This is a genomic window from Methylobacterium pseudosasicola, assembly GCF_900114535.1.
Lineage (GTDB): Bacteria > Pseudomonadota > Alphaproteobacteria > Rhizobiales > Beijerinckiaceae > Methylobacterium > Methylobacterium pseudosasicola.
In genome coordinates this window covers 1-54,689 of record NZ_FOTK01000029.1, presented here as the reverse complement: position 1 = coordinate 54,689, position 54,689 = coordinate 1, and the positions used below count along the sequence as shown (strand labels likewise).

At 69.0% G+C, this 54,689-nt stretch carries 58 protein-coding genes and 1 tRNA gene (1 of these 59 running past the window's edge); 37 read left to right on the top strand and 22 right to left on the bottom strand.

Annotated elements, in window-relative coordinates; genetic code table 11:
• The 5 genes in view from BM228_RS23430 to BM228_RS23410 are tightly spaced (at most 46 nt apart) and all read right to left on the bottom strand, a layout consistent with a single transcriptional unit that may run on beyond the window.
• Positions 1-916 carry the 5' portion of an SfnB family sulfur acquisition oxidoreductase gene (locus BM228_RS23430; protein ID WP_092044383.1) on the bottom strand. Its footprint begins 308 nt before the window's first position, so 916 of the gene's 1,224 nt are visible here — the first part of the coding sequence; it begins with the start codon at positions 914-916; the stop codon falls past the left edge of the window.
• Between the two features lie 46 nt (positions 917-962).
• Entirely contained in the window at positions 963-1,616 is a 654-nt protein-coding gene (locus BM228_RS23425) for a methionine ABC transporter permease (RefSeq protein WP_092044431.1), read from the bottom strand.
• Positions 1,597-2,739, bottom strand: coding sequence for a methionine ABC transporter ATP-binding protein (locus BM228_RS23420; RefSeq protein WP_092044381.1), 1,143 nt, complete (start codon positions 2,737-2,739; stop codon positions 1,597-1,599). Before BM228_RS23420 ends, BM228_RS23425 begins: the two co-directional genes overlap by 20 nt.
• On the bottom strand, positions 2,739-3,539 hold the full coding sequence (locus BM228_RS23415; RefSeq protein ID WP_092044379.1) for a MetQ/NlpA family ABC transporter substrate-binding protein: 801 nt from the start codon (positions 3,537-3,539) through the stop codon (positions 2,739-2,741). Before BM228_RS23415 ends, BM228_RS23420 begins: the two co-directional genes overlap by 1 nt.
• The gene (locus BM228_RS23410) at positions 3,536-4,429 is read right to left on the bottom strand and encodes a MetQ/NlpA family ABC transporter substrate-binding protein (protein WP_092044378.1); all 894 of its coding nucleotides are present in this window, start codon (positions 4,427-4,429) and stop codon (positions 3,536-3,538) included. Before BM228_RS23410 ends, BM228_RS23415 begins: the two co-directional genes overlap by 4 nt.
• A gap of 719 nt (positions 4,430-5,148) precedes the next feature.
• Between BM228_RS23410 and BM228_RS23405 the strand changes: the two genes are divergently transcribed.
• The 8 genes from BM228_RS23405 (at position 5,149) to BM228_RS23370 (ending at position 13,680) form a co-directional block, all read left to right on the top strand.
• Positions 5,149-6,171, top strand: coding sequence for an ABC transporter substrate-binding protein (locus BM228_RS23405; RefSeq protein WP_092044376.1), 1,023 nt, complete (start codon positions 5,149-5,151; stop codon positions 6,169-6,171).
• 4 nt (positions 6,172-6,175) lie between these two features.
• On the top strand, positions 6,176-7,060 hold the full coding sequence (locus tag BM228_RS23400; RefSeq protein ID WP_092044375.1) for an ABC transporter ATP-binding protein: 885 nt from the start codon (positions 6,176-6,178) through the stop codon (positions 7,058-7,060).
• Positions 7,057-7,929, top strand: a complete 873-nt coding sequence (locus BM228_RS23395) for an ABC transporter permease (protein WP_092044373.1) — start codon at positions 7,057-7,059, stop codon at positions 7,927-7,929. The genes BM228_RS23400 and BM228_RS23395 overlap by 4 nt, the downstream gene beginning before the upstream one ends.
• A 61-nt stretch (positions 7,930-7,990) precedes the next feature.
• Positions 7,991-9,340: an LLM class flavin-dependent oxidoreductase gene (locus BM228_RS23390; protein ID WP_092044372.1), complete on the top strand. Its 1,350-nt coding sequence runs from the start codon at positions 7,991-7,993 to the stop codon at positions 9,338-9,340.
• A 460-nt stretch (positions 9,341-9,800) separates the two neighbouring features.
• A complete protein-coding gene (locus BM228_RS23385) occupies positions 9,801-11,207 on the top strand; it encodes a YeiH family protein (protein ID WP_092044429.1) in 1,407 nt (468 codons plus the stop codon).
• Positions 11,208-11,602: 395 nt separating this feature from the next.
• The gene (locus BM228_RS34800) at positions 11,603-11,743 is read left to right on the top strand and encodes a hypothetical protein (protein WP_167367799.1); all 141 of its coding nucleotides are present in this window, start codon (positions 11,603-11,605) and stop codon (positions 11,741-11,743) included.
• A 142-nt stretch (positions 11,744-11,885) separates the two neighbouring features.
• Positions 11,886-13,151: a sulfite dehydrogenase gene (gene soxC / locus BM228_RS23375; RefSeq protein ID WP_092044369.1), complete on the top strand. Its 1,266-nt coding sequence runs from the start codon at positions 11,886-11,888 to the stop codon at positions 13,149-13,151.
• Entirely contained in the window at positions 13,138-13,680 is a 543-nt protein-coding gene (locus tag BM228_RS23370; RefSeq protein ID WP_092044367.1) for a c-type cytochrome, read from the top strand. The genes soxC and BM228_RS23370 overlap by 14 nt, the downstream gene beginning before the upstream one ends.
• A gap of 49 nt (positions 13,681-13,729) precedes the next feature.
• On the opposite strand, the gene BM228_RS23365 is transcribed toward BM228_RS23370, so the two are convergent.
• Both BM228_RS23365 and BM228_RS23360 read right to left on the bottom strand, forming a co-directional pair.
• Entirely contained in the window at positions 13,730-14,692 is a 963-nt protein-coding gene (locus BM228_RS23365; protein WP_092044366.1) for a sulfonate ABC transporter substrate-binding protein, read from the bottom strand.
• A complete protein-coding gene (locus tag BM228_RS23360; protein WP_092044364.1) occupies positions 14,689-15,234 on the bottom strand; it encodes an OsmC family protein in 546 nt (181 codons plus the stop codon). The genes BM228_RS23365 and BM228_RS23360 overlap by 4 nt, the downstream gene beginning before the upstream one ends.
• A 478-nt stretch (positions 15,235-15,712) precedes the next feature.
• Here BM228_RS23360 and BM228_RS23355 point away from each other — a divergent pair, with 478 nt between their 5' ends.
• From BM228_RS23355 to BM228_RS23350, 3 genes are read left to right on the top strand one after another with little or no spacing between them, the layout of a single operon-like run.
• Positions 15,713-17,035 (top strand): O-acetylhomoserine aminocarboxypropyltransferase/cysteine synthase family protein, encoded by a 1,323-nt coding sequence (locus tag BM228_RS23355; protein ID WP_092044363.1) that lies wholly within the window; start codon positions 15,713-15,715, stop codon positions 17,033-17,035.
• A 2-nt stretch (positions 17,036-17,037) separates the two neighbouring features.
• The gene (locus BM228_RS33980) at positions 17,038-17,229 is read left to right on the top strand and encodes a hypothetical protein (RefSeq protein ID WP_139234171.1); all 192 of its coding nucleotides are present in this window, start codon (positions 17,038-17,040) and stop codon (positions 17,227-17,229) included.
• Positions 17,222-17,836 carry a beta-class carbonic anhydrase gene (locus BM228_RS23350; RefSeq protein WP_092044361.1) on the top strand — a complete coding sequence of 205 codons (615 nt, stop codon included), beginning with the start codon at positions 17,222-17,224 and terminating at the stop codon, positions 17,834-17,836. Before BM228_RS33980 ends, BM228_RS23350 begins: the two co-directional genes overlap by 8 nt.
• Before the next feature lie 299 nt (positions 17,837-18,135).
• On the opposite strand, the gene BM228_RS23345 is transcribed toward BM228_RS23350, so the two are convergent.
• The gene (locus tag BM228_RS23345) at positions 18,136-18,408 is read right to left on the bottom strand and encodes a hypothetical protein (RefSeq protein ID WP_092044360.1); all 273 of its coding nucleotides are present in this window, start codon (positions 18,406-18,408) and stop codon (positions 18,136-18,138) included.
• Between the two features lie 100 nt (positions 18,409-18,508).
• Entirely contained in the window at positions 18,509-18,796 is a 288-nt protein-coding gene (locus tag BM228_RS23340; protein ID WP_092044358.1) for a hypothetical protein, read from the bottom strand.
• Positions 18,797-18,943: 147 nt separating this feature from the next.
• On the opposite strand from BM228_RS23340, the gene BM228_RS23335 reads away from it, so the two are divergent.
• The 4 genes from BM228_RS23335 to BM228_RS23320 all read left to right on the top strand — a co-directional run bounded on the left by BM228_RS23335 (position 18,944) and on the right by BM228_RS23320 (position 21,453).
• A complete protein-coding gene (locus BM228_RS23335) occupies positions 18,944-19,165 on the top strand; it encodes a hypothetical protein (protein ID WP_092044428.1) in 222 nt (73 codons plus the stop codon).
• 27 nt (positions 19,166-19,192) lie between these two features.
• Positions 19,193-19,681, top strand: a complete 489-nt coding sequence (locus tag BM228_RS23330) for a CinA family protein (protein WP_092044357.1) — start codon at positions 19,193-19,195, stop codon at positions 19,679-19,681.
• 85 nt (positions 19,682-19,766) lie between these two features.
• The gene (locus tag BM228_RS23325; RefSeq protein ID WP_092044355.1) at positions 19,767-20,531 is read left to right on the top strand and encodes a histidine phosphatase family protein; all 765 of its coding nucleotides are present in this window, start codon (positions 19,767-19,769) and stop codon (positions 20,529-20,531) included.
• A gap of 37 nt (positions 20,532-20,568) precedes the next feature.
• Positions 20,569-21,453, top strand: a complete 885-nt coding sequence (locus BM228_RS23320) for an NAD(P)H-hydrate dehydratase (protein ID WP_092044354.1) — start codon at positions 20,569-20,571, stop codon at positions 21,451-21,453.
• 134 nt (positions 21,454-21,587) lie between these two features.
• Here BM228_RS23320 and BM228_RS23315 read toward each other — a convergent pair whose 3' ends face one another.
• The 4 genes from BM228_RS23315 to BM228_RS23300 all read right to left on the bottom strand — a co-directional run bounded on the left by BM228_RS23315 (position 21,588) and on the right by BM228_RS23300 (position 26,466).
• Positions 21,588-23,339 (bottom strand): ABC transporter ATP-binding protein, encoded by a 1,752-nt coding sequence (locus BM228_RS23315; protein WP_092044352.1) that lies wholly within the window; start codon positions 23,337-23,339, stop codon positions 21,588-21,590.
• Between the two features lie 9 nt (positions 23,340-23,348).
• Complete coding sequence (fhuF, locus tag BM228_RS23310) at positions 23,349-24,053, bottom strand: siderophore-iron reductase FhuF (RefSeq protein ID WP_092044351.1); 705 nt, start codon at positions 24,051-24,053, stop codon at positions 23,349-23,351.
• A complete protein-coding gene (locus BM228_RS23305) occupies positions 24,050-25,309 on the bottom strand; it encodes an MFS transporter (RefSeq protein WP_092044426.1) in 1,260 nt (419 codons plus the stop codon). Before BM228_RS23305 ends, fhuF begins: the two co-directional genes overlap by 4 nt.
• Before the next feature lie 404 nt (positions 25,310-25,713).
• A complete protein-coding gene (locus BM228_RS23300; protein ID WP_208612083.1) occupies positions 25,714-26,466 on the bottom strand; it encodes a L,D-transpeptidase in 753 nt (250 codons plus the stop codon).
• A 287-nt stretch (positions 26,467-26,753) separates the two neighbouring features.
• On the opposite strand from BM228_RS23300, the gene BM228_RS23295 reads away from it, so the two are divergent.
• The 6 genes from BM228_RS23295 to BM228_RS23270 all read left to right on the top strand — a co-directional run bounded on the left by BM228_RS23295 (position 26,754) and on the right by BM228_RS23270 (position 31,915).
• On the top strand, positions 26,754-27,470 hold the full coding sequence (locus BM228_RS23295; protein WP_092044349.1) for a protein phosphatase CheZ: 717 nt from the start codon (positions 26,754-26,756) through the stop codon (positions 27,468-27,470).
• A gap of 80 nt (positions 27,471-27,550) precedes the next feature.
• A complete protein-coding gene (gene uvrC / locus BM228_RS23290) occupies positions 27,551-29,617 on the top strand; it encodes an excinuclease ABC subunit UvrC (RefSeq protein WP_092044347.1) in 2,067 nt (688 codons plus the stop codon).
• A gap of 73 nt (positions 29,618-29,690) precedes the next feature.
• Entirely contained in the window at positions 29,691-30,290 is a 600-nt protein-coding gene (gene pgsA / locus BM228_RS23285; RefSeq protein WP_167367801.1) for a CDP-diacylglycerol--glycerol-3-phosphate 3-phosphatidyltransferase, read from the top strand.
• A gap of 38 nt (positions 30,291-30,328) precedes the next feature.
• Entirely contained in the window at positions 30,329-30,580 is a 252-nt protein-coding gene (gene moaD / locus BM228_RS23280) for a molybdopterin converting factor subunit 1 (RefSeq protein WP_092044344.1), read from the top strand.
• Positions 30,581-30,809: 229 nt separating this feature from the next.
• Positions 30,810-31,040, top strand: coding sequence for a hypothetical protein (locus BM228_RS23275; protein ID WP_092044343.1), 231 nt, complete (start codon positions 30,810-30,812; stop codon positions 31,038-31,040).
• A gap of 176 nt (positions 31,041-31,216) precedes the next feature.
• Complete coding sequence (locus BM228_RS23270; RefSeq protein ID WP_092044341.1) at positions 31,217-31,915, top strand: ribonuclease activity regulator RraA; 699 nt, start codon at positions 31,217-31,219, stop codon at positions 31,913-31,915.
• A gap of 28 nt (positions 31,916-31,943) precedes the next feature.
• Here the strand turns inward: BM228_RS23270 and BM228_RS23265 are convergent, their stop codons facing one another.
• Positions 31,944-32,966, bottom strand: a complete 1,023-nt coding sequence (locus BM228_RS23265; RefSeq protein WP_092044340.1) for an MDR family NADP-dependent oxidoreductase — start codon at positions 32,964-32,966, stop codon at positions 31,944-31,946.
• 212 nt (positions 32,967-33,178) lie between these two features.
• Between BM228_RS23265 and BM228_RS23260 the strand changes: the two genes are divergently transcribed.
• Positions 33,179-33,787, top strand: coding sequence for a TetR/AcrR family transcriptional regulator (locus tag BM228_RS23260; RefSeq protein WP_244537284.1), 609 nt, complete (start codon positions 33,179-33,181; stop codon positions 33,785-33,787).
• A 334-nt stretch (positions 33,788-34,121) separates the two neighbouring features.
• Entirely contained in the window at positions 34,122-35,087 is a 966-nt protein-coding gene (locus BM228_RS23255) for a DMT family transporter (protein ID WP_092044338.1), read from the top strand.
• A 22-nt stretch (positions 35,088-35,109) separates the two neighbouring features.
• Here the strand turns inward: BM228_RS23255 and xylB are convergent, their stop codons facing one another.
• Positions 35,110-35,883, bottom strand: coding sequence for a D-xylose 1-dehydrogenase (gene xylB, locus BM228_RS23250; RefSeq protein ID WP_092044337.1), 774 nt, complete (start codon positions 35,881-35,883; stop codon positions 35,110-35,112).
• Between the two features lie 190 nt (positions 35,884-36,073).
• Here xylB and BM228_RS23245 point away from each other — a divergent pair, with 190 nt between their 5' ends.
• Positions 36,074-36,487, top strand: coding sequence for a flagellar biosynthesis repressor FlbT (locus BM228_RS23245; RefSeq protein ID WP_092044335.1), 414 nt, complete (start codon positions 36,074-36,076; stop codon positions 36,485-36,487).
• An 18-nt stretch (positions 36,488-36,505) separates the two neighbouring features.
• Here BM228_RS23245 and flaF read toward each other — a convergent pair whose 3' ends face one another.
• A complete protein-coding gene (flaF, locus tag BM228_RS23240) occupies positions 36,506-36,880 on the bottom strand; it encodes a flagellar biosynthesis regulator FlaF (protein WP_092044334.1) in 375 nt (124 codons plus the stop codon).
• A gap of 168 nt (positions 36,881-37,048) precedes the next feature.
• Here flaF and BM228_RS23235 point away from each other — a divergent pair, with 168 nt between their 5' ends.
• Complete coding sequence (locus tag BM228_RS23235) at positions 37,049-37,291, top strand: hypothetical protein (protein WP_092044332.1); 243 nt, start codon at positions 37,049-37,051, stop codon at positions 37,289-37,291.
• 523 nt (positions 37,292-37,814) lie between these two features.
• On the opposite strand, the gene mgtE is transcribed toward BM228_RS23235, so the two are convergent.
• Positions 37,815-39,185 carry a magnesium transporter gene (gene mgtE, locus BM228_RS23230; RefSeq protein ID WP_092044331.1) on the bottom strand — a complete coding sequence of 457 codons (1,371 nt, stop codon included), beginning with the start codon at positions 39,183-39,185 and terminating at the stop codon, positions 37,815-37,817.
• 434 nt (positions 39,186-39,619) lie between these two features.
• On the opposite strand from mgtE, the gene pqqA (BM228_RS23225) reads away from it, so the two are divergent.
• The 3 genes from pqqA (BM228_RS23225) (at position 39,620) to BM228_RS23215 (ending at position 41,065) form a co-directional block, all read left to right on the top strand.
• Entirely contained in the window at positions 39,620-39,709 is a 90-nt protein-coding gene (pqqA, locus tag BM228_RS23225) for a pyrroloquinoline quinone precursor peptide PqqA (RefSeq protein WP_007559223.1), read from the top strand.
• A 77-nt stretch (positions 39,710-39,786) separates the two neighbouring features.
• The gene (gene pqqA, locus BM228_RS23220) at positions 39,787-39,876 is read left to right on the top strand and encodes a pyrroloquinoline quinone precursor peptide PqqA (RefSeq protein WP_007559225.1); all 90 of its coding nucleotides are present in this window, start codon (positions 39,787-39,789) and stop codon (positions 39,874-39,876) included.
• Positions 39,877-40,090: 214 nt separating this feature from the next.
• Entirely contained in the window at positions 40,091-41,065 is a 975-nt protein-coding gene (locus BM228_RS23215; RefSeq protein ID WP_092044329.1) for an NAD-dependent epimerase/dehydratase family protein, read from the top strand.
• Between the two features lie 225 nt (positions 41,066-41,290).
• Here BM228_RS23215 and BM228_RS23210 read toward each other — a convergent pair whose 3' ends face one another.
• On the bottom strand, positions 41,291-42,538 hold the full coding sequence (locus BM228_RS23210; protein ID WP_092044422.1) for a NupC/NupG family nucleoside CNT transporter: 1,248 nt from the start codon (positions 42,536-42,538) through the stop codon (positions 41,291-41,293).
• 56 nt (positions 42,539-42,594) lie between these two features.
• Entirely contained in the window at positions 42,595-43,239 is a 645-nt protein-coding gene (locus tag BM228_RS23205; RefSeq protein WP_244537283.1) for a TetR/AcrR family transcriptional regulator, read from the bottom strand.
• A gap of 99 nt (positions 43,240-43,338) precedes the next feature.
• On the opposite strand from BM228_RS23205, the gene BM228_RS23200 reads away from it, so the two are divergent.
• From BM228_RS23200 to BM228_RS23190, 3 genes are read left to right on the top strand one after another with little or no spacing between them, the layout of a single operon-like run.
• On the top strand, positions 43,339-44,190 hold the full coding sequence (locus BM228_RS23200) for an SDR family NAD(P)-dependent oxidoreductase (RefSeq protein ID WP_092044328.1): 852 nt from the start codon (positions 43,339-43,341) through the stop codon (positions 44,188-44,190).
• 1 nt (position 44,191) lies between these two features.
• Positions 44,192-45,100 (top strand): alpha/beta hydrolase, encoded by a 909-nt coding sequence (locus BM228_RS23195; protein ID WP_092044326.1) that lies wholly within the window; start codon positions 44,192-44,194, stop codon positions 45,098-45,100.
• Positions 45,097-46,572, top strand: a complete 1,476-nt coding sequence (locus BM228_RS23190; protein ID WP_092044325.1) for a flavin-containing monooxygenase — start codon at positions 45,097-45,099, stop codon at positions 46,570-46,572. Before BM228_RS23195 ends, BM228_RS23190 begins: the two co-directional genes overlap by 4 nt.
• An 18-nt stretch (positions 46,573-46,590) precedes the next feature.
• Here BM228_RS23190 and BM228_RS23185 read toward each other — a convergent pair whose 3' ends face one another.
• Entirely contained in the window at positions 46,591-48,618 is a 2,028-nt protein-coding gene (locus BM228_RS23185; RefSeq protein WP_092044323.1) for a putative bifunctional diguanylate cyclase/phosphodiesterase, read from the bottom strand.
• 181 nt (positions 48,619-48,799) lie between these two features.
• On the opposite strand from BM228_RS23185, the gene BM228_RS23180 reads away from it, so the two are divergent.
• Both BM228_RS23180 and BM228_RS23175 read left to right on the top strand, forming a co-directional pair.
• Positions 48,800-49,867 (top strand): spore photoproduct lyase family protein, encoded by a 1,068-nt coding sequence (locus BM228_RS23180; RefSeq protein WP_092044322.1) that lies wholly within the window; start codon positions 48,800-48,802, stop codon positions 49,865-49,867.
• Positions 49,868-49,917: 50 nt separating this feature from the next.
• Complete coding sequence (locus BM228_RS23175; protein ID WP_092044320.1) at positions 49,918-50,376, top strand: nucleoside deaminase; 459 nt, start codon at positions 49,918-49,920, stop codon at positions 50,374-50,376.
• 13 nt (positions 50,377-50,389) lie between these two features.
• Here the strand turns inward: BM228_RS23175 and BM228_RS23170 are convergent, their stop codons facing one another.
• On the bottom strand, positions 50,390-50,701 hold the full coding sequence (locus tag BM228_RS23170; protein WP_092044319.1) for an ETC complex I subunit: 312 nt from the start codon (positions 50,699-50,701) through the stop codon (positions 50,390-50,392).
• Between the two features lie 26 nt (positions 50,702-50,727).
• Positions 50,728-50,804 (bottom strand) — tRNA-Pro (locus BM228_RS23165).
• A 437-nt stretch (positions 50,805-51,241) separates the two neighbouring features.
• On the opposite strand from BM228_RS23165, the gene BM228_RS23160 reads away from it, so the two are divergent.
• The 4 genes from BM228_RS23160 to BM228_RS23145 all read left to right on the top strand — a co-directional run bounded on the left by BM228_RS23160 (position 51,242) and on the right by BM228_RS23145 (position 54,550).
• Positions 51,242-52,174 carry an SMP-30/gluconolactonase/LRE family protein gene (locus tag BM228_RS23160; RefSeq protein WP_167367798.1) on the top strand — a complete coding sequence of 311 codons (933 nt, stop codon included), beginning with the start codon at positions 51,242-51,244 and terminating at the stop codon, positions 52,172-52,174.
• A gap of 195 nt (positions 52,175-52,369) precedes the next feature.
• Complete coding sequence (locus BM228_RS23155; protein ID WP_092044316.1) at positions 52,370-53,077, top strand: glutathione binding-like protein; 708 nt, start codon at positions 52,370-52,372, stop codon at positions 53,075-53,077.
• A 7-nt stretch (positions 53,078-53,084) separates the two neighbouring features.
• Positions 53,085-53,660 carry an NUDIX domain-containing protein gene (locus tag BM228_RS23150; protein WP_092044314.1) on the top strand — a complete coding sequence of 192 codons (576 nt, stop codon included), beginning with the start codon at positions 53,085-53,087 and terminating at the stop codon, positions 53,658-53,660.
• Positions 53,657-54,550, top strand: coding sequence for an inositol monophosphatase family protein (locus BM228_RS23145; RefSeq protein ID WP_092044313.1), 894 nt, complete (start codon positions 53,657-53,659; stop codon positions 54,548-54,550). Before BM228_RS23150 ends, BM228_RS23145 begins: the two co-directional genes overlap by 4 nt.
• Positions 54,551-54,689: the final 139 nt, after the last annotated feature.

The following is a 54,689-nucleotide window of genomic DNA, read 5'->3' as shown; positions in this document are numbered from 1 at the left end:
CCTCGGCGGCATGCAGATCAACCTCCAACCGCCCGACCTCGCCAAGGATGTGCGGATCCTCGGTGATGGTCTCGACGGTGAAGGGATAAGGCCGCGTCCGGGTCCGCACGAAGTCCAGGGCGGCGTCGGTCGCCCCCCGGGCGATCCCGGCATCGATCGCCGCCTGCACGAGCTGCGAGACCGGGCCGAACAGGGCCGGCCGCTCGGCCAGGGGCGCGAGCTCGATGGTCAGGCTGTCCTCGATCGGGGCGTCCTCGAACACCACCGTGCCACTCGCGGTGGTGCGCTGCCCGAACCCCTGCCAATCGTCCACGACCCGCACGCCCGGGGCGTCCCGGCGCGTCCAGACCAAGAGCGGCCGGCCATCGGAGGCCACGGCACGGGTCGGGATCCAGTGGGCGAAGAGAGCACCGGTGGAATAGAAGCGCGTGCCGCTGAGGCGGTTGCCCTCCGGCCCTTCCGCGAGCCGCGTCTCCACCTGGGTGATCGCCTTGCCGTTGCGGGACGGCCCGGCATTTCCGATCCGGTAGCCGGACAGCACCGCGCCGTAGATCTGCGCCTGTTGCTCGGGGCTCGCGGCCGCCCGCACCAGCGCCAGCACGCCGAACTGGCTCTGCGGGATCTGCGCGGCCGAGCCGTCGGCGGCGGCCAGGGTGGCGAACACCTCGGCCAGCGTCGCGTGCGCGACATCGGCGCCGCCATAGGCCCGCGGCACGGTGATGCCGCCGAGGCCGCTCGCCGTGAACGCCTCGATCTCGGCCCAGGGCAGAATTCGGTCGCGGTCGCGCTCTGCGGCACCCTCGGCAAAGCGGGCAGCAACCGCCCGGGCGATTTCGATCGCCTCCGCGTCGGTGCGGATCCGGTACGGTCGGGTGGGGGGCAGCGGGCGCCGGTCGTCGGCACGGTCCAGAGTCATGGTCGGATCACCTCGAACGGATAGAGGTCGCCGGGATGCGGGACCGTCAGCGGGCACGCAGGCGCCGCACCGCGAAGTCGCCCGTGAATTGCACCAGGCAGACCAGCGCGATCAGCACCGCGATCACCGCCGCCATCACGGTGGTGTCGAAGCGCTGGTAGCCGTACCGGATCGCGACATCGCCGAGGCCGCCGGCGCCGACCGCCCCGGCCATGGCGGAGGCGCCGATCATCGAGACGACCGTGATCGTGAAGCCGCCCAGGATCCCCGGCAGCGCCTCGGGCAGGAGCACGTGGAGCAGGATGTGCCGGCGCCGGCAGCCGATGGATTGGGCCGCCTCGATCAGCCCGGCATCCACTTCCCTGAGCGAGACCTCGGCGATCCGGGCGAAGAACGGCGTCGCGCTGACCGAGAGCGGGACGATCGCCGCCCAGACACCGATGGTGGTGCCCGTCACCAGACGGGTGAACGGGATCAGCGCCACCAGCAGGACGATGAACGGCACGGCCCGGAAGCCGTTGACGATCGTCCCGACCACCCGGTTGGCCTTCGGCGCCGGGAAGATGCCGCCGGGCTCCGAAGTGACCAGGAACAGCGCGAGCGGGATGCCGGCGAGCACCGCGATCCCGGCCGAGACACCGACCATGACCAGCGTGTCGAGGAAAGCCTGCCAGAGGCGGTCAATCATCTGCGGCGACATACCCGATCCTCTCGATGGTTCCTCCGAGCCCGCGCAGCCGCTCCTCCGCGTCCGGCCCCGCACCGTCGACGGCGACCAGCATCCGGCCGACCGCGTGGCCCTGGATCCGCTCGATGCCGGCCTGGAGCAGCCGCACCGGTGCGCCGACGACCGCGACCAGGGCCGACAGGTCGGGGGCGGCCTGCCCGGAGAAGGTAATCGCCAGCACCGTCGCGGTTCCCGGGGCGGGATGCGGCTGGAGCCGGGCGGCCAGATCCGCAGGCAGGCCGCGGCTCAGCGGTTCGAGGAGCGCCCGGGTGGTGGGATGTTCGGGCGCGCCGAATACCCGCCATACCGGTCCGGTCTCGACCACCCGCCCCGTCTCCAGCACGACCACATCGCTGCAGATCTCCCGGATCACGCTCATCTCATGGGTGATCAGGATGATGGTGATCCCGAGCCGCCGGTTGATGTCCCGCAACAGGTTCAGGATTGTCAGCGTCGTTTCCGGGTCGAGGGCCGAGGTCGCCTCGTCGCAGAGCAGGATTTCCGGACGGCTGACGAGGGCGCGGGCGATGCCCACGCGCTGCTTCTGGCCACCCGAGAGCCGCGACGGATAGGTGTCCGCTTTGCCCTCGAGCCCGACGAGGCGCAGCGCCTCATCGACCCGCGCGGCGATCTCGGGCTTCGGCAGGCCGGCGGCCTTGAGCGGCAGCGCCACGTTCCCGCGCACGGTCTTGGCTGAGAGCAGGTTGAAATGCTGGAAGATCATGCCGACGCGCCGGCGCAGGGCCACGAGCCCCTCCGTGTCCAGCGCCTCGATCGGCTCGCCGTCGACCAGCACGCGGCCGGATGTCGGCTCCTCCAGCCGGTTGACCGTGCGCAGCAGGCTCGACTTGCCTGCCCCCGAGCGGCCGATGATGCCGAAGATCGCCCCCGCCGGTACGTCGAGATCGACAGAATCGAGAGCCTGCACCGGGCCGGCGGCGGACAGGTAGGTCTTGGACACCGCCTCGAACCGCACGGTGCCCGCTATCCGGGTCTCGTTCGCCAGCGCCAGGGCGGGCGCGGCGGCGACGCCGGGCCGGTCCCGGGCGATCCAGCGGGCGGGGTCGCGGAGGCTGTCGAAAGCGAGGCCGGCCATCAGTTCTGCCACGCCAGGAGATAGAGCTTGTCGCTGTTGGCGAAGGATTTGTGGATCTGCCGCTTCACGGCTTCCGAATTCTGGAAGATCTGCACGAACTTGGTGATGGTCGGGTCATCCTTGCGCGCCGCCTTAGTGACGAAGCTCACCGCGAAGAGCTTGTCCTCGATACCGGTGTAGATGAGGCCGCTGGTCGGATCGAAAGTGCCGGCGGCGACGATGAAGTGCGGATAGCCCTGGGCGAGATCGACATCGCCGGTGATGCGCGCCAGCTGGGGACCCTCGACCTCGGTGAATTTCAGCTTCTTCGGGTTCTCGGTGATGTCGTCGAGGGTGCCGAGGAAGCCGACCTTGTCCTTCAGCTTGATCAGACCGGCTCTCTGAAGCAGCAGCAGGCCGCGGCCCTGGTTCACCGGATCGTTGGCGATCGCCACCGTGCCGCCCACGGGGATCGCATCGAAGCTCTTGTGCTTCAGGGAATAGAGCCCGAGGTTCTGCAGGATCCCGAGCCCGACGATCGCGAATGTGTAGCCTTTTTGCCTCTCGGCATTCTCCATGAAGGGGCGGTGCTGAAAGAAGTTCAGGTCGATGTCGCCCGCATCGAGCGCGACGTTCGGCGTCGTCCAGCCGCTGAACTCGATGACCTTCACGTCGATGCCCTGGGCCTTGGCCTCGGCCGCCGCGACATTGACCGCGTCGGCATAGGCGCCCGGCACCACGCCGACCTTGAGGGTCTCCGCCCGGGCGGCCATCGCGCCGAGCGACAGGATGGCGGCGGCAAAGAAACTCAGGACTTTCATCGGGCGGAACTCTGGAGTGGGGCGGCCTGCGGCAGCCAGGGCAGGGAATAGAGGCTCGGGTTGTGGGCGAAGGAAGCGTCGATCCGCGCCCGGACAGCCGGCAAGGTCTGGTAGAGCGCGACGAACTTCGCGAGCTCGGGATCGTCGGCGCGGTCGGCCCGGGTGACGAACCGGATGGCGTAGTAAAGGTCGCCGATGCCGGAATAGATCAGTGCCTTGCCGGCGATGTCGGCGCGGCCGGCATTGACGTAATGGGCCGGATAGCCCTGCGCGAGATCGACATCGGAGAGGGCGCGGACCAGCTGCGGACCCTCGATCTCGACGAAGGTCAGTTTCTTTGGATTGGCTACGATATCGTCGAGGGTCGCCCTGGCGCCGATTCCGGCCTTGAGCTTGATGAGCCCTGCGGTTTCGAGGAGCGCGAGCCCCCGGCCCTGGTTCACCGGATCGTTCGCCACCGCCACCTCGGCGCCGTCCGGCAGGGCGGCGAGGCTCGCATGCTTCTCCGAGTACAAGCCGATATTGGGTAGGATGCCGAGTGCGACGCTCTTCAGCGGGAAGCCGGTCTCCTTGACGGCGTTGTCGAGGAAGGCCTGGTGCTGGAAGTAGTTCACGTCGAGATCGCCGTTGGCGAGGGCGAGATTGGGCGTCGTCCAGTCAGTGAATTCGACCACCTCGACAACGAGACCCTGCGCCCTGGCCTCCGCCGCCGCGACCTGGACGGAATCGGCCAGGGATCCGGGGGTTACGCCGATCTTCACCCGGGCGAGGGCCGGCGCGGCGCCGAACGCCAGCAGCAGCGCGGCCGCCACGAGGCGAAGCCCGCGGCGCGGCCGCCGCACCAGACGGGGTACAGCAACCGGTCGGTGGAAATTCGAGCGGGAATCCATGATGCTTTTCGACCTCGCGGGACCCAGTCGAAGGATCCCCGCAGCCCAGAGCGGATAAGGTGGCCGTTCATTGAGCGCCCCCCGCACCCTATCCCCGGTTCCCGAGCCTCCCGTACGCGACAGCGCAGGGAGAACCGGGTGGGATATGATCAAGGCGATCGTTGCGACCGCGAGACTGTGATCTCGCATCGCAAACTAGACCAGACCCGCAGGGCCGAGCATTCCAAAGATACTCAAATCTCGACGAAAACGACCTACCATTAGCCTGATAGACAGCAATTCGATCCCCCGCGGACGCCGTGCCAGCGATGAAACACCGCGCTCGCCGGCCCCTCCGCCTATCGGACGCCACGCATGATCGGGATGCTTGGACGACTATTGGGGATCGACTTCGCAGGTCGGGCGCGATCGGCGGGAGGGCACGATCACCCGGTGGCAAGGCAGGCCGCGCGGTCGTTTTGTAGAACGGGCCGGACGCAGCGTCCTGATGTCTAAAAGATTTGTTTCTTATCGAGACCAGGACGGCCGGCGGCGCCTACGCAAAACCCAGCATGGCAAAGATTATTCTTCGCATTGGGCAGCTCGTAGAAACAGTATCCCTATATGATTGTTCTGTAAAAAGAACGTTCTCGTTGACGCCGTATCTTCGAAAAGGCAAGTTCCCGCCCGTCATCAGGCCAATATCGCACACTTGTCGTGCCCGGCAGCCGCGAGGAACCATGATCGGCATGCGACGCACCCTGTTCTCGCGCCGGCAGGCCGCCGCCCTGTTCGGGCTCGTCCTCGCCGCGGGGCCGGCCGCGGCTGCGGAGGGGCAGCTGCGCATCGCGAAGCAGTTCGGCGTCGTCTACCTGCTGCTGAACGTGGCCGAAGACCAGAAGCTGATCGAGAAGCACGGCAAGGAAGCCGGCCTCGACATCAAGGTCGAGTACGCGCAGCTCTCCGGGGGCTCGGCCGTGAACGATGCCCTCCTGTCGGGGAGCATCGACGTCGCCGGAGCCGGCGTCGGGCCGCTGTTCACGCTGTGGGACCGCACGCGCGGTCGGCAGAATGTGAAGGGCGTCGCCTCGCTCGGCAACTTTCCCTATTACCTCGTCTCGAACCGGCCCGAGGTAAAGACGATCGGCGACTTCACCGACAAGGACCGGATCGCGGTGCCGGCGGTCGGCGTCTCGGTTCAGTCCCGCATCCTGCAATGGGCCTCCGCGAAGCTCTGGGGCGACAAGGACTTCGCCCGGCTCGACAAGATCAGCGTCGCGGTTCCGCATCCGGAGGCCTCGGCCGCCATCATCAAGGGCGGCACCGAGATTACCGGCCATTTCGGCAACCCACCGTTCCAGGAGCAGGAGCTGGCCGGCAACCCGAACGCGCATATCGTTCTGAACTCCTACGCGGTCCAGGGCGGCCCCGCCTCCTCGACGGTGCTCTACGCCACCGAGAAATTCTACACGGACAGCCCGAAGACCTACACGGCTTTCGTGGACGCCCTCGCCGAGGCAGCGAAGTTCATCACCGACAATCCTGAGAAGGCCGCCGACATCTACATCAAGTCCAACAACAGCCGGATCGACCGCGACCTGCTGCTCAAGGTGATCCGGAACCCGGAGGTGACCTTCAAGATCGAGCCGCAGAACACGATCGGGCTCGGGCAGTTCATGCACCGGGTCGGCGCGATCCGGAACGAGCCCAAGACCCTCGACGACTATTTCTTCGCCAATCCCCGCATCGCGACCGGCAGCTGAGCGGATGACCTTGGTCGCCGAGCGCCGCAACCTCTCGCCGGCGCCTGCCGAGCCGGGTCCCAGCCGAAGCGAGGCCGGAGTGCCGCAGGCTTCCCTGCCGCCGCCGCTGCTGCGGGTCTCGAACCTGACCCTGGAATACCGCACGCCCGAGCGCGTGGTCCGGGCGACCCACCGGGTCGGGTTCGATGTCTACGAGGCGGACCGCTTCATCCTGCTCGGCCCCTCGGGCTGCGGCAAGTCCACCCTGCTCAAGGCGATCGCCGGCTTCATCCCCCCGGTGGAGGGCACGATCACCCTCGGCGGCGAGGTCGTGCGCGGGCCGGGGCCGGACCGCATCGTGGTCTTCCAGGAATTCGACCAGCTGCCGCCCTGGAAAACCGTGGCGCAGAACGTCGCGTTCCCGCTGCGCGCCGCCGGCCTCGTCAGCCGGCGCGAGGCCGAGGCCCGGGCGCGGCACTACATCGACAAGGTCGGCCTCACGCCCTTCGCCGACAGCTACCCGCACCAGCTCTCCGGCGGCATGAAGCAGCGCGTCGCCATCGCCCGGGCGCTCGCGACGCAGCCCAAGGTGCTGCTGATGGACGAGCCGTTCGCGGCCCTCGACGCCCTGACCCGGCGCAAGATGCAGGAGGAGCTGCTGATCCTCTGGGAGGAGGTGCGCTTCACCCTGCTGTTCGTCACGCATTCGATCGAGGAGGCTTTGGTGGTCGGCAACCGGGTGGCGCTGCTCTCGCCCCATCCCGGCCGGGTCCGGGGCGAGTACAATGGCCACGATTTCGATCTGGCGAGCGTCGGCGGCGATGCATTCCAGGCGGCGGTGCAGCGCCTGCACGACCGCCTGTTCGAGACCGACCCCGAGACCTCCGTTCCGCCGGCCCCTGCGCGATGACCCAGCATGTCCGCCCGCCGATCCGCTCGGAATACGACCTTGTGCTGCCGCCCTTCGTGGAGGCGCCGGTCGAGCGCGTGCTGCCGCTTTCCACGCGGATCTGGCAGCAGGGCTGGCTGCGCAAGGGATTGATCCTCGTCGCGCTCGCGCTCGTCTGGGAGGCGCTCGCGCGCTGGCAGAACAACGATCTCCTGCTCCCCGGCTTCGGCGCCACCCTGTCGGCCTTGGTCGAGGGCCTGGGCAGCGGCGAGTTGCTGGCGCGCGCCCGGATCTCCCTCACCGTGCTGGCGGAAGGGTATTTCGGCGGGGTCGTGCTGGCCTTCGGCCTGACGACGCTGGCGGTCTCGACGCAGTTCGGCCGCGACCTGCTCTCGACCCTGACGGCGATGTTCAACCCGCTGCCTGCCATCGCGCTGTTGCCGCTGGCCTTGCTCTGGTTCGGGCTCGGCTCCGGCAGTCTGATCTTCGTGCTGGTCCACGCGGTGCTGTGGCCGCTGGCGCTCAACACCTTCGCGGGCTTTCAGGGCGTGCCCGAGACCCTGCGCATGGCCGGGCGCAATTACGGCCTGACGGGACTGTCCTATGTCTGGCAGATCCTGATCCCGGCGGCCCTGCCGGCGATCCTGTCCGGGCTCAAGATCGGCTGGGCCTTTGCGTGGCGCACCCTGATCGCGGCCGAGTTGGTCTTCGGCGCCGCATCCGGCCAGGGCGGCCTCGGCTGGTATATCTACCAGAACCGCAACGAGCTCTATACCGACCGGGTCTTCGCCGGCCTCTTGCTGGTCATCGCGATCGGGCTCATCGTCGAGAATGTCGTGTTCGCGACGTTCGAGCGGCTCACGGTCCGGCGTTGGGGCATGGTGCGCTGACGCCGCGCGCGGCGTCGCTGCCTTCGACCCGGAACGCATCGCCTGCAACCCCGATCGGCCGATGACACAGGATACGCTTCGCCTCGGCGCCTTCTTCTACGCCACCGGGCACCACGTGGCCGGCTGGCGCCACCCATCGAGCGAGGCCGATGGCGGGCTCAATCTCGAACGCTATGTCGGCTGGGCGCGCCGGGCGGAGGAAGCGAAGTTCGATCTCGTCTTTCTGGAGGACGGGACCGGCATTCGCGACAGCAACCTGCGCTCCAGCGAGCGCACGGCCCGCTCGGCCCATTTCGAGCCGGTGACGCTGCTCTCGGCATTGGCCGCGGTCACGAGCCGGATCGGGCTGGTCGCCACCACCTCCACCAGCTTCAACGAGCCCTACAACGTCGCCCGCCGCTTCGCCTCGCTCGATCACCTGAGCGGCGGCCGGGCCGGCTGGAACCTCGTCACCTCGACCACGGATGCCGAGGCCGCCAATTTCGGCAACGACCAGATCGCGCGGCACACCGACCGCTACGAGCGGGCCGAGGAGTTCGTCGACGTCGTCCTCGGGCTGTGGAACACCTGGGACGACGGCGCGGTGATCATCGATCGCGCCAGCGGACAATTCTCGAAGCAAGACGGTTTCCGGCCACTGAATCACCGCGGCAAGCATTTCGAGGTGCGCGGCCCGCTCAACATCTCGCGCACGCCCCAGGGGCAGCCGGTCCTGGTACAGGCGGGATCCTCGGGTCCGGGCAAGGACCTCGCCGCGCGCACCGCCGAGATCGTGTTCACCGCCAACCAGACGCTCGCCGAGGCGGTCGAATTCTACGGCGACCTGAAGGAGCGGATGGCCCGTTTCGGCCGGGCCCGGGACGACCTCAAGGTGATGCCCGGGCTGTTCCCGGTAGTGGGCCGCACCGAGGCGGAGGCGCGCGCCAAGTTCGAGGCGCTTCAGGACCTGATCGACCCGGTGGTCGGCCTGGCGCTTCTGGAGCGCATGGTCGGCGGCTTCGACCTGTCCGGCCACGATCCCGACGGGCCGGTGCCCGAGCTGCCAGAGGCCGAGGGCGCCAAGTCCCGGCAGCAGCTGATGTTCGATCTTGCCCGGCGCGAGGGTCTGACGCTCCGCCAACTCTACCTGCGGATCGCCGGCGCCCGGGGCCATTCGCAGATCGTCGGCACGCCCGCTCAGATCGCCGACGAGATGGAGGAGCGCTTCCGCGCGAAAGGCGCCGACGGCTTCAACATCATGCCGGCGACCCTGCCCGGGGGCCTCGACGACTTCATCGCGCTGGTGCTGCCCGAGCTGCGCCGGCGCGGCCTGTTCCGCAGCGAATACGAGGGCCGGACCCTCCGGGACCATTTGGGCTCCCGCCCGCCAGCGCGGGTTGCGTCGGCCCCGGCGAGTCCGACGCAGGCCTGAGCCCGGCTGCCTCGCGAACCGGCGCCCAGGCGGCCCCGATCCGGTTTCCCATGGTGAAACATCGGCTGCGGCCGAGGCATCGGCCACACGCCAAATCAGGTCTTTCGCCGCGGAAACCCGCTGCTGCGAAGAATCGGGACGCGCAAGCCCAGGATTCAGGAAGGCTATCCTCCGATCCGGCCGAACAAAAGTGATCGTTTCGTTTGACCGGCGGCGCCGTCATCGACACGATTGTCACTCCGCATCTTTGGCATCAGCCGCCCGTCGAGCCCTCGGCTCGCGGCGCAGGCAGGGCCGAGGCGGAAGAGAAACACCAGCGCCGCGGGTGAAGCCCTCGATTTCGGGGATGCTCGGGGCGTGTCGGAATTGCACGAGAGCGCTCGCCACCGCCCAGACCGGTTCGGTGCCCATGAGCGCGTGACATCGGGGATTGCGCATCGTCGCGGCAAAGGGGGACGAGATGGGATCGGGCGCATCGATATCGGCCACGCAGGAGCGGGCGTCTCCGGACAGTGGAAGCGGTTGGAGCGAACTCTGGCGCAAGGAGGATTGGTGGGCCGTCTGGGTCGGCCTCGCCACGGTCCTGATCGCCTACGCGGCCTTCGCGCAGGGGACGAGCATCGGCTGGATCGCCGTGGCGCCGGCCAAATGGTCGAGCCCGGATCAGCTCCTCGCGCAGCTCTCCGCCGATGCCACCCGCTACGTGGCCCAGTTCGTGGTCTTCGCCGCGGTCTTCGCGGTTGCCCTGGCGGCGATCGGCCAGCGGCCGTCCGCCTTCCTGGGCTCGTTCGTGCTGGTCTACGTCGTCTCTCTGGCAATCTTCGTGCTGGGAGCCTGGGACCAGGCCCAGACCTACAACCTCGAACCGCCGCTGATCGCGCTGTTCCTCGGCCTGCTGATCGCCAACACGACCGGCATCCCGGCCGCTTTGTCGGGCGCCTTCCGGGTCGAATTCTACATCAAGCTCGGCATCGTCCTGCTTGGCGCGACCCTGCCGTTCACGCTGATCCTGTGGGCCGGGCCGGTCGCGATCCTGCAGGCGTCGATCGTCTCGATCCTGACCTTCCTGGTGATCTTCTTCGTGGCCCGGAGGCTCGGCCTCGACCACCGGCTCGCGGCAACGCTGGGGGCCGGCGGCGCCGTCTGCGGCGTCTCGGCCTCCATCGCCATCGCCGGGGCGGTGCGGGCTCGCAAGGAGGACCCGCCGATCGCGATCACCCTCGTCGTGCTCTGGGCGATCGTGCTGATCTTCCTGCTGCCCCTTGTGGCCCGGGCCCTCGGCCTGCCGGCCGGCGTCGGGGGGGCGTGGATCGGCACCTCGGAATTCGCGGATGCAGCCGGCTTCGCGGCGGCCCAGGCCTATGGCGGCCTCGCGGGGCCGGAGACCGGCATCGCCGGCACGGCCGACCAGGCGGTTTGGGCTTACACGCTGATCAAGGTCGTCGGCCGCGATGTCTGGATCGGCATCTGGGCGCTCGTCCTGTCGCTCATCTCGGTGACCTACTGGGAGCGGTCCGGGACCAGCGGGTCGGTCGAAGTCGGCCAGATCTGGTGGCGCTTCCCGAAATTCGTGATCGGCTTCCTGCTCGCCTCGCTTTTGGTGACGGTCGTGACGCGCGGCATCTCGTTTGCCGACTACAATGCGCAGGTGAAGCCCACGCTGATCGCGCCGATCACGAGCCTACGGATCTGGGCCTTCACGTTCAGCTTCCTGTCGATCGGGCTGACCACCCGCTTTCGCGACTTCGCCCCGGCCGGGGGCCGGCCGGCGATCGCCTTTACGGCCGGCGTCGCGGTCAATCTCGTCGTCGGCTTCGTCCTGTCGGTGCTGGTCTTCGGCTCTTATTGGGCGGCGTTGGCGAAGTGACGGCCCCACGCTGGTGGCGCGCATTCAGAAGCCTGCGTTGGGAGTCGCACGCCGCCCGACGCTGCGAGACCTGCGTGCATTTCGACAACGATCCGCACCAGCTGGAGCGTACCTTCGCAAACCTCGCGGCCATGAGTTCGGGCTTCGCGTCCGTGAAGAGCCGCGATGGTCTGTGCAGTCTACGCGCGATCTACCTGCCTGCCGGGGAGTCTTGCCGCAGTCACCACGCAGCGAACATTTGAGATGTCTCGTCGCCAGCGCGTCGGATCCGATCCGGCGTGTTCCTTGCGCCGCGGCCAACCCATTCGAGGAAGCCCGGCTTTCTGTCGGCTTCGACCGAGATGGGGCAGCCGACTCTTGAACCCGAAAAAACGGAGAGCAAAGAAGATTTGACCATGACCATGAGAGACGACATCCAGGATTACGAGTTTCTGCACGCCGTCGATGCGCCGTTGTCGAGCGAGGAAAGCCGGATGCGGACCTACATCGTCGCAAGCGCTCTCCTGATCTGCTTGATCGGGTGGGTGCTACACTGATGGCGATTATGTCCGGGCACATGGGCTCCGCGCGGCTGGACGGCCCCGGGTCAGGTATCGCCCGCGCGGGCCTTCGACCGTGTCGCGAGTGTAGAATCTCGGTCGCCCACGAAGGCGGCCCGCCAGTTCGGAACGCGATGCGATGAGCCGGGACGATCCCAAAAAGAACCCGTCCGCGCGGCGGCGCTTCCTCGCTCAAGGCGCGGCCGCGGCGGCGGGCATCCTGGCGGGAGGCAGTGCCCCAGGTCGCGGCCAGGCCGACGAGGCGGCGCCCCCCGGCATCCCCGACTGGACGAAAACCCCGGGCGCCGATGTCGGCAGCCAGACCTACGGCCAGCCCTCGCGCTTCGAGAGCGGCCTCATCCGCAACGTGCCGAAGGGCCTCAAGCAGTACATCTCGGCCTCGAGCCGCACGCCGTTGCAGGATCTCGACGGCATCCTCACGCCCAACGGCCTGTTCTACGAGCGCCACCACGGCGGCATCCCGGATATCGATCCCGCCCGGCACCGGCTGCTGGTCCACGGGCTGGTGGAGATGCCCCTGGTCCTGACCCTGGACGACATCCGCCGCTTCCCGTCGGAGTCTCGCATCCACTTCCTCGAATGCTCCGGCAATCCGAGCTACGATGTGATCAAGAAAGGCCGGACCGCGTCGGATCTGGTCGGCCTCGTCAGTTGCGCCGAATGGACCGGCGTCCGCCTCGCGACGGTCCTGCGGGAAGCCGGACTCAAGCCCGACGCCCGATGGGTCGTGGCCGAGGGCGCCGATGCCGCCGCCATGACCCGCAGCATCCCGATCGAGAAATGTCTGGACGACGCACTGCTGGTCTACAGCCAGAACGGCGAGCGGCTGCGCCCGCAGCAGGGCTATCCCCTGCGGGTGCTCCTGCCCGGGTTCGAAGGCAACATGAGCGTGAAGTGGCTGCGGCGGCTGAACGTCACGACCGAGCCGGCCTTCTCCCGCGAAGAGACGGCGAAATACACCGACCTGATGCCGGATGGGACGGCGCGGCAATTCACGTTCGTCATGGAGGCGAAGTCGATCATCACGCGGCCCTCCGGCACGCAGCGGATCGTCCCGGGCTTTCATGAGATCACGGGTCTCGCCTGGACCGGCCGCGGCAAGATCCGCGGGGTGCAAGTCTCGGTCGATTCCGGAAAGACCTGGCAGGATGCCTCCCTGCAGGAGCCGGTCCTGACCCGGGCGCTGACGCGCTTCCGTCTCCCCTGGAAATGGGACGGGCAGCCGACGACCATCGCGAGCCGGGCGATCGACGAGACCGGCTATGTCCAGCCGAGCTTCGAGGACCTCACCGCGGTGCGCGGCCTCAATTCCTTCTACCACAACAACGCGGTCGTGCCCTGGCACATCGCCGAGAGCGGCGAGGTCGCCAATGGCTACGCATAGGGTTGCGGCGCTGGTCGGCACCGCGCTTTGTGTCGGGATCGCCGGGATCGCCCATTCCGCCGAGCGCTTCGGGATCGGCCGGCCGGCGACCGAGGCGGAGATCGCCGCCTGGAACATCGATATCGACCGCGACGGCCGAAAACTGCCGCTGGGCAGCGGCAGCGTCGCCCAAGGGCGAGCCGTGTTCGAGTCGCAATGCGCCTCCTGCCACGGAAGCCGCGGCGAAGGCGGGACCGGCGACAGGCTGGCCGGCGGCCAGGGAACGCTGGCCACGGCCAAGCCGGTCCGAACGGTGGGCAGCTTCTGGCCGTATGCGCCGACGCTGTTCGACTATATTCGGCGCGCGATGCCGTTGAACGCGCCGCAATCGCTCAGCGCCGACGATGTCTACGCGGTCTCGGCCTATATCCTCCACCTGAACGGACTGGTTCCGGACGGAGCGACCCTCGACGCGAGATCCCTGGCGGCCATCCGCATGCCGAACCGCGATGGCTTCGTCCCGGATCCGCGGCCGGACGTGAAGCCCTGACGGGCCAACACTGGATGCTTGATTGCATCCCGTGCCGAAACCGCACCGCTCAGCTCCGCGGCGGCGTCCAGACCGCGTCGCGGACCCGGATGGCGCGCGGGATGAGGCCGAGCCTGAAGAACCGGTCGGCGGTCGTCTGTTGGCTGGCCAGAATCGCGTCGGAAAGCGGGCGCACGCCGAATTGCGTGCGGTCGGCCGCCACCTTCTGGATGGCGAAGGGAATGCCGGTCACGTCCGCCAGCGCCTGCGCCACCTGATCGCGATGGGCGTCGGCCCAATCGGCCGCCTCCGACAGCCCCGCCAGCGCGCTCGTCACCACGCCTGGATGCGCCTCGGCGAATGTCTTGTTGGCCAGGAAATACGCCGACACGTCGTGAACCTGCCCGGAGGTGGCGAGGATCCGCGTGTCGTTGCGGGCCTGCGCCAGGGCGAGATAGGGATCCCAGATCGCCCACGCCTCGACGCTGTTATTGGCGAAGGCCGAGCCGGCATCGGCGGGCAGGAGGTAAGCAGGCTTGATGTCGGAGAAGGGCAGGCCGGCCTTTTCCAAGGCGGCCACGAGCAGGTTGTGCGCGCTGGTCCCGCGGCCGACCGCAACCGTGCGGCCCTTGAGATCCGCGACCGTGTGGATCGGTGACTCCGCCTTCACGACGATCCCCTCGCCATCGCCGGAGGGTGCCGAGGCGCTGACATAGACGAGATTGCCACCGGCGGCCTGCGAGAAAATCGGCGGCGCATCGCCGGTGTAGCCGAAATCGATGCCGCCGGCATTGAGGGCTTCGAGCAGGGGCGGACCGGCCTGGAACTCGACCCATCGTACTTTCGTCCCCGCAGGGGCCAGCCGTTTCTCGATGGTGCCCTGCTGGCGCGCGACCACGATCAGGCCGACCTTCTGGTAGCCGATCCGGAATTCTTTCGGGGCGGCCTGCTCGGCCATCGCCCCGGTCATGGTCGTCAGCCCCGCCGCCAGGGCGAGAGCAAGAGCCGAGAACCGGCGTCTGGTGGTCGTCACGCGTCGTTCTCCTTCGCGGTTCGGCCCTGCACGAAGCCGCCGCTGACAGTCTGCGGCAGGCGCAGCAGGTTGAGGATCGGGCAGGCCTTCTCGACCCGCACGTGAAGCGCCTCGATCACCGCCGGTTCGGCCGGCGAGTCGATATGCACCGCGTAGGCAAGGTCCTGCGGGTGCACGGGAATGTCCTCGAAGCCGTCCGCGCCGGCGCGCGGATCGAACGTCCCGGTCACCTCGACCTCCAAGGACGTGATCGGCACCTCCTGCCAGGCCGCCTGGATCAGGATCGTGTGGGCGAGGCACGAGCCGAGGACGCCGAGTTGCAGTTCCGGCGAGCCGGGCCCGAGATCGAACCCGGCAAAGTCGGGCGCGCTGTCGGAGACGATCGCGTGCCGACGGATCCCGATCCGCCTTACACCGCTGCCGCCCTCGACCGTCGCCCGCGCGGTCAGGGGCACGGGCGCGACCTCGCCTCGCCGGATCCGGGCCTCGCGAGCCGCGAGGGCACGCCGCTTCTCGTCGAGATACGTGTCGATATCGGCCATGTATCCTGCCGTCGCGGAAGAGCGTCGAGGTCTCGGCTCAGGACATCCGAAGTCTAGGTCCAGGGCGGCGAAAAAGGTTTCTCTTGATTCGGTGCCGCCAAGGATGTCGTTCCGCGAACGGGGGCTGGCGGAAATGCATGTCTGCGCGGGCGGGCGGCCCGGGCCACGCATCAGGCGGCGCCGGTGGGAATCATCGTGGCGCAGCGGCGCTCGTCGATGACTCGCTGGAGCGGACGGTAGATCGCGGCATCACCACGGCCTAGTGCGCAAAAGACTTTCCGCGGCCGAAGCTTTCGCGCACGCCGCGTCGAAGTCCGAAAAAATCGCATTTCCAAACTCAAGCTGAGCGAGGGTTCGAATTTCCCAGACTCACTGAAAATCGATGATCTCGTTTTATTGACCCGCTCCTGTGTCGGAGGAACGATGGACTGCGCGATCCGAGCACTCTGCCGCGTCCAGATCGATCAGGAGCCGTCCCGTGCCGAGCCAGGACCTGACCCATGCCAAGCCCGAGACGCTCGCCCTTCATGCCGGCTGGCGGGCCGATCCGTCGAGCGGCTCGGTGGCGGTGCCGATCCACCAGACGACCTCGTACCAGTTCCACGACACGGACCACGCCGAGAACCTGTTCGCCCTGAAGGAGCTCGGCAACATCTACACGCGTGTCGGCAACCCAACTGTGGATGTGCTGGAGCAGCGCCTCGCGGCCCTCGAAGGCGGCGCGGCGGCGCTCGCCCTCGCCTCCGGCCAGGCGGCTTCGGCGCTGGCCGTGCAGAACCTGGCCCGGGCCGGCGACAACATCGTCTCCTCGACCGATCTCTACGGCGGCACCTGGAACCTGTTCGCCAACACCTTGTCTGAACAAGGCATCGAGGTGCGCTTCGTCGATCCCGCCGATCCGCAGGCCTTCGCCCGCGCCACAGACGAACGCACGCGGGCCTACTACGCCGAGACCCTGCCGAACCCGAAGCTGGCGGTCTTCCCGATCCGCGAGGTGGCGGAGATCGGCCGGCCGCTCGGCATCCCGCTCATCGTCGACAACACCGCCGCGCCGCTGCTGGCACGCCCATTCGACCACGGCGCGGCCATCGTGGTCTACTCGACCACCAAGTACATCGCGGGCCACGGCATCGCCATCGGCGGGGCGATCATCGACGGCGGCCGCTTCGACTGGGCCGCCCATCCGGTGCGGCAGCCCAATCTCAACACGCCGGATGCGAGCTATCACGGTGCGATCTGGACCGAGGCGGCACAGCCGATCGGGCCGGTGGCCTACGTCCTGCGCGCCCGGGTGCGGCTGCTGCGCGATCTCGGCCCGGCGGTCTCGCCGCTCAACGCCTTCCTGACGCTCCAGGGGCTGGAAACGCTGCCGCTGCGGATCGAGCGCCACAGCCGCAACGCGGAGGCGATCGCGACGTGGCTGAAGGACCGGCCGGAGGTGGTGCGGGTGATCCACTCGTCGCTCCAGACCGGCGCGGCGCGCGCCCGGGCGGATGCGGTGCTGACGGGCGGCTATGGCGGCCTCGTCGGATTCGAGCTGGCGGCGGGGCGCGCGGCGGGACGGCGCTTCATCGATGCGCTGCGGCTGTTCTACCACGTGGCCAATATCGGCGACGCGCGCAGCCTCGCGATCCATCCGGCCAGCACGACCCATTCCCAGCTCGGGCCCGAAGCGCTCAAGGCCACGGGGGTCTCGGATGGCTATGTGCGGCTCTCGGTCGGCCTGGAGCATATCGACGACCTGCTGGCCGATCTCGACCAGGCGCTGGCCGCGGCCGGCACCGTGGCGCAGGCGGCCTGACTATGACCCGGCTCCTCGCCCGCTTCGCCCGCCTCTTCCCGGGCGCCGCTCTGCCCGCTGGAGAACAGCCTGCAGCTCAGAGGCCGCCGCTCGCATTCCCGATGCTCAATGGCGGCGTTCTCACCTACGCCGACCTCGCCGCGCATCTCGTGGACCTACCCTGTCACCTGCGCGAGCGTTCGCCCCATGCCTGAACCGACCGAGCGCGAGCCGATCCGCGAGGCGGTGCTGGCCGCCAATGCGCGCTATGCCGCGGCCTTCGACAAGGGCGACCTCGCCCTCCCACCGGCTCGGCGCTTTGCCATCCTCACCTGCATGGATGCACGGCTCGACCCGGCGAAATATGCCGGCCTCGCGGAGGGCGACGCTCACGTGATCCGCAACGCGGGCGGCCGGGCCAGCGACGACGCGATCCGCTCGCTGGTGATCTCGCACAAGCTCCTCGGCACGGCGACGTGGTTCGTGATTCACCACACCAATTGCGGCATGGAGCTGTTCACCGATGCGGTGATCGGCGACCTGCTCGAGGACAACCTGGAGACCGCCCAGTTCGACGGGACGACGTGGTCGAACCCGCGCCATGGCGGCGGCTCGGCGGCCGGGCGCAGCATCGACTGGCTGACGATCCCCGACCGGTATGGCAGCGTCGCGTCCGACGTGCGCCGGATCCGCGCTCACCCGCTCGTGCCGGGCCATATCCCGATCTACGGCTTCCTGTACCACGTCGCGACGGGGCGCCTGGAGGAGATCCAGGAGGCGAGCGAAGCCGGCCGTCCGACAGCCGAGTCATCGACCGGCTAAGCGCCATCGCCGGCACCGCGTTGGACCCGCTCGACGGGGATCAGGCGCGGCGTGGGATCGATCTTCGCGGAAGCCTCTACTGCCCCTTGTCTCGGCTGGGCGGCGGCATCGGCGTCGCAGACGAGCCAACATTACTGTCCGAGCTTGGGCTTTCCTGGGTCGCCAGCGTCGGCGCAGCCGCCGAATGCTCCCAGTGGGCGAAAGCGACGCTCGCCAGAATGAGTGTGATCGCGGCTGGGAACAGGAAACGAGACATGGGCCGGCAACCGAGGCCATTGGCCTCGGTTCCGACGGTGCGGCTATCGCGCAGGCGCGGTGGTGCTGGTGCCGGCACCGACGCCGGGCCGCGCGGTGCCAGTCCCCGGTACGGTCGCGGCGCCGGCAGCACCTGTGGTCGAGCCGGTCGTCGCACCGGTCGCACCCTCATTGGCCTTCTGGCCGTTGCTCTTCACCGAGCCAGGATTGTTCATGTTGCCGGTGGCGCTGCCGCCGCCGGCCGGTTGCTGGGCGTAGGCGGTTCCGGTCAGGGCGACGGCGAGAGCGGCCGCGAGGCCGTAAGTCTTCATGCGCATGTGCGTTTCCTCAAATCGGCCCGTCTTCGGGCTCATGAGGGCAACGCGGCTGAGTGCGGTCTGTTCGTCGCGGATGTGGTGATGTTCGCGGCAGGTCCGATTACCGGCGCGGCGGATCGGTCCAGACCCGCGCGCCCGGCCCCGAGGGCCGGGTCATGTCATCGATGGTCCAGTTCGGCCGGGGCGAGGCCGCGCCGGCCGAGGCTTCCTCGTTCCGCGGCGTGATCGAGCCGGTGGTCACCGGATCCGCCCAATCCGACACGTATTCGGCGACCTGCGGCACAGGCTCCGGAAGGTTGCGCTCGTAGCCCACGACGATGGCGGTCAAGCCGGCACCGACCAGGACGAGGGCCAAACCGTCGGCGATGATCTGGCCCAGTCTCGGCATGACACCCACGCGTGTTGAGGAGCCTCCGGGCTACGAGTGTAGGGTTAATGAACCGTGGCCTCGCGCAGGGCGCGCAGCTTGAGGCGCAACGATCCGTGTCGCCGGGCGCTTACCGCCGGCGATATGATCCGATCGGAGCCGACAGCCATGGAAACCAGCGACCTGAAACAGCACCCGCCCTTCCGGGTGGTGACCTTCCGCGACGACCAGGAGGTCTTTTCGGAGGATGTCGAGACCGCGGTCGCCGCCCGGACCCGCTTCGCGTCGGCCATCGACCTGTGCCGATCGCGGGACGCGGCGCATGCGCACCGGGTCGAACTCCGCTCCGGCGGCGAGACGATCGAAACCTGGCCGCAATCCCGCGCCTAGCCGGCGCGGCACCGCGGAGGATCCATCATGCACGATCTGCTGCCGAGGGCCGCGACCCTGGGAGCGGCGCTCATCGCACGCAAAGAGACCTTGGCGGTCTCGGAATCGTCTTCCGGCGGCCTCGTGGCGGCGGCGCTCCTGTCGGTCCCCGGCGCCAGCGCGTATTTCCTCGGGGGCGCCGTGGTCTACACGGCGGCGGCCCGCGCTGCGCTCCTCGGCATCGACGAGGCCGCGATGACCGGCCTGCGCTCGGCCTCCGAAGGCTATGCGCAGCTCCTCGCCCGGACCGTCCGGGCGCGGCACGGCGCCACCTGGGGCCTCGCCGAGACCGGGGCCGCCGGCCCGAGCGGCAATCGCTACGGCGATGCGGCCGGTCATACCTGCCTAGCCGTGAGTGGGCCCGTCGAGCTGTTCCTCACCCTGGAGACCGGCAATGCGGACCGGGTCGCGAACATGCGGGCCTTCGCCGGAGGCCTGCTCGACCTGCTGGGTGAAGCCCTGGCCGTTAGGCGCTGATCGAAGGCGAACGCCTGGTCGCCGGAACGGGAATCCCGACCCGACGTTCCGACCAGTCGAGCCGACGGCCCTCCAGGAGATCTGCGTGCCCCAGAGACACCCGCTGCGCCTGTGGGTCGTGCGCCATGGCGAGAGTTCCGGCAACGTCGCCCGCGACGCCGCCCAGGCCGCGGGTGCCGCGCGCATCGACATCCCGGAACGGGACGTGGACGTACCGCTCAGCGCGCTCGGTCACCGGCAGGCGGAGGCGCTCGGACGCTGGTTCGCGAGCCTGCCCGACGACGAACGGCCGGACCTCGTCCTCGCCTCGCCCTATCGGCGCGCGGTCGAGACCGCCGAGGCGATCCGCGGGGCGGGCGGCCTCGCCTCCGGCACGCCGCGACTCCTGATCGATGAGCGCCTGCGCGAGAAAGAGTTCGGCATCCTGGACCGGCTGACCCGCGTCGGGATCGAGCAAATCCATCCCGAACAGGCCGAGCTGCGCAGCGAACTCGGCAAGTTCTACCATCGGCCGCCGGGCGGCGAGAGCTGGTGCGACGTGATCTTGCGCCTGCGCAGCGCCCTCGACACGATCGGCCTGCACCATGCCGGCCGCCGGATCCTGCTCGTCGCCCATCAGGTCGTGGTGCTGTGCCTGCGCTACCTGCTGGAGGAGATGACCGAAGCCGAGATCCTGGCCGTCGATGCCGAGGGCGACGTGCTCAATTGCGGTGTCACGGAATACGCGTTCTCGGCTTCGGCCGCCCCCGGCGGTGGGTTCGCGCTGGTCCGCTACAACTTCGTCGCACCCCTTGAGGCCGAGGGCGCCCCCGTTACCTCCGAACCAGACGCCGACGCGGCCGCGACCTGATCCGGCGCCCAGGCGGCGTGTGGCGAACGGGGAGTCCATGAGCACCGTCACGCCGATTACCGAACATGTCCTGCGGAGCATGGCTCCGCCCGAGCCGGACGGCGACAGCAAGGATGGTCGCGGCCGCATCCTCATCGTCGCCGGATGTACGAGCCTGCCGGGCGCCGTCCTGCTGGCGGCGCATGCCGCGCTCCGGGCCGGTGCCGGCAAGCTGCAGCTCGCGATCTGCCGGGACCTAGCGATCCCGATCGGGATCGCCGTGCCGGAGGCCCTGGTCGTCGGCCTGTCGCAGACGGAGGATGGCGGCATCGCCCGCACCTGCGCCGACGACCTCGCGAAACGGGCCGAGCGCGTCGATGCGGTGCTGGTCGGCCCCGGCATGTCCGAGGATGCCGATGCCGAGGGCGTGACCGGCGCCCTGGTCCGGGGGGCCGGCAAGGCCGGCCTCGTCCTCGATGCCGGCGCCCTTGCGGCGTTGCGCGCCGATCCGGACCTGACGCGCGGCCTGTCCAAGCCGGCGATCATCACCCCCCATGCCGGCGAAATGGCGCAGCTCTTGGGCGAGGAGCGCGAGGCGATCGAGGCGGATCCCCTCGCGGCGGCGCGGCGCGCGACCGAGCGTTTCGGCACGGTCACGGTGATGAAGGGCGGGTCGACCCATATCGTCTCCCCGGATGGCCGCGCCTGGTGCTACGAGGTCGGCCATGTCGGATTGGCCACTTCGGGCTCCGGCGACACGCTCGCGGGCCTCGTCGTCGGCTTGCTGGCCCGCGGCGCCGAGCCGGAAGCGGCGGCCCTGTGGAGCGTCTACACCCACGGAGAAGCCGGCCGCCGCCTCGCGCGCCGCTACGGCGGCATCGGCTTCCTGGCCCGCGAGATCCCAGGCGAGGTGCCGTTCATTCTGGCGGAAGTTCTGATGTAGCGATCGCCGGATACGGCAATCATCCTGTGCGGTCATTGCGAGCGCAGCAAAGCAACCCAGTGCCGCGTGCTACCAGAACGTCGCGGATCCCTAGGTTGCTTCGCTGCGCTCGCAATGACGGATGAGGCCGAGCCTCACTCCGCCGCGGTCGCGGACACGCCATCCTCACCCGCCGAGCCGAATTGCGCCGCGTGGAGGCGGCGATAGATGCCGCCGGCGTCGAGCAGCGCCGCGTGCCGCCCCTGCTCGACGATGCCGTCCTCGCCCAGGACGACGATGCGGTCGGCGTCGCGGATGGTCGCCAGCCGATGGGCGATGACCAGGGTCGTACGCCCCTGCGCCAGATCTGCCAGCGCCTGCTGGATCTCGCGCTCGGTCTGCGTGTCGAGGGCGGAGGTCGCCTCGTCGAGGATCAGGATCGGCGGGTTCTTGAGGAACACCCGGGCGATGGCGATGCGCTGCTTCTGCCCCCCCGACAACCGCACGCCGCGCTCGCCCACCACCGTGTCGAGCCCGGCGGGCAGGCTGTCGATGAGCGCGCCGAGCCGGGCGCGGCGGGCAGCCTGGTCGATCTCGGCCTCGGTCGCATCGAGGCGGCCATAGGCGATGTTCTCGCGGATCGTGCCGGCGAACAGGAACACGTCCTGCTGCACGATGCCGATCTGCCGCCGCAGGGACGCCAGGGTCAGGGCGCGCACGTCGATGCCATCGACCGTCACCCGGCCGGCCGCGACCTCGTAGAAGCGCGGCAGCAGCGCGCAGAGGGTGGTCTTGCCGACGCCCGAGGGGCCGACGAACGCGACCGTCTCCCCGGCCGCGATCGTCAGGTCGAGGCCGGTGAAGATCGGGCGGCCGCTCTCGTAGCCGAAGCTGACGTTCTCGAAGCGGATGTCCCCGCGCAGGGCCTGCACCTCGACCGCATCCGGACGGTCGACGATATCGGGCTCGTTGGCGAGGAGTTCCTGGTAGCGGCGGAAGCCCGCGACGCCCTTGGGATAGGTCTCGATCACCGCGCTGATCTTCTCCAGCGGGCGGTAGAAAACCCCGACCAGCAGGAGGAAACCGACGAAGCCGCCGGCCGTCAGGTCGCCGCGCACCACGAAGGCCGCGCCGCCGAGCAGCACCGCGATCTGGACGAGCCGCAAGCCGAGATAGTTGATCGACAAGCTGGCCGCCATCAGCCGGTAGGCTTCGAGCTTGGTGTCTCGGTAGCGGGCGTTGTCCCGGGCGAACAGGGCGCGTTCGTGCTGCTCGTTGGCGAAAGCCTGCACGACCCGCATCCCGCCGACATTCTCCTCGATGCGGGCATTGAAGGCGCCGACCCGGCCATACTGCGTCTGCCAATTGCGGGTCAGGCGCCCGCCGTAGCGCAGGCTCACGAAGGCGATGACCGGCAGGATCGCGCCGGTGATCAGCGCCAGGGTCGGGTGGACCCAGACCATCAGGGCGAAGGCGCCGATCAGCGTCATCACGGCGATGAACAGGTCCTCGGGGCCATGATGGGCGACCTCGCCGATCTCCTCCAGATCCTTGGTCACCCGGGCGACGAGGTGACCGGTCTTCTGCCCGTCGTAGAACCGGAACGACAGTTTCTGCAGGTGGTCGAACGCCCGGGCCCGCATTGTGGTCTCGATGTTGATGCCGAGCACGTGGCCCCAATAGGTCACCACCACCATCAGGCCGGCATTGGCCACGTAGACCAGGGCGAGGCCGCAGGCCGCCAGCACGATCAGGCTCCAATCCTGCTGCGGCAGCAGCTGGTCGACGAAGGTCTTCACCGCGATCGGGAAGCCGAGCTCCAGCAGGCCGGACAGCACGGCGCAGCCGAAATCCATCAGGAATAGCGCCCGGTGCGGCCGGTAATAAGCGAGGAAGGCCTTCAGCATGGGGGCGGATCAGCGCGCGCTGGCGCATTCGAGGGGGCAGAGCGTCCCGCAGGAGGGAACGCCGGGGAGGCGATGACGCAGGCAGCAGACGCGTCGCCGCCGGCAGCCCGACGCCTCGGCGCACAGCGCCTGCGCGAGGGGGTTCCTACCGCAGGCGAGCGCACCGCGCCATCCGAGCCGCGTCGCGGCGACCGCGCAGGTGGGCTCGTCTCCGCAACCCAACTCCCCGGCGACGTACTCGAGGATCACCGCGGCGTTGCCCCACAGGACCCGGGGGGCGATCCCGCACCGGGCGTGGCACATCTCGACGAAGGGGCGCAGATGATCCTCGACCAGCCCGGCGAGGCCGAGCGCGCAACCGGACCGGCAATCCGGGGTCTCCGCCGGCACCAGCAGGCGGGCGGGGCGTCCGGCGGCATCGAGTTCGAGGCGCGTCGTGTCGAAGGCGAGCGGCAGGGGGCGGCCGAGGCAAACCAGAGCGGTCAGGGCCGGCGTGGCGAGGGCAGCCAGATAGAACTGACTCCAGTACGAGACGAGCACGCGCCGGTCGACCGGCCCATACCCGGCCCCGAAGGCCGACAGCGTGGTGTCGAACACCACCGGGTCGCGCAGCGCCGCCACGGGCAGGGCCGAGGCATCGCCGGGGCCGACAGCGACGCCGTCCCGGTAGGCGGCTAGAGAATCGGGAACGCGCGCGGCGATTTCGGCGATCATCGGGGTTTCCCCTTATCGGCTCGCAGGGTCCGATCCACCGCGATCACGAGCCACGCCACCGCGGCCGCGTAGAGCGGCAGCGTCGCCCCGAAATAGCCCGGCCATCCGACCCACCCCGCCAGGGCGGGGGCGGCGACCCGCAGGGGCATCGCCGCGAAGAAGGCCGCACCGAACAGCAGGGCGTAATCCGTGGCCGGCCGCGGCCCCTGCGCCCAGCGGTAGATCATGTTGAATACGGGCACGCCCAGGATCCCGCCGCAGAGGAAGTTCAGGATGGTCGCGGCGACCGCAAGCTCGACGGACTCTGCGACGCAGGCTGCCGCCATCAGGCCGCCGGAGACGAGGACGCCGAACGCCCCCAGGGCGATCAGCCGCACCGTGCCGAAGCGTGCCGCGAGGCCGCCCGCGACAAGCGCCATGACCAAGTTGACCGCCGGCAGGACGGTTCCGGTCAGGAAGCCGACTTGCGCCAGCGACACGCCGAGGTCGAGCAGCGCCAGGGTGTTGGGTCCCGACAGGAGGTAGGCGGCGGCGAAATAAGCGCCGAGCACCAGAATGCGTGTCGCGAGGGCGCGCAGGCGTGCGAACGAGCCCGACCAGCGGTCCGGTGCACCGCCGACTCCATGGAGACGCGCCTCCGGGTAGAAGAGGATCGGCAGAAGACACAGGGCGTCGAGCGCCGCGCAGGCCAGGACCGCCACGCGCCATCCCAGAAGATCGTAGGACCCGACGAGCACGCCGACGCCCAGGATGCCGCCGAGGGACGCGCCACAGAGCTTGGCCGAGGCGACGAAGGCGCGCCGCTCGGCCGGCACGGTCTCGACGACCAGCGCCTCCAGCGCAATATCCATGGTGGCGACGCAGGCACAGGCTGCGATTGCCAACAGGAGCAGCGCCGGCAACGGCCAGTGCTCGCCGAAGCTCAGGGTGCCGAGCAGGAGCACCGTCATGCCCTGCGCCACCACGATCCACCCGACCCGGTGATCGAGGAACGGCATGCGGATCCGGTCGAGGGCCGCGGCCCACAGGAAGGTCAGCCCCACCGGCAGGTTGATGAGCTGCAGCAGCCCGACCTCGGCCAGTTCCAGGCCCCGGACCCGCAGGATCAGCGGCGCGCCCCCGGACAGGAAGCCGAGCGTGGCGCCGAAGGTCATGTACAGGCAGAAGAACGGCGCCAGCGGCCGGAAGCCGGACAGGGATCTGCCGACGCGCACGCCGATATCGCCGACAGCTGACCGGCTCAGCGCCTGCGGCATCGTTTGCACCGTGGCGGCGCTGGACACCCAGCCGCAATGCGGGGGCGCTCAGGTCCGGAGATATGTCGGCAGCTCCAGTTTATAATCAAACTAATTCAATATTATGCCTCTGATCATTCATTTAGCCCGCGTACAGGTCATCGATCAAGGCAAAGACGTCGGCCGATTCTTGGCAACAAGCCTACAGATTTGGGTCGGCCGTGACGCATCATCTTAGGCAAAGACGGCCTGACAGCGAGGAGCACCACGCGCCGCTCGTCTGCGAACAGCCGCAAAAGGGCCGAAGACGTTCGATGGCCTTCGGACCGATATGGCGGCGGCAGAGGGCGTTGAGGCAGAAGCCCGTCGCGGTTCGCGCCGCGCAGGGCGGAGGTCGAGGATGGAAACGCCGATCCGATCGGCTCTCAAAGAACCTCGACGCGGGTTCCCACCGGGACGCGGTCGTAGAGGTCCACCACATCCTCGTTCATCATCCGGATGCAGCCCGAGGAGACCGATTGGCCGATCGTCCCCGGCTCGTTGGTGCCGTGGATGCGGTAGAGCGATGAGCCGAGATAGAGGGCGCGGGCGCCCAGCGGGTTGTCCGGGCCGCCCGCCATGTGTCGTGGCAGATCGGGCCGGCGGGCGAGCATCTCGGCGGGCGGGATCCAGTCCGGCCATTCGGCCTTGCGGCTGACGGTCTTGAGGCCGCTCCAGGCGAAGCCCGGACGGCCGACCCCGATGCCGTAGCGCAACGCCCGCTGCCCGGGCTGCACGAGATAGAGGTGCTTGGCCGCGGTATCGATCACGATGGTCCCGGGGCGTTGCGGCCCGGCGAACGCCACCTCTTGGCGGCGGTATTCCGGACCGACCTCCCGGGCGATGCGGGCCGGATCCGCCTGCGGCACGCCGTAGGCCTGTTGTGGCGGAACGGCCTGGAGCGGCTCCGGCTCGGCGGGCAGCAGCTCGCCGGAATACGCCGCGACCCGCTGCGGAGCCGTTGCGCGCTGCGGCCAGCCGCGGCCCCTTCCCCCGGCTTGCCCGGTCATCAGATACTCGATCAGGCCGCCGCCATAGCCGCCGCTTTCGGCATAACGCGCCTGCTGCGCGACCGCGGGGACGCACAACGGCCCCGAGACCACGATTGCACAGAGACCAAGACGGACCGAACCACGCATCGTCGGACGCTCCCGCGGGGGGCACAGGCCCCGATTCGCGAACGATCCGTCGGCGAGCGGCCATTCCGATGAATCAACATGGTGAATCACGCCGGGTGTCCGTCGCTCTCCCCGACCGCGCGTGATTAGCGTGAATCGCTAGTAAATCACCGCGTGCCACAACCACCGATAGGTCAAACGTCCGGCCCGCGTAGAAATCGACGGCCAGGGAGCTTGGCAGTCACAGTCCGCTAACCGATTGTGGTAGAGAGTTCGTATCACAGATCCTGAAGGCTCACGCCCCGACGATGACCCAGAAGCGCTATCGCATTGAAGACAGCCTCGGGCTTCCCGCGGTTTTGCCCACTGCCCCGAGTCCGGAGGTCTCAAATGAGCGGCTGGATCAAATCCTGAACGCGATCCTGGACCTGCGCCGCATCACCCAGATGAGCGCGGACGAGACGATCGAGACCTGCCGGCGGGAGCTGCACGACGCCCTGGCGATGCGCTCCGAACTCGACCTGATGAAGGAGGCGATCACCCGGACCAAGTCGGAACTGGCGACGCTCCACCGCTCGGAGAACAGCGGCAAGGGCATGCGCCGGGCGGCGGACGAGCTCGACGCCGTGGTCGAATCGACCGAGCGCGCCACGACGCAGCTGCTCAACGCGGTCGAGGAGATCGAGACGAATGCCGGCATGCTGTACACGGCGAATCTGCCGCCGGGCATGAAGCAGCATGTCGACATCATCCAGGAGCGGGTGATCTCGGCCTACGAGGCCTGCAACTTCCAGGATCTGACCGGCCAGCGGATCAACAAGATCGTCGGGGTGATGAAGTTCATCGAGGAGCACCTCGATCGGCTGATCACGGCCTGGACGCAGCTGGACAGCTTCCGCGATCTCATCACCGTCATGCCGGTCCCGACCGCGCTTGACGACGAGAGCAGCCTGCTCAACGGGCCGAAGCTCGACGACGATCCGGGGCACGTCGACCAGAACGACATCGACTCGCTGTTCGACTGATTCGGCCCGGCGGGGTCGGCGCGGCAATTTTGTCGGCCGACCCGGTCCCCCTCGGGGCCAGGAACGCTTAGATCTGCGGTATGAACCGCAGAGCCCTCTCAGACCTGCCCCCCGACACCTTCGACGACGGCCGCGACGCCGAGCGGGACGAGAGCGCCGACGAGCCCGAGGCCGGGCTTTCCGGCGAGGATTCGCCCGAGATCGATTTCGACTTCGAGCCGGGGGCGGTCCTGGCCGGCACCGAGGTGATCCGGCGCTTCTGGTCGACGCTGCCGAACTCCCCCGGCGTCTACCGGATGTTCGATCATCGCGGCGACGTCCTCTATGTTGGCAAAGCCAAGAACCTGAAAGCGCGCGTCGGCTCCTACGCACGGGGCCAGGCGCATTCGAACCGCATCGCCCGGATGATCTCCCAGACGGCGGCGATGGAGTTCGTCACCACCGCCACCGAGACCGAGGCGCTGCTCCTCGAAGCCAACCTGATCAAGCAGTTGAAGCCCCGCTTCAACGTGCTGATGCGGGACGACAAGTCCTTCCCCTACATCCTGGTCACCGCCGACGGCCCGGCGCCGCAGATCGTGAAGCACCGGGGCGCGCGGCGCCGGAAGGGCAATTACTACGGCCCCTTCGCCAGCGTCTGGGCGGTCAACCGCACGGTGAACGCCCTCCAGCGCGCCTTCCTGCTGCGCACCTGCACCGACAGCTATTACGAGAACCGCAGCCGGCCCTGCCTGCTGTTCCAGATCAAGCGCTGCTCCGGCCCCTGCACGGGCGAGATCGGGACCGACGATTACGCCGCGATGGCGGATGCGGCGCGCGCGTTCCTCGCGGGCAAGTCCAACGCAGTGAAGGACCGGATGCGCGCCGAGATGCAGGAGGCGTCCGAGGCGATGGAGTTCGAGCGCGCCGCCCGCTACCGGGACCGGATCGCGGCGCTCTCGGCGATCCAGGGCGTTCAGGGCGTCAACACGCAGGGCGTCGAGGAGGCCGACGTGTTCGCCCTCGACGAGCAGGCCGGGCAGTTCTGCATCGAGGTGTTCTTCTTCCGGAACTTCCAGAACTGGGGCAACCGCGCCTACTTTCCGAAGGCCGACCGGTCGATGACCCCGGAGGAAGTGCTCGGCTCGTTCATCAGCCAGTTCTACGACGACAAGCCCGCGCCCCGCACGGTGCTGACCAGCCACCCGATCGAGGATGCCGAGCTGGTCGCCGCCGCCCTGTCGAGCCGGGTCGATTACCGGGTCGAGATCCACAAACCGAGCCGCAGCGAGCGGAAGAATCTCGTCGAGTATGCCCAGCGCAACGCCAAGGAAGCGCTGGCCCGGCGGCTCGCCGACACCGCCTCGCAGGGCAAGCTGCTGACGGCCCTGGGCCAGGCCTTCGGCATGGACCGGACGCCGCGGCGGATCGAGGTCTACGACAACTCGCACATCATGGGCACGAACGCGGTGGGCGGGATGATCGTCGCGGGCCCGACCGGGTTCATGAAGACGCATTACCGCACGTTCAACATCAAATCGGAGGAACTCACCCCGGGGGACGATTACGGCATGATGCGCGAAGTCCTGCAGCGCCGCTTCAAGCGCCTCGTCAAGGAAGCGCCGCGCACCGAGCGCGAGGCCGCCGTCGCGGCCGCCGAAGGCGTGGAGGCGCAACCGGTCCCGGCGCCCGCCGAGGATAGCGAGGCGTTTCCCGCCTGGCCGGATCTGGTGCTGATCGACGGCGGCAAGGGCCAGCTCGATGCCGCCCGCACGGCGCTCGACGAGATCGGCGTGACCGACGTCCCGCTGGTTGGCATCGCCAAGGGTCGCGACCGGGACGCCGGGCGCGAGACGTTTTTCGTGCCGGGCCGGCCGCCGTTCAAGCTTCCACCGCGCGACCCGACCCTCTACTTCGTGCAGCGGCTGCGCGACGAGGCCCACCGCTTCGCCATCGGCAGCCACAGGGCCAAGCGCAAGCGTGAGATGATCAAGAATCCCCTGGACGAGATCGCCGGCATCGGCCCCAGCCGCAAGCGCGCGCTGCTGCACCATTTCGGGACCGTGAAGGCGATCGAGCGGGCCGCCTTCGAGGATCTGGCCAAAACCCCCGGGGTGAACGCCGCGACCGCCCGCGCCGTCTACGATTTCTTCCATGCCGGCGCCTGAGGATCCCGCCGTCTCGGCCGCGCCCGCGGTCGAGACGTTGACGCCCGGGCCAAGCTCTGATTTCACCCCCGCGATGAACGCCGTCCTTCCCCGACGCCGGTCGCCGGCCTGGACGCTCGCGAATTGCCTGACCTACGGGCGGCTCGCCGCGGTGCCGGTGATGGTCGCCTTGCTGTTCTGGCCCGACTCGCACACCGCGCGTTGGACGGCGCTGGGCGTGTTCGTGGCGGCCGCGATCACCGATTACCTCGACGGCTATGTCGCGCGGACCTACCACCAGAGTTCCGCGCTCGGCCGGATGCTCGACCCGATCGCCGACAAGCTGCTGGTCTCGGCCTGCCTGCTGATGCTCGCCGCGGACCACACCATCGTCGGCTCGTCGATCTGGGCGGCGATCGTGATCCTGTGCCGGGAGGTGCTGGTCTCCGGCCTGCGCGAGTATCTCGCCGAGTTGAAGGTCGGCGTGCCGGTCAGCAAGATCGCCAAGTGGAAGACGACGGTGCAGCTCGTCGCCATCGGCTTCCTGGTGGCCGGGCCCGCGGGTGAGCGGGTGCTGCCCGGCACCGAGCCGATCGGCCTCGCCCTGCTGTGGCTTGCCGCCGCCCTCACGATCTGGACCGGCTGGGACTACATGAGGGCCGGGATCAAGCACGTAATCGACGATCCGCGCTGAGAGCGCGGGCGGCGATCCCTTTCCGGCACGGTGACGCGATGAAGCTCGTCTATTTCGCCTGGGTCCGCGAGCGGATCGGCCGCGCCGAGGAAGAGCTGGCGCCGCCGCCGGAGGTCGCCACCGTCACCGATCTGGTCGGCTGGCTGCGCGGGCGCGGCGAGGAATACGCCTACGCCTTCGAGGATCCGGGGGTGGTCCGCGCCGCCATCGACCGAACCCATGCCAAGCCGGACGCGCAGATCGCGGGCGCCAGCGAGATCGCGTTCTTCCCGCCGATGACCGGCGGCTGAGCCGTCCGGATCTCGGCACGTAGTCCGCCGCTCTTGAAAGAAGGGCAGTCCCGAGGTCTTTGACGGCGTCGCTCCGGCCGTGTTCCAGGCCGAACGGCGCGTGGGCCGAGCCGCGTTCGCTTACGGGTTCGGCCCGCTTTTTTGCATAGTGTCCAACGATCAGAAATTGCGGAACGCTCAAGCTGGCGCCGCCGTTACTCGGGACCGAAATCGGACCCGGAGTCCTTGCATGCGCACCACCCTCCTCGCGGCCGCCGCCCTGCTCAGCCTCGGCGCCGCCGCCCAAGCTCAAACCACCGTGATCGAGCGCGACCGGCCCGCCGTGGTGGTCGACCGTCCGGCCACCGAGTCGAAGTCCGTCACCGTCCACGATCACGGCGACGGCTGCGTCACCAAGACGGTGCGCAAGGAAAACGAGACGGGGGATTCCAAGACCGTGAAGAAGGAGACCTGCGACTGACGCAGGCTTCGGTTCCGTGTGATCGCCGGCTGAAGCAGTAAGCTTCCCGTCGAAGCCGGCCCTGCGGAGAGAACGCAGCAGGACAGTAACCTGGGGCTGTACGCGATTGGATTCCAATCGGGTACAGCGCTCGGCAGCGGGCGAGACCGTCCGCCCCAGCCGGGAAGGATACGCGGATGTCGAGCGACGCCCAGATCGTCGAGACCCTCTCGAAGGTCACCACTGCCACGATCACGACGATCCTGCTCAAGAAGGGGCTGCGCAACGTCTGGCTGCGCGGCACGCGGCCGTTGAGGCCGGGGCAGCCCCGGATCGTCGGCCGGGCCTTCACTCTGCGCTTCGTCCCGGCCCGCGAGGACCTTGCAACCCCGGAATCTTGGTCGTCCCCGACCTCAACGCGCGCAGCGATCGAGGCGATGCCGGCCGGCTGCATCGCGGTCGTAGACGCGATGGGCGTCACCGATGCCGGGATCTTCGGCGATATCTTGTGCGCCCGCATGGCCAAGAAGGGCGTCGCCGCCCTGGTTACGGACGGTGTTGTCCGTGACGTCGCCGGGGTCCTGGGCACCGGCCTACCGGTCTGGTGCCAGGGTGCGGCGGCCCCGCCCTCCGTGGCCGGCCTGACCTTCGTGGCATGGCAGCAACCGATCGCCTGCGGCGGCGTCGCGGTGTTCCCCGACGACGTGATCGTGGTGGACGAGGACGGCGCCGTACTGATCCCAGCAGCCCTGATCGACACCGTGATGGAACTCGCCCCCGAGCAGGAGCGCTTCGAGGGCTGGATCATGGAGGAGGTCGGCAAGGGCGCGGCGCTCCCGGGCCTCTACCCGCCGAACGCCGAGAACAAGGCGCGCTACGAGGCCAGCAAGGGCTGATTGGCCCGAACTCGGCACAAGTCGCCGGTCACACCTCCACCATGACGAGGCCCTTGAGCCGGCCTTCGCAGGCGTCGTGCAAGGCGCGGGGCGCGTTCTCCAGCCCCACGACCTTCGAACAGGCGAAATGGAGCCCCGCCTCGCGCTGCCAGGCGATCCAGTCCGGGAACGCCTCCGCGTAGTCCCGGTCGGCGCTGTAGCCGCGTAGGGTGACATCCTTGAGGATCAGCTGGAACGAGTCGAGCTCGACCGGGGCGACGATGCTGGCGCCCGCGACGTTCAATTCGGCGGTGAGCGCGCCGAGCAGGACGAACCGCGCCCCCTCGCGTGCGGCGCCCGCCGCGGCGGTCAGCTGCGCGCCGCCGACCATGTCGACGAACACGTCGACGCCGTCCGGCGCCGCCGCCTTCAGCTGATCCGCGATCGAGCCTCGATTGCGCAGGATCACCGCGTCATAACCGAGATCGGTCGTCATCCAGTCAGCCTTGTCCTGGGTGCTGGTGCTGCCGATCACCCGCGCGGCGCCGAGCCGGCGGGCGATCTGCCCGGCCATCGACCCGATCGCCCCCGCGCCGCTCGAGACGAAGACCGTGTCGCCCGGCCTAACGCGGATGCCGCGCGTCAGGGCGGCATAGGCGGTCCAGCCATGGCCGAGATAGGCGGCCGGCTCGATCGGCCCTTGGCCCAGCGCGATACAGCTCCCGGCATCGACGACCGCATAGTCGCGCCAGCCCAGGGGATGCGAGACGAACCCGCCGACCTCGAACCCGCTGCCGGCCGGGCAGGCCACGACCTCGCCGATCGCGCCATCCGCCAGCGCATCGCCGGGCTTGAGTACCGGAAAGGGAATGCCCTCGACCGCCTGTGCATCCGGGTTCGCCATCAGCCGCGTCGAGATGGAGACGCGGAACCAGCGATTGCGCACGACCAGATCGTTCGGGCCGGCCTTGGGCAAGGCAGCCTCCGCAATGGTGAGATCGCGCGGCTGGATCATCCCATCGGGATAGGCGCGGAGCCGGACTTCGCGGCAACGCTCCACTGTACGGTCCATGGCGTATTCCAGGATGGGGTTTGCGGCGCGCGGGCAAGGCCGCTGCCGGGACGGCGCGGATCTATCAAAATGACTGGTGGTCAGTCAATTAAATCTGCGAGCTTTTGCTCGACGTGGCCCTTGCCGCTACCGGGGCGGCGCCCGGACCCTTTCCATCGCGGCGATATCCGGTCAGGCAGAGGCCGAATGCCAGCCCGTCGTGAGATCGCTTCGTGCCGACCAAGCCCAAACCCGCCAAGCCAAAGCCTCGGACGAGGCCTCCCGAGGAACGGCGCGAGGATCTGATAAACGCCGCCGAGCGCCTGTTCCTCGATCAGGGCGTGGCCGCGACCACCATCGAACAGATCACGACCGGGGCGGGCGTGGCGAAGGGCAGCTTCTACCTGCACTTCGCCGCGAAAGAGGATGTGGTTGAGGGTTTGCGCCGGCGGTTCGTCGATCGACTGCGGGACGCCATCGCGGCCGCAATCGAGGAACAGCCGGACGGGGACTGGCGCGGGAAGCTGGCGGCCTGGGTGACGGCTTGCGGCCGTGGCTATACCGAGTCCGCGCGCTTGCACGACATCGTCTTCACCGACGTGCCGCCCCCAAATCAGGACGGTCTGGCCGACAACGTTCTGATCGATCATCTGGCGCAACTGCTCACCGATGGCGGCGCCGCGAAGGCCTGGATGATCGCGGATGCGCGCTTCACCGCCGTGTTCCTGTTCAACGCCCTTCACGGCGTCATCCTCGACGCCGCCAGAAAGGGGCAGGCAGACGCGATCGAGCCCAAGATCGTGGCGCATTGTTTTCTGCTGGTGGGGCTGGAAACCGCGTGATCGGCGCGGCCTGATCTGCAGCTATCGAGCGCCGCCTCCTTCCCAGGCAGCCCCGCCCCTTGGCGGTAAGTTCCGGAAAGCGCCCAGCCAGTGGGATTACGAGGCTTCCGGTGCGCCAAAGTCTTTCAGGATGCGGCGGAAGCCGGAAAATCCCCATGTGGGACATCACGAAAGAATATCGGAGCACTGATTGCCGCCATCAGCGAAAGACAATTTCATCTGAGCAAAATTCGACTTCTTGGCCTCGTGGAAAGGGCGAATTCAACAGCAAGAAACGGGTTGCCTGCGCCCGATGCGGAACCCTAGGCTCGGATCGACCTGTTGGAGATCCCCCATGTCGCCCGCCGGGAACCGCTCCATGTCCGCGCCCGAATGGGCGATGCTGCTCGCCCTGTCCGTGCTGTGGGGCGGCTCGTTCTTCTTCACCGGCATCGCGCTCTCCGGGCTGCCGCCCCTCACCCTGGTCGTCCTGCGGGTCGGGCTCGCCGCGCTGATCCTGAACCTCGTCCTGCCGCTGAACGGGCTGCGCCTGCCGCGCGGGCTCAGGATCTGGACGGCCTGCCTCGGCATGAGCCTGCTGAACAATGTCCTGCCCTTCTGCCTCATCGTCTGGGGGCAGACCCATATCGCGTCCGGCCTCGCCGCCATCCTCAACGCCACGACGCCGCTCTTCACCGTCATCGTCGCCCATCTGCTCACCACCGACGAGCGGATGACCGGCAACCGGCTCGCGGGGGTGCTGGTGGGCTTGGGCGGCGTCGCCGTGATGGTCGGCCCCGCCGCGCTTGCGGGGCTCAGTGCCGGTCTCCTGGCGCAGCTCGCCGTGCTCGGTGCGGCCCTGTCCTATGCCTTCGCGAGCGTGTTCGGGCGGCGCTTCCTGGGCCTGGGCGTCCCGCCGCTCGCGTTGGCGGCCGGGCAGGTCACGATGTCCACGCTGGTGTTGCTGCCCGTGGCGCTCGCGATCGACCGGCCCTGGACCCTGCCGATCCCCGGCGCGCCCGTTTGGGGTGCGGTCTTCGGGATCGCGACGCTGTCCACGGCGCTGGCCTACGTGCTGTATTTCCGGATCCTGGCGCGGGCGGGGGCGACCAACCTCTCGCTGGTCACCTTCCTGATCCCGGTCTCGGCGATCTTGCTCGGGGCGCTGGTGCTGGGTGAGCGCCTCGAGCCGCGGCACTATCTCGGCATGGCTCTGATCGGCTGCGGCCTGGCGGCGATCGACGGCCGTCTCCTCCGCCGCGCCCGCGATGCGATCCGGAGGGTCAACGCTGCCCCCACGCCGCGACCGCGGCGCGGGTGAGTTCACGAATCGAGTTCATGTTTCAGCGCCAGCCGGCGTCGATGAAGTAATTGTGCCCCGTGCACATGCGGGCGTCGTCGGAGGCCAGGAACAGCACCAGGGCGGCGACGTCGGAGGGCTGGATCCGGCCGTCCAGGCACTGGGAGGCGACGAGCTCGGCTTCGCCCTCCGGGGTGTACCAGCGCTCCTGGCGGGGCGTCTGAACGTTGCCGGGCACGATGGCGGAGACCCGGATGCCGTCGCGGCCGAGGTCCCGGGCGAGCGCCCGGGTCATCCCCTCGATCGCCGCCTTGGCGGTCTGGTAGAGCGGCATGTCCTTCAGCCCGAGATGCCAGCTGATCGAGCCGAAGTTCAGGATCACGCCACCCCCAGCCCGGCGCATCGCCGGCACCGCGGCCTGGGCGGCGAAGAACAGGTGACGGAGATTCACCGCCATCCGATCGTCCCAGTAGGCGGGCGTGACCTCGTCGAGCTTGTGGCGGTCGTCGTTGCCGGCATTGTTCACCAGCACGTCGAGGCCGCCGAGTGCCGTTTCCGCCTCCGCTACCAGGGCGCGGACCGCCTCGACATCGGTGAGGTCGCAGCGCCGGTAGAGCGGCGGATGCGCCGCGCCGGGGGAGAGCCGCGCCACCAGCGATTGCGCGGGCTCGTCAGCAATATCGCAGAACGCGACGCGGGCGCCCTGGGCGACGAAGGCTTCGACCAAACCTTCGCCGATACCGGAGGCGCCCCCGGTCACCAGGATGCGCTTGTCGCGAAGAGACGGGTAGATGGCACGCGTCGAAGCGGAGGACATTGGCAATTCTCCGAAGGCTGAGGCGTCGCAGAATCACGAACTCTGCGAAGGCTCTTCGAAGAGTCGACGTTTAGCGGGTCGCGACGATCCTGTCCCGATCGCCGGCCCGGAGGCCGAGGGCCGGCAACCATTGTCCAAACGTTAACGCTTTGGGACTCAGATCGGCGCGTCTTCTAGAAAGGAACACGCGATGCCGCTTCGCCTGGAGCTCAAGCCGTTCGAGCGGCTCATCATCAACGGCGCCCTGATTCGCAACGGCGACCGGCGCTCGACCTTCCTGATCGAGACCCAGTGCAAGTTTCTGCGCGAGAGCGAAATCATCACGGAGAGCGAGGCCGACACGGCCTGCAAGCAGATCCACCTGACCCTGACGGTGATCTACCTGGCCGACGATCCGGCTTCGGGGATCGACCTGTTCTTCCAGCAAGCGGCCGAGCTGATTCGACTGGCGCCGGCGGCGGCCCCGCAGATCGCCGCCATCGCGGAGGCCGTGGAATCCGGGACGTTCTACCCGGCGATCAAGCTCGGCCGGAAGCTCGTCGAGTGGGAGAGCGCAGCCCTGGCCCAGCAGGCGATGCCGCCGGAGCCCGGCGCGGCCGCCTGACCGCGCCCCCTCCCCGGCTCAGCCCGGATTGCCCTGGAGGCCGGCGGCGATCTCGTTGTTGATCGCCACGAGGTTGGCGATCTTCTCAGGGGTCGGCTCGATCATCGTGTCGAGGCAATTGCGCAGGACGAACACGCCCAGATTGCAGATGCCCTGCTTGATATCGACCGGCAGCGGGTTCTCCTCGGCGGTCGCCTCGGAGGCCAGGATCGTCCAGACCCGCTGGTTGAACGACAGGGCCTCGTTGAGCGGCCGGGTGTCGCCGGTCGCGAGCCCGTGGCTGGCACCGACCAGTTGCTGGGCCGCCTTGATCAGCACCGCCGATTCGGCCTCGCGCGGCGTCATGGGAGCCGACCGGGATGTCCGGGCATAGGCATTGGCGGCGTAGTTCATAGGCAGTCCAGCCCCGTCATCTGACCTGCCGGGCGGGCAGGCTTGCGTGTAGCTGTCGCAGATCAAGTGTTAAGGGCGCGTGAGCATTCGGTCCGCCATGATCCCGCCGGGTTGGACAGGGACCAGAGACTGTGGCCCCAGAAGACCGGCCTCCGGATCGCGTCAGAGATGTTGAATTTCTTCCTCGGAACCGTGGCCGGCGGCCTGATCGCCGCCGTTCTGACCATCGCGGCGGCCCGGCAACCGGAGGTTCAGGCGCGCCTCGGCCTGAGGCCCGCGCCGGTGGTGGCGGCCCTGGCCGCCGTCCCGAAGCCGCGCGAGCCGGATTGCGTCAAGCCGGCCGAGGGCCCGACGGTCGGCACGCGGGACATGCTGTTCAACCGCCAGCGGTTCTGGTCAGTGGCGCCCTGACCGGCCGGGCGTATTCCCAGATCGGAGCGTTTTCCCCTCCCCTTGCGGCTACGGCCGACACAGGTTTCAGGCGCGGGCACTGCAACGCGCCTCCTTTCCCGCATCGGCTACGATGGTCACACATCGCTGCCAGATTTGGGCCAAGGTTAATCCCAAGCGCGTCTCCCTCCCCCCTCTGCGGGGGAGGGTGGGCCGGCCGTCAGGCCGGGTCGGGAGAGGGGAACCCGGGTTCAGACAAGGGCGCGACCGGCATGACCGGCGAAGCCAGATGCTGCACCGTCGCTCCCCTCTCCCGACCCCCTTCGGGGGCCACCCTCCCCCACAGAGGGGGGAGGGAGGGCGCGTGTCCACTGCGATGCGACTGCTGTTGCACCGGGAACCACCCAGACAGCGTTTTATGAATCCGTTAAAGCGCGCCGCCGAAGCGGATACCGGTTCGGAGCAAGCGAGCGCGTTCAATCAAGGACTGAGAGCCGTTCCCGATTGCAACGCGATCGGGAACGGCTCTGGCGATCGCGCGCCCCTACAGCAGCGTCCCCCGCAGGATCAGCAAAGCCACGGAGAAATAGATCACCAACCCGGTGACATCGACCAGGGTCGCCACGAACGGGGCCGAGGCGGTGGCGGGGTCGAAGCCGATCCGTTGCAGGATGAAGGGGAGCATCGAGCCAGCCAGCGAGCCGAACATCACGATGCCGACCAGGGCCGCGCCGACCGTGGCGGCGACCAGCGGCCAGTGCTCCCCGTAATCGTAGAGGCCGAGCTTCTGCCAGGCCACGATCCGGATCACCGCGATCACGCCGAGGATGCTGCCCAGCACGATGCCGGTGGGCAGCTCGCGCAAAGCCACGCGCCACCAATCCCCCAGGCGGATCTGGTGCAGGGCGAGGGCCCGGATCAGCAGCGAGGTCGCTTGAGAGCCGGAATTGCCGCCCGAGCTCATGATCAGCGGGATGAACAGGGTCAGGACGATCGCCTTCTCCAGTTCCCCCTCAAAACCCTGCATCGCCGAGGCGGTGAGCATCTCCGAGAGGAACAGCGCGCAGAGCCAGCCGGCGCGCTTCCGGATCATCGTGAAGAAGCCGATATCCATGTAGGGCTCGGGCAGCGCCTCCATGCCGCCGAAGCGCTGCACGTCCTGAGTCTGCTTCTCGATCATGGCGTCGATCATGTCGTCCACCGTGACGATGCCGATCACGTGCCCGACCGCGTCGACCACCGGCAGCGCCAGCAGGTCGTATTTCGAGATCAGACGGGCGGCTTCCTCGCGGCTCGCCGTGGGCGAGACCGCCAGCGGCCGCCGGCCGGGGGCGACGCTGAGCACGTTGTCGTTGGGATCGCCCGAGATCAGCCGGCGCAGGGGCACCGCCTTGGTGAGCGCCCGGGTGCGCGGGTCGAGCACGAAGATCGCGTAGATGGTCTCGCGGGTCTTCTCGACGTGGCGGATGTGCTCCAGGGTCTGGCCCACCGTCCAGGTGCCCGGCACCGTGACGAACTCGGTGGTCATCAGCGAGCCCACCGTCTCCTCGCCGTAGGCCGAGAGGCGGTCGACGGCGCCGCGAGTCTCGGCATCGAGGCGGGCGCGCAGGTCGGAGCGGCCGGGCTCCTCGATCTCCCGGAACACGTCCGTGACCCGGTCGGCCGACATGCCGGACAGGTAGCCGGCCACCCGGTCCCGCGGCAGCATCTCGATGATGTCGGCGGCGCAGTCGAGTTCCGGCTGGTCGAGCACCTCGATCGCCCGCTCCATCGGCAGGCCGAGGATGATCGCCGCGGCGACCTCGGGGGCCTCCTCGTTCAAGGCCTCGACGATGTCGGGGGCGCGCTCGTCCGACAGGCGTGCGGCCAGCACGGACGGGTCGACGCGCGCGTCGATGGGGGCGATCTCGTTCATGGCCTCGCCTCTCGGGTTCCGAGACGGCGCGCCGCCGGTCTGCTGGCTCTCAGGGCCGCGACCGGTGAGCCACGCCGCGCACCCCGCGGCCGGGCCTCTCAGCGGCTCAGGCGGGATGACGGCGCGTCGCCGGGCACGGCAGGCACGATCGGTCTGGCACGTCGCTTCGCTGGTCGATGCTGAAAGGGAGCGCGGCGCTTCCGAATGGCGGCCCCGCGCGGCTGCCTCGTGCCCCCGCGGAAAAATTCCGTCAAGCCGAAACCGGCGCCCGTCCCGAGCCCGTTTCATGCGCGCGGCACGCTGTGGCTGGGACGCCGCGGCCGGGGACGAGCAGGGTCGGTCCGGCGCCTATGAGAAATATAAGTGTTGTGCTCACTTGTATTGCGTCCAAGATATTGCCTATATGGATCTCAGCAACAACGAGGAGAAACGCCATGGCTTGGTCTGCCCCGATCGTGTCCGAGATCTGTGTCGGCATGGAAGTCACGAGCTACGAGTCGGCTGAGATCGACACGTTCAACTGATTCGACCCAGTCCCCGGGTCGCTGGAGAGCCGGGGATGACGTCTTCACCACCAACCAACTGTTACTTGGAGGAAATCATGGCCTGGTCCGCTCCCGTCGTGTCCGAGATCTGCGTCGGCATGGAAGTCACGAGCTACGAGTCGGCTGAGATCGACACGTTCAACTAAGACGTCCCTCTGACGTTCAAGAGCGCCGCTTCAGCCGAAGCGGCGCTTTTTGTTTGTGGGGTGTCCCGCTGGGCGATCTTGATCGCCGACCGCACTTCGGATCTCTTCGCCCCGACCTCATCCTGGGGGCCGCGTGCAGCGGACGCCGCCTGGGATCCTTCGAGAAGTCGCGGCGCACACCCCGACGGGGACGCCGGTCCTTTAGGGTCGGGCCATGCACGTCCTGCTCACCGGCTCCTCCGGCGGGCTCGGCCGGTTCCTTGGCCCTCGCCTGCGGGCCCTCGGCCATCGCGTGACCGGTCTCGACGTGGCGCCGGGGCCCGACACCGATCTGGTAGGCTCCGTGGCGGATCGGAGCATCGTCAGCCGGGCGTTCGATCGCGGGATCGAGGCCGTGATCCATGCCGGCGCCCTGCACAAGCCCGATATCGCGCGCTACCCGGCGCAGGCCTTCGTGGACTGCAACGTCACGGGCACGCTGAACCTCCTGGCGGCGGCGGTGGCGGCCGGGAACGACCGGTTCGTGTTCACCTCCAAGACCTCGCTGATGATCAGCCAGGCGATCCGCGACGAGGCCGGCGATGCCGCGATCTGGCTGGACGAGGCCAGCGGGCCGCTGGCGCCGCGCAACATCTACGGGGTGACCAAACTCGCCGCCGAGGGGCTGTGCCGGCTCGCCGCCGCCGAGCGCGGGCTGGCCTGCGTGGTCCTGCGCACCGGCCGGTTCTTTCCCGAGGAGGACGACACCCATCGGGACCCCTCCGGCGAGAACCTGAAAGCCAACGAGTTCCTGAACCGGCGCCTGACGGTCGAGGACGCCGCGGAGGCGCATGTCGCGGCGCTGATGCGCGCGCCCGCTCTCGGATTCGGCCTGTTCGTCCTGTCTGCGCCGACGCCCTTCGACCGCGCCGAGGCCCGGGACCTGAAGCGGGATGCCGCCGTCGTCATCGCGCGCCACTTCCCCGATGCAGCGGAGCTCTACGCCCAACGAGGCTGGACGCTTCCCGCCAGCATCGGCCGAGTCTATGATTCACGTCTGGCCGAGACCGCCCTCGGCTTCCGCTGCCGGACCGGCTTCGCCGAGATCCTGGACGCCCTGCGGGACGGACGCCCCCTGCCCTTCGCGCACGACCCGACCTACGTCTCGCCGAAGGAGACCGGATACGGCGGCCCGGCCTTCGGTCCCTGACGCCCCCTCCCCTCAGGCCTGGCGGATTCACACGTCGTTCCGGCGGCAAGCATTTGAAGCCCCGCGTTTTTCCCCTCCCCCTTGCGGGGAGGGTCAGGGGTGGGGGTGGTGCAGGGTGGGGGGCAGCGGTGCCTTCTGAACCACCCCCACCTCCCACTCCTCCCCGCAAGGGGGAGGAGAGCGCGTTGCGCCTTAAGCAATGCGATGTGTGACCATCGTCGCCCCTCAGGCCACGAACATCCCGGCGATCGCCGCGCTGGTGAGGTTCGACAGCGTCCCGGCCAGGATCGCCCGCAGCCCGTAGCGGGCGACCTCGGCCCGGCGCTCGGGGACGAGGCTGGAAAAGCTCGCGAGCTGGATCGCGATCGAGGCGAAGTTGGCGAAGCCGCACAGGGCGAAGCAGACGATCGCCTGGGAGCGCGGGTCGAGGGCGCCGCCCTTCAGGCTCGGCGACAGGTTGGCGTAGGCCAGGAACTCGTTGAACGCGATCTTCTGGCCGATGGCGCCGCCGACCAGGGTGGCGCTCTCCCAGGGCACGCCCAGAAGCCAGGCCAGCGGCGCGAGCGCCCAGCCGAGCACGCCCTCGATCGAGGCCGCCGGATAGCCGGCCAAGCCGCCGACATAGCCGACGATCCCGTTCGCCAGGGCGATCAGGCCCACGAAGGCGATCAGCATCGCGCCCACCGAGACCGCCACGGCGAGGCCCTTCTGGGTGCCGTCAGCCGCCGCCTCAATGATGTTGGCCGCCCGGGTCTCGCCGAACTCCACCCGGGTGGTGGCGATCCGGGTCGGTTCCGTAGAGGGCATCAGGATCTTGGCGTAGAGCAGCCCCCCGGGGATCGCCATCACGGAGGCCGCGAGCAGGTAGGTCATCGGCACGCCGAGCGCCGCGTAGCCCGCCAGGATCGACCCGGCCGTGGAGGAGGCGCCGCTCGCCATCACGGCGAACAGCTCCGCCCCGGTGAGCAGCGGCAGGAACGGGCGCAACGCCACCGCGATCTCGCTCTGGCCGATGGCGATGGTGATCACCGCCGAGAACGATTCGATCGGCGAGGTGCCGAGGATCCGCCGGAGCACGGCGCCGAGGCCCCGGGCCAGCGCCTGCATCACGCCGAGATGGTACAGCACCCCGATCAGGGCCGAGACGTACAGGATCTGCGGCAGCACCCGCAGGGCCAGGATGAAGCCGGAGCCGCCGAACAGCTCGAACATCTTGGGCTCGACCAGCCCGCCGAACAGGAAGGCCGTGCCGCGGTCGCCGTAGGAGAGCCCCGTCACCACCACGTCGGCGGCGGATTTCAGCGCGGCCTGCCCGGCGGGCAGGAACAGGACCAGGGCGCCGAGCCCGACCTGCAGCGCCAGGGCGGTGAGCACGACCCGGGGCCGGATCGCCCGGCGGTTGGTGGAGAACAGGGCGGCGATCGCCAGCAGCAGCAGCACGGACAGGCCGGCATGGATCACTCGGTCGGGCATCGTGTCCTTGGGTTTCGAGCTTGGCAGCCGGATGGAAGGTTCGGGCCAACCGCGCATCAGCCCGGGCGATCGGCCACGAGATAGGGGGCGAACAGGGCGCTGACCTGCGCGAAACCCCAGTCGAGATCGGCCTGGGTCAGCTCGGTGCCGCCCTGTAGCCGGTGGCTCATCCAGTGGCTGGAGACGATCCAGGCGTTGTCGATGAGCCGCCCCAGCGCATCCGGCGCGATCCGCAGCCGCCCGGCCCGCATGGCCGCCTCGAACACGCCCCGGGCCAGCGCCTGCGTCCGCGCCCTCAGGGCATGGACCCGCGGGCGCAGGGCCGGGGCGATCTCCACCATGGCGATGCCGTCGCGATAAATGCAGCGGTAGCGCCAAATCAGGTCGAACCAGCCCCGCTGATAGGTCAGCAGCGCCTCCGGGGCCGCGGGATCCGCGGGCATGCGCCCGGCCACCGCCTCGGCCTCGCTCTCGAAGGCCGAAAACAACGCCTCCACCAAGCCGCTCTTGCGCGGAAAATGGTACTGGAGGTTGCCCTCCCGGATCCCGGACGCCGCGGCGATCTCCGCCGTGGTCACCCGGCCGAGGCCGCGGGCATTGAACAGCGCGAGACTCTGCGCGAGGATCTTGTCGCGCGTCCCGGTGGGTCGCTCCGGGCCGTCGCCCCCTCGCCCTCTGCGGCTATCGCTGCGCAGCATCATGCCCGATTCCACTCTAGGGTGTTCACCCTAGACAATCCGCGTGGCCGGCGCTATCCCCAGCGGGTCGCCGGGCACGCCAGGCGGAACGGGAGGCGTGGCTTGGCCCAGAAACTCCAACTCGCGGGCGCGGTGGTGCTCATCACCGGCGCCGCGAGCGGCATCGGCGCCGCCCTGGCGCTGGGATTGGCGGCCAAGGGCTGCAGCCTCCTGCTGGTCGACCGCGACGCGGCAGGTCTCGAAGCCGTCGCCGAGAAAGCCCGCGCGGCCGGCGCCGCGGTGGAGACCCGAAGCCTCGATCTCGCCGACGCGGAGGCGATCCAGACGCTCCCGGGTTGGGCCGAGGGCCGGTTCGGGCGCCTCGACATCCTCATCAACAATGCCGGGGTGGCGCTGGGCGGCCGGTTCGACGAGACGCATCTCGAAGACTTCGAGTGGCTGATGGACATCAACCTGCGCGCCGTCGTGCGGATGTGCCACGCCTTCCTGCCGATGCTGCGCGCCCGGCCGGCGGCCCAGATCGTCAACCTGTCGAGCCTGTTCGGTCTGATCGCCCCGCCCGGCCAGGTCGCCTACGCCACCAGCAAGTTCGCGGTGCGCGGCTTCACCGAGGCCCTGAGGCATGAATATGCCGGCACCGGGCTCGGGGTCACGGTGGTCCATCCGGGGGGCGTCGCCACCGCCATCGCCCGCAGCGCGCGCAGCCCGCGCCCGCCCACCGACCCGGAGGCGGCCGAGCGCGCCCGGGTGGAGGACGAGAAGGCCCGGGAGGCGTTCGGCAAGCTGCTGACGCTCTCGCCCGAGGACGCTGCGGCCGCGATCATCCGCGGCATCGAGCGCCGGCAACCCCGTATCCTGATCGGCAAGGACGCGAACAGCGCGGCCCTGATCCAGAGGCTGATGCCGGCCGGCTACTGGAAGACGATCGTGCGCCTGTCCGGCGGGAAGGTCTGAGATGGCGAGCCTGCGTGCGTATCTCGGTACCTGGATGGTCCGAAACAAAGTCCGCGGCCCCCTGTCGAAGGCCCGGGACGCGGCCGCGTTCCGCCGGATCTTCGAGGCGCCGGCCTTCGCCGACCCGAAGGGCGTCACCTATGAGCCCGGCACGGTCGGCGGCGTGCGGGGGGAATGGGTCCGGCCGAAATCCGGCCCCGGGCGGCGGATGCTCTACATCCATGGCGGCGGCTTCATCGCCTGCTCGCCGCGCACCCACCGGCCGGTGACCGGGGCGCTGGCCCATCGCGGCTTCACGCTGTTCGTCCCCGATTACCGCCTCGCCCCCGAGCACCCGTTCCCGGCGGCGCTGGAGGACGCAATCGCCGTCTGGCAGGCGTTCAGTGCTGAGGGGCCGGCCTGCGTCGCCGGCGAGTCGGCCGGCGCCAACCTCGCCCTGGTGCTGATCGGCGAGACCCGGGCGCGCGGCCTGCCGTTGCCCTGGGCCGCGGCCCTGTTCTCGCCGGCCACCGATTTCGTCTCCGAGGACGGCTCGCGGCACACCAATGCCTGGCGCGATGCCATGTTCGACCCCGGGGCGCTCGCGGTGATCCGCACCATGTATCTCGGCAAGGCCGACCCGGCCGATCCCCGGATCTCCCCGATCAACGCCGACCCGACCGGCTACCCGCCCCTGCTGTTCCATGTCGGCGAGCGCGAGGTTCTGCGCGACGATTCCATCCGCATGGCCGAGAAGGCCCGGGCGGCCGGGGTCGTGACCGAGCTGAAGGTCTTTCCCGTCGTGTCCCATGCCTGGCAGTTCGCCGCCCATATCCTGCCGGAGGCGCGGGCCTCCCTCGACGAGGCAGCGAACTTTCTGAAGGCGCATGCCCCGCAGAACGCGGGCGGATCGGGGAGTGCTTCGCGATGAGTGCGCAAGATGCCGCCCCAACAATCCTGGAGGTGCTGATCGTCGGTGCCGGGTTCTCCGGCCTCGCTATGGCGATCCGCTGCAAGCAGGCCGGGATCGGTCCCCTGCGGGTGATCGAGAAGGCCGAGGGCATCGGCGGCACCTGGCATGAGAACACCTATCCGGGTGCGGCCTGCGACGTGCCCTCGCACCTCTATTCGCTGTCCTTCGCCCCTAAGGCCGACTGGACGCGGATGTATGCGCCGCAAGCCGAGATCCGCGCCTATCTGCGCGAGACTGCCGAGCGCAACGGGCTGATGCCGCTGATCCAGCTCAAGACCGCCTTCACCGGCGCGACCTGGGACGAGGCCCGCGCCCTCTGGCAGGTGGAGACCGATCGCGGGCCGTTGACCGCCCGGGTGATCGTCTCCGGCATGGGCGGCCTGCACCATCCGGCCTATCCCGACCTGCCGGGCCGAGACAGCTTCGCGGGGCCGGCCTTCCACACGGCGGTCTGGGATCATTCCGTCGCACTCGCGGGCAAGCGCATCGGGGTGATCGGCACCGGGGCGAGCGCGATCCAGGTCGTGCCGGAGCTCGCCAAGGTCGCCGCCCACCTCACCCTGTTCCAGCGCACCCCGCCCTGGATCATGCCCAAGCACGACCACGCCATCGCGGAGGCCACCCAGGCGCGCTACCGGCGCCTGCCGCTGCTCCGGCGGATCGAGCGGGCGCGGCTTTTCTGGCTGCACGAGCTGCGCGCGCTATTCGGCTTCACCAAGGTCTCGAAGCTGACCAAGCAGGCGGAGGGCCTGGCCCGCCACCACCTAGCCAAGGCGGTGAAGGACCGAGACCTGCGGGCGAAGCTGACGCCGAATTACCGCCTCGGCTGCAAGCGCGTGCTGATCTCCGACGATTACTACCCGACCCTGCAGCGCCCGAACGTGACGCTCGAGACCGGAAACATCGCCCGGATCACCGAGTCCGGCGTGACTCTGGCGGACGGCACCGCCCACGAACTCGACGCGATCGTCTACGCCACCGGCTTCGACGTCACCGGGAGCTTCGCCCGGATGGATCTCGTCGGGCGCGGCGGTCTGCGCCTCGCCGACGCCTGGGCCGGCGGCGGGATGGGCGCCTACCAGGGCATCACGGTGGCGGGATTCCCCAACTACTTCATGCTGCTCGGTCCCAATACCGGGCTGGGGCACAACTCGATCGTCTCGATGATCGAGGTGCAGGTGCAGCACGTGCTCGACTGCCTATCGGCCCTGCGCCGGGGCGCCCGGGACATCGAGGTCCGCCCGGAGGCGCAGGCTCGGTTCCTGGACCGTATCCGGGCCCGGCTCGCCGACAGCATCTGGCAGGCGGGCGGCTGCCGCAGCTGGTACCTCGATGCCGAGGGCCGCAACACGACCCTGTGGCCCGACTCGGTGATGGCCTACCGCCGCAGCGCCCGGCGCGCCCGGATGGCGGATTACCGGCTGGGGTGAGGCCGCGACCGGCCTGAGTCAGGCCGCCTGCGTCCGGTTGGCGAACAGGGTGGCTTCGAGGGTCGATACCGGCATCGGCCGGCCGAGATGGTAGCCTTGCAGGAACGGGCAGCCCATCGCCTGGAGCGTCTGCAGATCCTCCTGCGACTCGACTCCCTCGGCCACCACTTCGAGCCCGAGCAGGTTGCCGAGGCCGAGCACCGCCAGGACCAGACCGCGCTTGTCGTCGGAGGCGCTGAGCCCGGTGACGAAACTCCGGTCGATCTTGATCCGGTCGGCCCGGAGCTGGCGCAGGGACGACAGCGACGAGTAGCCGATGCCGAAATCGTCGAGCGCCACCCGGATGCCGGCGCGCGATAGCGCCTGGAGCTTGCCCTGCACGGCGCCGAGATCGAGGGCGGTCTCCTCGGTGATCTCGATCTCGAGCTGGGCGGGCGGCAGGCCCAGCGCCCCGAGGCGCGCGATCACGATCTCGTCCACCGGGATCTGCGCCATCTCCCGGGGCGAGACGTTCATCGCCACCCGGACGGTGCCGAGCCCCTCCGCGCGCAGGATCTGCATCATCCGGCAGACCTGATCGAGGATGAACCGCAGGAGCGACTCAGTCAGCCCCGCCATCGCGGCCGCGGCAATCAGGTCGGGGGGCGCGATCCAGCCGAGGCGCGGGTGCTGCCAGCGCACCAGCGCCTCCAGCCCGACCAGGGTCCGGGCATCGAGCGCGTAGATCGGCTGGAACCAGACTTCGAGGGCGTTCTCGACCAGGGCGTGCGACAGGTCGCGCTCTAGGTCCCACCGCATCTCCAGGCGATCGCGCAGCCCCATGTCGAACAGCCGGAAGCGGTTCCGACCGGCGGCCTTGGACGCGTAGAGCGCCTCGTCGGCGCAGCTCAGCATCGCCATCAGGTTGGGCTCGGGCTCCGCATGGACGCCGATGCTGACCCCGAGCCGCCCCTCGTCGAACCCGTCGAACGGCTGGGCGACGGCGGCGATCAGGCCGGCGGCCAGATCCGCGTAGGGCAATCCGGTCGCCTCCGGATCGTACAGGACCGCGAACTCGTCGCCGCCGAGCCGGGCGGCGAGGCCGCCCGGGGGCAACGTGGCCCGCAGCCGGCGGGCGACCTCGACCAGCACCCGATCGCCGGTCTGGTGGCCGTAGACGTCGTTGACCGACTTGAAGCCGTCGAGGTCGAGGAGCAGCAGGCAGGCCGTGCCGGTGGTCAGGCACGGCTCGGCCTGCTGGATGAAGGCGGCGCGGTTCAGCAGGCCGGTGAGGTCGTCATGGGTCGCGCGCCAGCGCATCTCCTCGACCAGCGCGTTGGCGCTGGCCTGGGCTTCGGCTCGGGAGCGAGCCAACGCCGTGGCGTCGTTCTTCAGCCGGCTCGCCTCGCGAAAGCCCGCCTCGCTCTGGAACGCCGTGCGCGAGAGGGCGGCGAGGTAGAGCAGCACGCAGGTCGCCAGGCAGGCACGGTCGAACCCGCCGGCCGCGAACAGGCAGAAGGCCACCGACAGCAGCGGCAGCAGGATGAAGCTGAACGGGATCCGGGCATAGGCGGTGCCGTGGGTCACCGCGCCGGCGGTGATCCCGCAGGTGATGGTGAGGTAGAACAGGGTCTGCGGCGAGGTGTAGCCGGCGCAGAGCAGCGGTAGGAACGCCCAGACCAGCCCCGACAGCAAGGCCGTGCAGGTGCAGGCGCGCAGATGCCGCTCCACCGAGCGGGAGGCCTCCGCGGCCATGTCCGGCGGCATCGCGGCCGTGAGGGCGAGGCCCGGGCAGGCCGCCCGGCACAGCCCGATCCGCAGCAGGTTGGCGCCGGTCGAGGCCGCGTACCAGATCATCCCGGCGCGGCCGTTGCCGGCCTGGAACGCCACCAGCACGCTCGCGAGCCCGAGCAGCATGTTGACGGGAATCGCCGTGAGGACGCTGCGGCGCACCGCCTCGAGCTGGTCGCGACGGACCAGCGCCGCCAGCCGCCGACCCGAAGCGTCGGGCGCCCTGCCGGGGCCTGCCAGGCCCGGGAGCGTGTCCTCCAGGTCGTGAAGCGTCATCGTCCGTCCAATCAGAGGCGCACGATCATCGGCCAAGAGTCGTAAGAGAGTGTTGAACGAGCCGATCCGCGGTTTCTACTGATCGATCCCGCCGGATTGGGACCGCGCGTCGCAAGCCATTCCGGTCCCGCCGTCCCGCGCCATATCCGATCTCGGGCCGCCGCCGGGCCCCGGATCCCCCATGGCCCTGACCAGCGACCTCCTCGACATCCGGACGATCTACCACGAGCCCACGGTCGACGCGTTTCCAATCGGGCGGGAGATCCTGACGCGCTTCCCCGACGCGGAGCGCATCCCGGTGCCGTCGCACTGGAACATCCCGGCGCTCCACGGGAACGAAGGCTCGGTGGAGGATTGGGTGCGGATCAAGCGCTCGACCCTGGTGCTCGGCGTGAAGAAGGGCCTGACCATGCGCCCGAACGGCCGCAGCGCCCATTTCATCGCGCCCTCGACCTCGAACGGCTGCGCCATGGCCTGCGCCTATTGCTACGTGCCCCGGCGCAAGGGTTTCTCGAACCCGATCTCGCTGTTCGTGAACATGGAGCAGGCCTGCGCGGCGATCGCCCGGCACGCCGGCCGCCAGGGGCCGCTGACGGAACCCGACACGATCGATCCGGAATACTGGATCTACGATATCGGCGAGAACGGTGACCTCTCCGTCGATGCGGCGGTGAGCACCGGCGTGCGCACCCTGATCGAGCAGTTCCGCACCCTACCGAACGCCAAGGCGTCCTTCGCCACCAAGGCGGTCAACCGCGAACTCCTCGCCTACGACCCGCAACGCAAGACGCGGATCCGCTTCTCGCTGATGCCCGCGCGGATCGCCAAGATCGTCGATGTCCGCACGACCCCGATCCCGGAGCGGATCGCCGCGATCGACGACTTCGTCGCCGCCGGCTACGAGGTCCACGCGAATTTCTCGCCGGTGATCCTCTACGAGGGCTGGGAAGCGGATTGGCGCGCGCTGTTTGCCGAGATCGACGCCACGCTCTCGGACGCCGCCAAGGCCCAGCTCAAATGCGAGATCATCATGCTGACCCACAATGCGGGCCTGCACGATGTGAATCTCGGCTGGCACCCGAAGGCCGAGGAGCTGCTGTGGCGGCCCGACATCCAGGAGGCGAAAATCTCCGAGGGCGGCGGCACCAACCTACGCTACCGGACCGGCTGGAAGGGAAAATGGCTCGCCCGGTTCAAGGCCCTGCTGGCCGAGACCATGCCGTATTGTGCCGTGCGCTACGCGTTCTGAACCCTCGGCCCGACGGCGCGTTGGCGCGGGCATTCCAGAGAGGCGCAGCGATGTCGGACCACGAAGCCTATATCCGCGAGGCGGTGGCGCTCGCCGAGGCGAATATCTTGGCTGGCGGGTCTCCCTACGGCGCGGTGATCGTGCGGGACGGCGCGGTTCTGGTCCGGGCCGCCAATACGGTGCACGCCACCAACGACCCGAGCGCCCATGCTGAGATGGTGGCGCTCCGCGAGGCGAGCCAGATCCTCGCCCGCCGCGACCTCTCCGATTGCGTGATGTATGCGAGCGGGCGCCCCTGTCCGATGTGCCACGCTGCGATGCGGCTGGCGGGCTTTCGCGAGGGCTATTTCGCCTTCTCGGCCGAGGAGGCCGAGGAACACGGGGCTGCTAACGCGACGCTCTACACGGAACTGTGCCGCCCCCTGGACGAGCAGCCGATGCGCCTCAGCCAAATCCGCCCCGGGGGCGAAGCACCCTACGCCGCGTGGCGGGCGCGCCGCGGATCCTGACGGGTCCGACGCTTCAGTGCGTCCAGGGCGCCGTGCGGTTGAACTTGAAGTTGTCCGAGTAGGACAGGCCCCGGCGGGAGACCGGCTTGGCCGGCTGCTCGACCCGGTAGGCGATGCCCTCGCGCTTGGCGTAGGCCACCGCCTCTTCCTCCGTGTCGAATTCCAGCCGCACCTGCTGCATCATGTCGGCCGATCCGTTCCAGCCCATCAGCGGATCGATCTCGCGCGGGCTGGTCTGGTCGAACTCCAGGATCCACTGCTTGGTGCGGGCCAGGCCCGACTGCGTGGCATCCCGGGACGGGCGGAAGATGCGGGCGCTCGGCATCTGGACTCGACAAGCTCCTGATCGAATGGTCGGGGCGATAGGATTCGAACCTACGACCCCCTGGTCCCAAACCAGGTGCGCTACCAGACTGCGCCACACCCCGACACCCCGTTGGGGGCTCAGATCCCTAGCGTTTCGGGGGTTCGGACGCAACGGGGCAGCCGGCCGCGGCCGTGCACGAACATCGATGTTGATTGTGCGCAACCAAGATCCAGTCAAAAAACGCCCCCCTTCACTTGTCAGACAATTCATCGGCGACTAAGGTCTTTATCGGGACGGCGAGGGCTGATTCTCGCACCGGCGAACCGACTGCATTCCATTGGGGGCGGTGGAAGGGCGGGTCGGCAACCGGCGGTGGGGGATCTTGGTCCTCGTCGCTCCCGCGCTATCGCGCTCCGGGCTCCCTCACCGGACCTTGACGGGCCTTGAGGCCGACGCCTGCGCGGCAGCCGCTCAATCCCCTGGCATCTCCCCGGCGATTCTGTATCGCAGGCGCCGCGCGCCAAGCCGCGTGCCGGTGGAGGAGATCAGCCCGTGTGGATGCCGAGCGCGCGCTATCCCGATCCGGCCATCGAGATTCTCGACGCCTCCTTCGCCCGCTACCGGGTGTTCAGCGCGGCGGTCGAGCGGCTCGCCACCGGATGCCGCTGGTGCGAGGGGCCGGTCTGGTTCGGGGATGGGCGCTATCTCCTGTGGAGCGACATTCCCAACAATCGGATCCTGCGCTGGGACGAGGAGAGCGGCGCGGTGGGCGTGTTCCGCAGGCCGTCGGGCTTCGCCAACGGCAATACCCGCGACCGGCAGGGGCGGCTCGTCACCTGCGAGCATGGCGGCCGGCGGGTCGTGCGGACTGCGTATGACGGCGCGGTTACGGTGCTGGCCGAGTCCTTCGACGGGAAGCGCCTCAATTCGCCGAACGATGTCGTCACCGCGCGCGACGGCTCGGTCTGGTTCACGGATCCGACCTTCGGCATCGCCGGATACTACGAAGGCGAGCGAGCCGAATCCGAATTGCCGCAGAACGTCTACCGGCTGGACGCGGAGACCGGCGTCCTCGAAATGGTCGCGCATGACATCGCCGGGCCGAACGGCCTGTGCTTCTCGCCGGACGAATCACGGCTCTATCTCGTCGAATCCCGCGGCGAGCCAACCCGGCGCATCGTCGCCTTCGACGTGGTCGGCGGCCGGACCCTGCGCGATCGGCGGGTCCTGATCGATGCCGGGCCGGGCACCCCGGACGGGATCCGGTGCGATACCGATGGCAACCTCTGGTGCGGCTGGGGCATGGGTGACGACGCGCTGGACGGCGTGATGGTGTTCAACCCGGAGGGCCGCCTGATCGGCCGCATCCGCCTGCCGGAGCGCTGCGCCAATCTCTGCTTCGGCGGGCGGCACCGGAACCGCCTGTTCATGGCGGCGAGCCAGTCGCTCTACGCCCTCTACGTGGACATCCAGGGCTGCCCCGGCGGCTGAGGCCGCATTGCGGCAACCGGCCCGGGCCATGCTTGACCGGAGCGCGTCACAGGCCCACCTCCCGAGCGCCGGGGCTCGGGGCCTCCTTCCGGATCGTGCATCCACGAGGCGGCGCGCGAGCTTTGTTTTGGCATCATCTTTTTTCGAAAGCCGGCACCCACCGTCCGGGATGATGCGCCAGCGGGACACAATCCGATGATCGATTTGTACTATTGGCCGACGCCGAACGGCCACAAGGTCACGATGTTCCTCGAAGAGGCCGGCGTTCCGTACCGGATCAAGCCGATCAACATCGGTAAAGGCGAACAATTCAACCCGGACTTCCTCAGGATCGCCCCGAACAATCGCATGCCGGCGATCGTCGATGACGAGCCGGCCGATGGCGGCGCGCCGGTTTCTCTGTTCGAATCAGGCGCGATCCTGTTGTATCTCGCCGAGAAGACCGGGCGCTTCATCGCGAGCGATCTGCGCGGCCGGGCCGAGGTCCTGCAATGGCTGTTCTGGCAGATGGGTGGACTCGGGCCGATGCTCGGCCAGAACCATCACTTCTCGCAATACGCGCCCGAGAAGATCGACTACGCGATCAAGCGCTACGTCAACGAGACCAACCGGCTCTACGGCGTGCTCGACCGGCGCTTGGCCGACCGCCCCTACGTCGCGGGTTCCGAGTACTCGATCGCCGACATGGCCAGCTACCCGTGGATCGTGCCGTGGGAGAAGCAGGGCCAGAACCTCGACGAGCACCCCCATCTCAAGCGCTGGCTCACCGCCATCGCGGAGCGGCCCGCCACCAAGGCGGCCTATGCAAGGGCGCCCGAGGTCAATCCCGATCACGGCAAGACCATGAGCGAGGACGCCAAGAAGGTGATGTTCGGCCAGACCGCCGCGACCACCAAGCGCTGACCCGATCATGAGCGACACGCAGACCGCCCTCCCCATGCGGGTGATCCACAGGGGGTGGAACACGTTCGGCATCGCCACGCTCACCCAGCCCGACGGCAGCACGGTGCCCCGGGCCCTGGAGGACCATGGCGAGGCGGCCTGCGTGCTGCCCTACGATCCCGAGCGGCGGGTCGCCCTGCTGGTCCGGCAGAACCGGGTCGGCCCCGCCTTCTGGGGCGAGCCCGCTTCTCTCGACGAGGCCCCCGCGGGCGGCCTGGACGGCGGCGAGCCGGAGGAGACCGCGATCCGCGAGGCGATGGAGGAGGCGGGCCTGCGGCTCGAACGGCTCGAACCCGTGACGCACGCCTACAGCATGCCGAGCGTGTCCTCCGAGCGCCTGTGGCTCTACCTCGCCCCCTATGCGGAATCCGACCGGGTCGGCCCCGGCGGCGGCCTGCCCGGCGAGGGCGAGCAGGTCGAGGTGCTGGAATTGCCCCTGGCCGCCCTCGCGGAGCAGGCGCGCGCCGGCCGTCTGATCGACCTCAAGACCCTGGTCCTAGTCCAGGCGCTGATGCTGCGCCGCCCCGAGCTGTTCGCCGCATGATCCAGCCCGACGCCCCGATCGACGCCGTCCTGGCGGAGATGCTCGCCTTCGCCGAGGATGCGGCCCCGCTGGCGCTCGCGATGCGGGCATCCGGGCTCGCGATGACCAACAAGGGGCCCGATCTCGGCCAGGCGCTGACGGAGGCCGACCTCGCCGTCAGCCGCCTGCTGCACGCCCGCTTCGGCCCGGACCTGATCGAGGAGGAGACCGCCGACGATCTGGGGCACGCGGCCGCGAAAGCGATGCTGGCCCGAGATGCCTGGACCTTCGTGGGCGACCCGATCGACGGCACGCGGCCCTTCGCGGGCGGCCTGTCGGGCTGGGGCGTGATGGTGGCGGCCTGCCGCGCCGGCTGGCCTCGGGCCGGCGTGATGAACCTGCCGGCCTGGAACGAGGACCGCTCCGGCCCCGCCCGCATCGAATCTCCGGAGGCGGCCCGGGGCATCCTGTTCGCGGCCTATGAGGGCCGGGCGTTCTGGGCGCCGACCCGGGGCGGGCGCCGGACGGAGGCCCTGCGCGCGCTGAAGCCCACTCCGAGCCGCACCGGCCATGTCGGCTGGCTCGCCGTCGCCGCACAGCGCTTCACCCTGGATTATGGGCGGGCCTGGTTCCCCTGGAGCGAGGGCGGATCGATCTCGGACGCCGCGCTCCTGGCCACCGGGCGGCTCGACGCGACGGTTATCAACAGCATGCTGTGGGACCTGGCGCCGATCCTGCCGCTGTTCGAGGCGCTGGGCTTTCGCCTCTACCACTGGCCCGACCTCGCCGCCCCACCGGCCGCCTTCATCGACCTGTTCGACGCGAAGCTGTCGGCTCACGACGACCTCTGGCTGGTCTGCCGGGACCGCGACCAGGCGGCCGATCTGGCGAAAGCGATCCGCAAGGCCTAGCGGCCGGTCCGACGCTTGAAAAATCCAGGTTTCAAAAGGTCTTCGACCCAGCCCTTTTAAGGTGTTTGTTGTGTGCCCAAGTCGTTGGGATGAGAGGATCATCAGACGGATTGGGGTGTGTCTGGTCGGCCGTTCTGGA

Coding starts and splice junctions, on each gene's coding strand:
- BM228_RS23425 (WP_092044431.1), bottom strand. CDS start 1,616: ATGTCGCCGCAGATGATTGACCGCCTCTGGCAGGCTTTCCTCGACACG.
- BM228_RS23420 (WP_092044381.1), bottom strand. CDS start 2,739: ATGGCCGGCCTCGCTTTCGACAGCCTCCGCGACCCCGCCCGCTGGATC.
- BM228_RS23415 (WP_092044379.1), bottom strand. CDS start 3,539: ATGAAAGTCCTGAGTTTCTTTGCCGCCGCCATCCTGTCGCTCGGCGCG.
- BM228_RS23410 (WP_092044378.1), bottom strand. CDS start 4,429: ATGGATTCCCGCTCGAATTTCCACCGACCGGTTGCTGTACCCCGTCTG.
- BM228_RS23405 (WP_092044376.1), top strand. CDS start 5,149: ATGATCGGCATGCGACGCACCCTGTTCTCGCGCCGGCAGGCCGCCGCC.
- BM228_RS23400 (WP_092044375.1), top strand. CDS start 6,176: ATGACCTTGGTCGCCGAGCGCCGCAACCTCTCGCCGGCGCCTGCCGAG.
- BM228_RS23395 (WP_092044373.1), top strand. CDS start 7,057: ATGACCCAGCATGTCCGCCCGCCGATCCGCTCGGAATACGACCTTGTG.
- BM228_RS23390 (WP_092044372.1), top strand. CDS start 7,991: ATGACACAGGATACGCTTCGCCTCGGCGCCTTCTTCTACGCCACCGGG.
- BM228_RS23385 (WP_092044429.1), top strand. CDS start 9,801: ATGGGATCGGGCGCATCGATATCGGCCACGCAGGAGCGGGCGTCTCCG.
- BM228_RS34800 (WP_167367799.1), top strand. CDS start 11,603: ATGACCATGAGAGACGACATCCAGGATTACGAGTTTCTGCACGCCGTC.
- soxC (WP_092044369.1), top strand. CDS start 11,886: ATGAGCCGGGACGATCCCAAAAAGAACCCGTCCGCGCGGCGGCGCTTC.
- BM228_RS23370 (WP_092044367.1), top strand. CDS start 13,138: ATGGCTACGCATAGGGTTGCGGCGCTGGTCGGCACCGCGCTTTGTGTC.
- BM228_RS23360 (WP_092044364.1), bottom strand. CDS start 15,234: ATGGCCGATATCGACACGTATCTCGACGAGAAGCGGCGTGCCCTCGCG.
- BM228_RS33980 (WP_139234171.1), top strand. CDS start 17,038: ATGACCCGGCTCCTCGCCCGCTTCGCCCGCCTCTTCCCGGGCGCCGCT.
- BM228_RS23350 (WP_092044361.1), top strand. CDS start 17,222: ATGCCTGAACCGACCGAGCGCGAGCCGATCCGCGAGGCGGTGCTGGCC.
- BM228_RS23345 (WP_092044360.1), bottom strand. CDS start 18,408: ATGCGCATGAAGACTTACGGCCTCGCGGCCGCTCTCGCCGTCGCCCTG.
- BM228_RS23340 (WP_092044358.1), bottom strand. CDS start 18,796: ATGCCGAGACTGGGCCAGATCATCGCCGACGGTTTGGCCCTCGTCCTG.
- BM228_RS23335 (WP_092044428.1), top strand. CDS start 18,944: ATGGAAACCAGCGACCTGAAACAGCACCCGCCCTTCCGGGTGGTGACC.
- BM228_RS23330 (WP_092044357.1), top strand. CDS start 19,193: ATGCACGATCTGCTGCCGAGGGCCGCGACCCTGGGAGCGGCGCTCATC.
- BM228_RS23320 (WP_092044354.1), top strand. CDS start 20,569: ATGAGCACCGTCACGCCGATTACCGAACATGTCCTGCGGAGCATGGCT.
- BM228_RS23315 (WP_092044352.1), bottom strand. CDS start 23,339: ATGCTGAAGGCCTTCCTCGCTTATTACCGGCCGCACCGGGCGCTATTC.
- fhuF (WP_092044351.1), bottom strand. CDS start 24,053: ATGATCGCCGAAATCGCCGCGCGCGTTCCCGATTCTCTAGCCGCCTAC.
- BM228_RS23305 (WP_092044426.1), bottom strand. CDS start 25,309: ATGCCGCAGGCGCTGAGCCGGTCAGCTGTCGGCGATATCGGCGTGCGC.
- BM228_RS23300 (WP_208612083.1), bottom strand. CDS start 26,466: ATGCGTGGTTCGGTCCGTCTTGGTCTCTGTGCAATCGTGGTCTCGGGG.
- BM228_RS23295 (WP_092044349.1), top strand. CDS start 26,754: ATGACCCAGAAGCGCTATCGCATTGAAGACAGCCTCGGGCTTCCCGCG.
- uvrC (WP_092044347.1), top strand. CDS start 27,551: ATGAACCGCAGAGCCCTCTCAGACCTGCCCCCCGACACCTTCGACGAC.
- pgsA (WP_167367801.1), top strand. CDS start 29,691: ATGAACGCCGTCCTTCCCCGACGCCGGTCGCCGGCCTGGACGCTCGCG.
- moaD (WP_092044344.1), top strand. CDS start 30,329: ATGAAGCTCGTCTATTTCGCCTGGGTCCGCGAGCGGATCGGCCGCGCC.
- BM228_RS23275 (WP_092044343.1), top strand. CDS start 30,810: ATGCGCACCACCCTCCTCGCGGCCGCCGCCCTGCTCAGCCTCGGCGCC.
- BM228_RS23270 (WP_092044341.1), top strand. CDS start 31,217: ATGTCGAGCGACGCCCAGATCGTCGAGACCCTCTCGAAGGTCACCACT.
- BM228_RS23265 (WP_092044340.1), bottom strand. CDS start 32,966: ATGGACCGTACAGTGGAGCGTTGCCGCGAAGTCCGGCTCCGCGCCTAT.
- BM228_RS23255 (WP_092044338.1), top strand. CDS start 34,122: ATGTCGCCCGCCGGGAACCGCTCCATGTCCGCGCCCGAATGGGCGATG.
- xylB (WP_092044337.1), bottom strand. CDS start 35,883: ATGTCCTCCGCTTCGACGCGTGCCATCTACCCGTCTCTTCGCGACAAG.
- BM228_RS23245 (WP_092044335.1), top strand. CDS start 36,074: ATGCCGCTTCGCCTGGAGCTCAAGCCGTTCGAGCGGCTCATCATCAAC.
- flaF (WP_092044334.1), bottom strand. CDS start 36,880: ATGAACTACGCCGCCAATGCCTATGCCCGGACATCCCGGTCGGCTCCC.
- BM228_RS23235 (WP_092044332.1), top strand. CDS start 37,049: ATGTTGAATTTCTTCCTCGGAACCGTGGCCGGCGGCCTGATCGCCGCC.
- mgtE (WP_092044331.1), bottom strand. CDS start 39,185: ATGAACGAGATCGCCCCCATCGACGCGCGCGTCGACCCGTCCGTGCTG.
- pqqA (WP_007559223.1), top strand. CDS start 39,620: ATGGCTTGGTCTGCCCCGATCGTGTCCGAGATCTGTGTCGGCATGGAA.
- pqqA (WP_007559225.1), top strand. CDS start 39,787: ATGGCCTGGTCCGCTCCCGTCGTGTCCGAGATCTGCGTCGGCATGGAA.
- BM228_RS23215 (WP_092044329.1), top strand. CDS start 40,091: ATGCACGTCCTGCTCACCGGCTCCTCCGGCGGGCTCGGCCGGTTCCTT.
- BM228_RS23210 (WP_092044422.1), bottom strand. CDS start 42,538: ATGCCCGACCGAGTGATCCATGCCGGCCTGTCCGTGCTGCTGCTGCTG.
- BM228_RS23205 (WP_244537283.1), bottom strand. CDS start 43,239: ATGATGCTGCGCAGCGATAGCCGCAGAGGGCGAGGGGGCGACGGCCCG.
- BM228_RS23195 (WP_092044326.1), top strand. CDS start 44,192: ATGGCGAGCCTGCGTGCGTATCTCGGTACCTGGATGGTCCGAAACAAA.
- BM228_RS23190 (WP_092044325.1), top strand. CDS start 45,097: ATGAGTGCGCAAGATGCCGCCCCAACAATCCTGGAGGTGCTGATCGTC.
- BM228_RS23185 (WP_092044323.1), bottom strand. CDS start 48,618: ATGACGCTTCACGACCTGGAGGACACGCTCCCGGGCCTGGCAGGCCCC.
- BM228_RS23180 (WP_092044322.1), top strand. CDS start 48,800: ATGGCCCTGACCAGCGACCTCCTCGACATCCGGACGATCTACCACGAG.
- BM228_RS23175 (WP_092044320.1), top strand. CDS start 49,918: ATGTCGGACCACGAAGCCTATATCCGCGAGGCGGTGGCGCTCGCCGAG.
- BM228_RS23170 (WP_092044319.1), bottom strand. CDS start 50,701: ATGCCGAGCGCCCGCATCTTCCGCCCGTCCCGGGATGCCACGCAGTCG.
- BM228_RS23160 (WP_167367798.1), top strand. CDS start 51,242: ATGCCGAGCGCGCGCTATCCCGATCCGGCCATCGAGATTCTCGACGCC.
- BM228_RS23155 (WP_092044316.1), top strand. CDS start 52,370: ATGATCGATTTGTACTATTGGCCGACGCCGAACGGCCACAAGGTCACG.
- BM228_RS23150 (WP_092044314.1), top strand. CDS start 53,085: ATGAGCGACACGCAGACCGCCCTCCCCATGCGGGTGATCCACAGGGGG.
- BM228_RS23145 (WP_092044313.1), top strand. CDS start 53,657: ATGATCCAGCCCGACGCCCCGATCGACGCCGTCCTGGCGGAGATGCTC.